The 57,671-nt window shown below is 62.2% G+C and carries 45 protein-coding genes and 3 pseudogenes; 31 read left to right on the forward strand and 17 right to left on the reverse strand.

Annotation, left to right across the window (positions count from 1 at the left end):
* On the forward strand, positions 1 to 199 hold a 199-nt coding region (locus R6U53_RS00975), incomplete at its 5' end, for a hypothetical protein (protein ID WP_410320585.1).
* On the opposite strand, the pseudogene R6U53_RS00980 reads toward R6U53_RS00975, so the two are convergent.
* Positions 151 to 344 (reverse strand): annotated as a pseudogene (locus R6U53_RS00980) (IS6 family transposase); the annotation flags it as partial. The gene R6U53_RS00975 and the pseudogene R6U53_RS00980 overlap by 49 nt on opposite strands.
* Positions 345 to 684: 340 nt before the next feature.
* On the opposite strand from R6U53_RS00980, the gene R6U53_RS00985 reads away from it, so the two are divergent.
* Together R6U53_RS00985 and R6U53_RS00990 are read left to right on the forward strand one after the other, a co-directional pair.
* Entirely contained in the window at positions 685 to 1,851 is a 1,167-nt protein-coding gene (locus tag R6U53_RS00985; protein ID WP_410320511.1) for a thiolase domain-containing protein, read from the forward strand.
* Entirely contained in the window at positions 1,848 to 2,234 is a 387-nt protein-coding gene (locus R6U53_RS00990) for a Zn-ribbon domain-containing OB-fold protein (protein WP_410320512.1), read from the forward strand. Before R6U53_RS00985 ends, R6U53_RS00990 begins: the two co-directional genes overlap by 4 nt.
* Before the next feature lie 142 nt (positions 2,235 to 2,376).
* Here the strand turns inward: R6U53_RS00990 and R6U53_RS00995 are convergent, their stop codons facing one another.
* The 3 genes from R6U53_RS00995 to R6U53_RS01005 form a co-directional block, all read right to left on the reverse strand.
* Positions 2,377 to 2,715, reverse strand: coding sequence for a cupin domain-containing protein (locus R6U53_RS00995; RefSeq protein WP_410320513.1), 339 nt, complete (start codon positions 2,713 to 2,715; stop codon positions 2,377 to 2,379).
* Between the two features lie 392 nt (positions 2,716 to 3,107).
* Positions 3,108 to 4,073, reverse strand: a complete 966-nt coding sequence (locus R6U53_RS01000) for a ribose 1,5-bisphosphate isomerase (protein ID WP_410320514.1) — start codon at positions 4,071 to 4,073, stop codon at positions 3,108 to 3,110.
* 54 nt (positions 4,074 to 4,127) lie between these two features.
* Entirely contained in the window at positions 4,128 to 5,936 is a 1,809-nt protein-coding gene (locus R6U53_RS01005; RefSeq protein WP_410320515.1) for a flippase-like domain-containing protein, read from the reverse strand.
* Between the two features lie 129 nt (positions 5,937 to 6,065).
* On the opposite strand from R6U53_RS01005, the gene R6U53_RS01010 reads away from it, so the two are divergent.
* The 3 genes from R6U53_RS01010 (at position 6,066) to R6U53_RS01020 (ending at position 7,879) form a co-directional block, all read left to right on the forward strand.
* Positions 6,066 to 6,467, forward strand: a complete 402-nt coding sequence (locus tag R6U53_RS01010) for a hypothetical protein (protein ID WP_410320516.1) — start codon at positions 6,066 to 6,068, stop codon at positions 6,465 to 6,467.
* A gap of 55 nt (positions 6,468 to 6,522) precedes the next feature.
* A complete protein-coding gene (locus R6U53_RS01015; RefSeq protein WP_410320517.1) occupies positions 6,523 to 7,218 on the forward strand; it encodes a type I 3-dehydroquinate dehydratase in 696 nt (231 codons plus the stop codon).
* A 214-nt stretch (positions 7,219 to 7,432) separates the two neighbouring features.
* Positions 7,433 to 7,879: a universal stress protein gene (locus R6U53_RS01020; protein WP_410320518.1), complete on the forward strand. Its 447-nt coding sequence runs from the start codon at positions 7,433 to 7,435 to the stop codon at positions 7,877 to 7,879.
* Positions 7,880 to 8,505: 626 nt separating this feature from the next.
* Here R6U53_RS01020 and R6U53_RS01025 read toward each other — a convergent pair.
* From R6U53_RS01025 to R6U53_RS01035, 3 genes are read right to left on the reverse strand one after another with little or no spacing between them, the layout of a single operon-like run.
* Entirely contained in the window at positions 8,506 to 10,143 is a 1,638-nt protein-coding gene (locus R6U53_RS01025) for a potassium channel family protein (RefSeq protein ID WP_410320519.1), read from the reverse strand.
* A 20-nt stretch (positions 10,144 to 10,163) separates the two neighbouring features.
* A complete protein-coding gene (locus R6U53_RS01030; RefSeq protein ID WP_410320520.1) occupies positions 10,164 to 12,374 on the reverse strand; it encodes an LUD domain-containing protein in 2,211 nt (736 codons plus the stop codon).
* On the reverse strand, positions 12,371 to 12,880 hold the full coding sequence (locus tag R6U53_RS01035; RefSeq protein ID WP_410320521.1) for an LUD domain-containing protein: 510 nt from the start codon (positions 12,878 to 12,880) through the stop codon (positions 12,371 to 12,373). The genes R6U53_RS01030 and R6U53_RS01035 overlap by 4 nt, the downstream gene beginning before the upstream one ends.
* 106 nt (positions 12,881 to 12,986) lie before the next feature.
* On the opposite strand from R6U53_RS01035, the gene R6U53_RS01040 reads away from it, so the two are divergent.
* The 3 genes from R6U53_RS01040 (at position 12,987) to R6U53_RS01050 (ending at position 15,857) form a co-directional block, all read left to right on the forward strand.
* Positions 12,987 to 14,234: a Zn-dependent hydrolase gene (locus R6U53_RS01040; protein WP_410320522.1), complete on the forward strand. Its 1,248-nt coding sequence runs from the start codon at positions 12,987 to 12,989 to the stop codon at positions 14,232 to 14,234.
* A 50-nt stretch (positions 14,235 to 14,284) separates the two neighbouring features.
* Positions 14,285 to 14,728, forward strand: coding sequence for a RidA family protein (locus R6U53_RS01045; RefSeq protein ID WP_410320523.1), 444 nt, complete (start codon positions 14,285 to 14,287; stop codon positions 14,726 to 14,728).
* A gap of 148 nt (positions 14,729 to 14,876) precedes the next feature.
* Positions 14,877 to 15,857 carry a C-terminal binding protein gene (locus R6U53_RS01050; protein WP_410320524.1) on the forward strand — a complete coding sequence of 327 codons (981 nt, stop codon included), beginning with the start codon at positions 14,877 to 14,879 and terminating at the stop codon, positions 15,855 to 15,857.
* 27 nt (positions 15,858 to 15,884) lie between these two features.
* Here R6U53_RS01050 and R6U53_RS01055 read toward each other — a convergent pair whose 3' ends face one another.
* The gene (locus R6U53_RS01055; protein ID WP_410320525.1) at positions 15,885 to 16,994 is read right to left on the reverse strand and encodes an ABC transporter ATP-binding protein; all 1,110 of its coding nucleotides are present in this window, start codon (positions 16,992 to 16,994) and stop codon (positions 15,885 to 15,887) included.
* A 169-nt stretch (positions 16,995 to 17,163) separates the two neighbouring features.
* On the reverse strand, positions 17,164 to 17,817 hold the full coding sequence (locus R6U53_RS01060; protein WP_410320526.1) for a helix-turn-helix domain-containing protein: 654 nt from the start codon (positions 17,815 to 17,817) through the stop codon (positions 17,164 to 17,166).
* A 460-nt stretch (positions 17,818 to 18,277) separates the two neighbouring features.
* On the opposite strand from R6U53_RS01060, the gene R6U53_RS01065 reads away from it, so the two are divergent.
* The 7 genes from R6U53_RS01065 (at position 18,278) to R6U53_RS01095 (ending at position 27,526) form a co-directional block, all read left to right on the forward strand.
* Entirely contained in the window at positions 18,278 to 19,441 is a 1,164-nt protein-coding gene (locus R6U53_RS01065) for a pyridoxal phosphate-dependent aminotransferase (protein WP_410320527.1), read from the forward strand.
* Between the two features lie 93 nt (positions 19,442 to 19,534).
* On the forward strand, positions 19,535 to 21,292 hold the full coding sequence (hutU, locus tag R6U53_RS01070; protein WP_410320528.1) for a urocanate hydratase: 1,758 nt from the start codon (positions 19,535 to 19,537) through the stop codon (positions 21,290 to 21,292).
* A gap of 49 nt (positions 21,293 to 21,341) precedes the next feature.
* A complete protein-coding gene (gene hutI, locus R6U53_RS01075; RefSeq protein WP_410320529.1) occupies positions 21,342 to 22,541 on the forward strand; it encodes an imidazolonepropionase in 1,200 nt (399 codons plus the stop codon).
* The gene (hutH, locus tag R6U53_RS01080; RefSeq protein WP_410320530.1) at positions 22,534 to 24,102 is read left to right on the forward strand and encodes a histidine ammonia-lyase; all 1,569 of its coding nucleotides are present in this window, start codon (positions 22,534 to 22,536) and stop codon (positions 24,100 to 24,102) included. Before hutI ends, hutH begins: the two co-directional genes overlap by 8 nt.
* A gap of 93 nt (positions 24,103 to 24,195) precedes the next feature.
* On the forward strand, positions 24,196 to 25,284 hold the full coding sequence (locus tag R6U53_RS01085) for a glycerol dehydrogenase (protein ID WP_410320531.1): 1,089 nt from the start codon (positions 24,196 to 24,198) through the stop codon (positions 25,282 to 25,284).
* Between the two features lie 305 nt (positions 25,285 to 25,589).
* Positions 25,590 to 26,507 (forward strand): DMT family transporter, encoded by a 918-nt coding sequence (locus R6U53_RS01090; RefSeq protein WP_410320532.1) that lies wholly within the window; start codon positions 25,590 to 25,592, stop codon positions 26,505 to 26,507.
* A gap of 122 nt (positions 26,508 to 26,629) precedes the next feature.
* Positions 26,630 to 27,526: a carbohydrate kinase family protein gene (locus R6U53_RS01095; RefSeq protein WP_410320533.1), complete on the forward strand. Its 897-nt coding sequence runs from the start codon at positions 26,630 to 26,632 to the stop codon at positions 27,524 to 27,526.
* A 171-nt stretch (positions 27,527 to 27,697) separates the two neighbouring features.
* Here the strand turns inward: R6U53_RS01095 and R6U53_RS01100 are convergent, their stop codons facing one another.
* The 3 genes from R6U53_RS01100 to hisD all read right to left on the reverse strand — a co-directional run bounded on the left by R6U53_RS01100 (position 27,698) and on the right by hisD (position 31,274).
* Positions 27,698 to 28,879, reverse strand: a complete 1,182-nt coding sequence (locus R6U53_RS01100) for an extracellular solute-binding protein (protein ID WP_410320534.1) — start codon at positions 28,877 to 28,879, stop codon at positions 27,698 to 27,700.
* A gap of 279 nt (positions 28,880 to 29,158) precedes the next feature.
* Positions 29,159 to 29,938: an SDR family NAD(P)-dependent oxidoreductase gene (locus tag R6U53_RS01105; protein WP_410320535.1), complete on the reverse strand. Its 780-nt coding sequence runs from the start codon at positions 29,936 to 29,938 to the stop codon at positions 29,159 to 29,161.
* A gap of 70 nt (positions 29,939 to 30,008) precedes the next feature.
* The gene (gene hisD, locus R6U53_RS01110) at positions 30,009 to 31,274 is read right to left on the reverse strand and encodes a histidinol dehydrogenase (RefSeq protein ID WP_410320536.1); all 1,266 of its coding nucleotides are present in this window, start codon (positions 31,272 to 31,274) and stop codon (positions 30,009 to 30,011) included.
* Between the two features lie 367 nt (positions 31,275 to 31,641).
* Here hisD and R6U53_RS01115 point away from each other — a divergent pair, with 367 nt between their 5' ends.
* Both R6U53_RS01115 and R6U53_RS01120 read left to right on the forward strand, forming a co-directional pair.
* On the forward strand, positions 31,642 to 32,601 hold the full coding sequence (locus R6U53_RS01115; RefSeq protein ID WP_410320537.1) for an ABC transporter permease: 960 nt from the start codon (positions 31,642 to 31,644) through the stop codon (positions 32,599 to 32,601).
* A complete protein-coding gene (locus tag R6U53_RS01120) occupies positions 32,598 to 33,416 on the forward strand; it encodes an ABC transporter permease (protein ID WP_410320538.1) in 819 nt (272 codons plus the stop codon). The genes R6U53_RS01115 and R6U53_RS01120 overlap by 4 nt, the downstream gene beginning before the upstream one ends.
* A gap of 381 nt (positions 33,417 to 33,797) precedes the next feature.
* Here the strand turns inward: R6U53_RS01120 and R6U53_RS01125 are convergent, their stop codons facing one another.
* Positions 33,798 to 34,100: a hypothetical protein gene (locus R6U53_RS01125; RefSeq protein WP_410320539.1), complete on the reverse strand. Its 303-nt coding sequence runs from the start codon at positions 34,098 to 34,100 to the stop codon at positions 33,798 to 33,800.
* A gap of 250 nt (positions 34,101 to 34,350) precedes the next feature.
* Between R6U53_RS01125 and R6U53_RS01130 the strand changes: the two are divergent.
* Positions 34,351 to 34,557, forward strand: a pseudogene (locus R6U53_RS01130) (type II toxin-antitoxin system PemK/MazF family toxin); the annotation flags it as partial.
* Between the two features lie 243 nt (positions 34,558 to 34,800).
* On the opposite strand, the gene R6U53_RS01135 reads toward R6U53_RS01130, so the two are convergent.
* Complete coding sequence (locus R6U53_RS01135; RefSeq protein WP_410320540.1) at positions 34,801 to 35,448, reverse strand: NTP transferase domain-containing protein; 648 nt, start codon at positions 35,446 to 35,448, stop codon at positions 34,801 to 34,803.
* Positions 35,445 to 36,686: a molybdopterin molybdotransferase MoeA gene (locus R6U53_RS01140; protein WP_410320541.1), complete on the reverse strand. Its 1,242-nt coding sequence runs from the start codon at positions 36,684 to 36,686 to the stop codon at positions 35,445 to 35,447. Before R6U53_RS01140 ends, R6U53_RS01135 begins: the two co-directional genes overlap by 4 nt.
* Before the next feature lie 127 nt (positions 36,687 to 36,813).
* Between R6U53_RS01140 and R6U53_RS01145 the strand changes: the two genes are divergently transcribed.
* The 7 genes from R6U53_RS01145 to R6U53_RS01175 all read left to right on the forward strand — a co-directional run bounded on the left by R6U53_RS01145 (position 36,814) and on the right by R6U53_RS01175 (position 45,069).
* On the forward strand, positions 36,814 to 37,755 hold the full coding sequence (locus R6U53_RS01145) for an AAA family ATPase (RefSeq protein ID WP_410320542.1): 942 nt from the start codon (positions 36,814 to 36,816) through the stop codon (positions 37,753 to 37,755).
* A gap of 3 nt (positions 37,756 to 37,758) precedes the next feature.
* Positions 37,759 to 39,102 carry a VWA domain-containing protein gene (locus tag R6U53_RS01150; RefSeq protein WP_410320543.1) on the forward strand — a complete coding sequence of 448 codons (1,344 nt, stop codon included), beginning with the start codon at positions 37,759 to 37,761 and terminating at the stop codon, positions 39,100 to 39,102.
* Complete coding sequence (locus R6U53_RS01155) at positions 39,095 to 39,943, forward strand: Rossmann-like domain-containing protein (protein WP_410320544.1); 849 nt, start codon at positions 39,095 to 39,097, stop codon at positions 39,941 to 39,943. The genes R6U53_RS01150 and R6U53_RS01155 overlap by 8 nt, the downstream gene beginning before the upstream one ends.
* Positions 39,940 to 41,091 (forward strand): XdhC family protein, encoded by a 1,152-nt coding sequence (locus tag R6U53_RS01160; protein WP_410320545.1) that lies wholly within the window; start codon positions 39,940 to 39,942, stop codon positions 41,089 to 41,091. Before R6U53_RS01155 ends, R6U53_RS01160 begins: the two co-directional genes overlap by 4 nt.
* A 263-nt stretch (positions 41,092 to 41,354) precedes the next feature.
* Entirely contained in the window at positions 41,355 to 41,840 is a 486-nt protein-coding gene (locus R6U53_RS01165) for a (2Fe-2S)-binding protein (protein WP_410320546.1), read from the forward strand.
* Entirely contained in the window at positions 41,837 to 44,206 is a 2,370-nt protein-coding gene (locus R6U53_RS01170; protein ID WP_410320547.1) for a xanthine dehydrogenase family protein molybdopterin-binding subunit, read from the forward strand. The genes R6U53_RS01165 and R6U53_RS01170 overlap by 4 nt, the downstream gene beginning before the upstream one ends.
* Entirely contained in the window at positions 44,206 to 45,069 is an 864-nt protein-coding gene (locus R6U53_RS01175) for an FAD binding domain-containing protein (RefSeq protein ID WP_410320548.1), read from the forward strand. Before R6U53_RS01170 ends, R6U53_RS01175 begins: the two co-directional genes overlap by 1 nt.
* 1,484 nt (positions 45,070 to 46,553) lie before the next feature.
* On the opposite strand, the gene R6U53_RS01180 is transcribed toward R6U53_RS01175, so the two are convergent.
* Positions 46,554 to 47,378, reverse strand: a complete 825-nt coding sequence (locus tag R6U53_RS01180; protein ID WP_410320549.1) for an IclR family transcriptional regulator — start codon at positions 47,376 to 47,378, stop codon at positions 46,554 to 46,556.
* Positions 47,379 to 47,704: 326 nt separating this feature from the next.
* Between R6U53_RS01180 and R6U53_RS01185 the strand changes: the two are divergent.
* The 5 genes and pseudogenes from R6U53_RS01185 to R6U53_RS01205 form a co-directional block, all read left to right on the forward strand.
* Positions 47,705 to 48,716: pseudogene (locus R6U53_RS01185) on the forward strand (pyridoxal-phosphate dependent enzyme); the annotation flags it as partial.
* A gap of 80 nt (positions 48,717 to 48,796) precedes the next feature.
* On the forward strand, positions 48,797 to 51,373 hold the full coding sequence (locus R6U53_RS01190) for an FAD-dependent oxidoreductase (RefSeq protein WP_410320550.1): 2,577 nt from the start codon (positions 48,797 to 48,799) through the stop codon (positions 51,371 to 51,373).
* Positions 51,374 to 51,727: 354 nt separating this feature from the next.
* Entirely contained in the window at positions 51,728 to 52,324 is a 597-nt protein-coding gene (locus tag R6U53_RS01195) for an isochorismatase family protein (protein ID WP_410320551.1), read from the forward strand.
* Between the two features lie 39 nt (positions 52,325 to 52,363).
* Positions 52,364 to 54,235, forward strand: a complete 1,872-nt coding sequence (locus tag R6U53_RS01200; protein ID WP_410320552.1) for a hydantoinase B/oxoprolinase family protein — start codon at positions 52,364 to 52,366, stop codon at positions 54,233 to 54,235.
* A 224-nt stretch (positions 54,236 to 54,459) separates the two neighbouring features.
* The gene (locus R6U53_RS01205) at positions 54,460 to 56,550 is read left to right on the forward strand and encodes a hydantoinase/oxoprolinase family protein (RefSeq protein ID WP_410320553.1); all 2,091 of its coding nucleotides are present in this window, start codon (positions 54,460 to 54,462) and stop codon (positions 56,548 to 56,550) included.
* A gap of 693 nt (positions 56,551 to 57,243) precedes the next feature.
* Here the strand turns inward: R6U53_RS01205 and nikR are convergent.
* Positions 57,244 to 57,654 carry a nickel-responsive transcriptional regulator NikR gene (gene nikR / locus R6U53_RS01210; protein WP_410320554.1) on the reverse strand — a complete coding sequence of 137 codons (411 nt, stop codon included), beginning with the start codon at positions 57,652 to 57,654 and terminating at the stop codon, positions 57,244 to 57,246.
* Positions 57,655 to 57,671: the final 17 nt, after the last annotated feature.

The following is a 57,671-nucleotide window of genomic DNA, read 5'->3' on the forward strand; positions in this document are numbered from 1 at the left end:
CTCAAAAAATGATCTCCATAATCTTTCAGACAATATAATAACAGCTATGGATGCCATTCTGGCCATAACAGACCCTGTTATCATGAAAAAAGTCACATTGTTTGCCGGAACATTCAGGGAGCTTGATCAGAAATCTGTTCCTGAATATTCAATGCAGTTGTGCACGGTAGATCGAGCCCGATCGACACCAAATATATAAATAATATAAAATATATTTGAAAGTGATAGGAAAGCCAATTGGGGCGAATACCGGGATTCATCAGAAACTGTGGTGTCGCTTCTCGCTCCACAAAACCTACTTCGATCTCGTCCAAACAGTCGTTGAGGCGGTCGTTTTTCGACATACACACGCAAAAAACGCACCGTCTCACTCTTCATCCGTATCTGAACACCGCCAATGAGAAATATAATTGATCTGATCTATATTTTGTCCCGAATACGCTCGTCCGCGTCGACGAACGCTACGGACGCGCTTCGACCAGACGCGAACTCCGGCGCATCAATTGTCGAACAGATATTTATATCACTACAACTGCTATCACGTTGTGTGCCAAGGATGCTACCCGAAGATCAACCCAAACCTCTCGAACCGGCGACCGGGCCGCGCCGATATGGAGATCACGTCGTGACGAACCGGCGACCGCTCGAGAATCACGACTGCGGCGTCTACAGGAGTCACGTAGAATGACCGACGTCTACGTCGCCGGCGTCGGGATGACGCCCTTTGGCTCGTCGCCGGAGCGCACCGCACGCGATCTGTTCGGGCAGGCGGCCGCGGAGGCGTTCGAAGACGCGAGCGTCGCGCCCGACGTCGTCGAGGAACTGTTCTACGGCAACTACATGGGCGAGTTCGCCGAGACCCAGGGGCATCAGGGACCGTTGATGGCCGAGGCCGCGGGCGTCTCCGCGCCGGCGACGCGCGTCGAAAGCGCCTGCGCGTCGAGCGGCGCCGCGGTCAGATTCGGCGTCAACCACGTCCGGAACGGGCAGGCTGATGTCGTCCTCGTGGGCGGCGCCGAGCGAATGACGAACATCTCGACGCCAGCGGGAACGCGGGCGCTCTCGGCGGCCGCCGACGCCCTGTGGGAGATCAGCGCGGGCGTGACGTTCCCCGGCGCGTACTCGCTCATGGCGAACAGCTACTTCGAGCAGTTCGGCGGTACGCGCGAGGACCTCGCGCACATCGCGGTCAAGAACCACGCGAACGCCGTCGAGAACGACCTCGCACAGTTCCAGATGGCGATCGACGTCGAGGATGTGCTCACCGCGCCCGACATCAGTTCGCCGTTCGGGCTGTACGATTGCTCGCCGATGAGTGACGGCGCGAGCGCGGCCGTGTTGGTCAGCGAGGCCTTCGCCGAGCGCGCCGGGCTCGATCCCTCGGTGGCGATCACGGGTGTCGGACAGGGAACCGATAGTCTCGCGTTGCAGGATCGCGACTCGATCTCCGAAACGCCGGCGGCAGTCGAGGCTGCCCGGATAGCCTACGAGGACGCCGGAATCGGGCCCGATAACGTCGACGTCGCCGAAGTGCACGACTGCTTTACCATCGCCGAAGTGATCGCGCTGGAGTCGCTCGGTTTCTACGAGCCGGGAGAAGCGATCTCCGCGGCTCGGAACGGCGAGACGACGATCGACGGGGAGTTGCCGGTAAACCTCTCGGGCGGCCTGAAGGCGAAAGGTCACCCCGTCGGGGCGACCGGCGGTGCGCAGATCTCGGAGCTGACGAAGCTCCTGCGCGGCGATCACGTCAATAGCGACGCCGTGGAGGACGCGACCGTCGGTTTGACCCACAACGCGGGTGGGACGGTCGCCAGTTGTGTCGTCCACGTGTTGGAGGTGGTCGAATGAGCGACACTCGAAACGCCGGCTTCGACGACTTCCTCGACGCCGTCGAGGCGGGCGAGCCTTACTACCTCGAAGGTCCCGAAGGCGACGGCTCGCTGCCGCCCCGCCGGATCGACCCCGCGACAGGCAGCGACGAGTTGACCGAGCAACCACTGCCCGAGACCGGCACCATCGTCACCTACACGCAGACGCACGTCGCCTCACCCGACTTCGCCGACGACGCGCCGTTCGTCGTCGCGGTCGTCGAGTTCGGCCCGGTTCGGATCACCGGCCAGGTTCGGGATGTGGACGCCGATGACGTCGAGGTCGGCCAGTCGGTCGGGATCGCGGTCGGTCGCTCGGAGACGACCGACGAGCGGCTCGTGGTCTTCGAGCCCGCCGAGTAGGCGAGTAGCCGTTTTTGACGTTGTTCGCGGAAAAGGTATCAGCCGCTCAGTCGACGTACACCGCTGTTTCCGGGTACCTTCGAACGGAGTAAACGAGCGCGCTACGTAATCGCCGACTGTTTTTGTACTGGCGTCGGGAACGTCACTCAGACCAGTAGTCCTCAGGCCGTGGTGGCGAAAAGATGTCCACGCCACGAGCCGTCGTTTCACCGGTGTTCTCGACTTTGTGTGATTCCCCTCCTGGAAGGAAAAAACCTTCTCCGGAGCCGACTGTTCTCTTGTCGTCTCCGACAAAGAGCGTGACCTCGCCCTCGTAGACGAATCCGATCTGTTCGTGCGGGTGATCGTGCTTCGGAATCACCGCACCGGGGTCCATTTCGAAATGCTGAGAGCTCATCTGATCGCCCTCGATGAGATACGCTGCGCGAACGTTTTCGACTGGCTCACTCGTCTCGACGTCTTCCGGCAACAGATGTTTCATAGTTGATTCAGGAGAGTAGAGGATTTAACTATTTACCAGGACTTGAACCGGTCGGTCCCGTCGAATTCTACTGTCGTGTGAGATACGCGCCCCCCATATTGGACGGCTTTCAGAAGACGTACCGCTTTCAGAAGACCTGCGAAACCCGCCAGGACTTTCGGCGGTCAGTACACAGGTCTTCTATCGTGGTCGGCTCAGATGTCGATCGTCGAGATCATCTCGCCGCTTCACCTGATGCGGTAGCGCGGAGTCCCCTTTTTGGAGAAACGAGCGAAGCGAGCGAGTAGCGCGTTCGTATCGGTTCCCCGAGCGACATCGAAATGAACTGATATCGCTGTGCTGTATACACGATTTCGATGCAATATATATATCTCTAAGAGAATATCTATTATCTATATCTTTTCCCACGGTTCAGGGACGCCGTTCCCGAACAGTTCGCGCATCAACACGACGACGCTCTCGGGCGGGAACTGCCCGTGTTCGGTGACGATCGCGTCGACGTGTCGCGGCGGCGTGACGTCGAAGGCGGGGTTGGCGACCTCGATCTCGCCGATCTCCCCGCGCGTTTCGGCGTCGATCACCTCCTCGAGATCACGCTCTTCGATGGTGACTGCCTCGCCGGTCAGGGTCTGCGGATCGAGTTTGATCGACTGGGCGGCGACGATGATCGGGGTGCCGCGGTCGCGCGCGGAGACGGCCAATCCGGCGGTCCCGATCTTGTTGATCACGCTGCCGTCGGCGGCGATGCTGTCGGCGCCGACGAGCAGGTGGTCCACGTCGTTCATGAACCGATGGGCCGCGTTGTCGACAATAAGCGTCACCGGCACCCCGAGTTCCCGTAGCTGTCGGGCAGTGACGTGGCCCTGATTTCGGGGACGCGTCTCCTTGACGACGGCTTCGAGGTCGACCCCCGACTCGACGGCGTGTTCGATGCAGGCGACCGCGTCCGTCGAGTGGCAGTGCGTCATCACCACGTCGCCGTCGGTAAACCGCCCCGCACCGATCCCACCGAGTCGGTCCCGCGCGGCGTCGAGATCCGCCCGGAACCGCGCGACTCGACGCTCGACCGTCCGGCGAAGCGTTTCGACGTCGCCGTCCCCGTCGTTGAGCCCGGACAGCACGTATCGGAGCGCGTTCGGCAGGCTGACCGCGGTCGGTCGGGTGTCGTGGAGTTCCCGCGCCGCCGCGTACAGCTCCGCTCGAAACGCTTGCGGCGACGCCGCGCCGCTCTCGGCCGCCTGTACGCCCAGCGCCGCGGCGGCCGCGTCGGCGATCGCGGCCGCCCCTCGAACGTCCATCTCGGCGATCCGACGGGCGGTCTCGCGCACCTCCCGATGGGGTTCGGGTGGATTGCTCATAGAGCCAGTTGGCGTGGCCGAAAGAAAAGCGACGCGCACGAGGTGACGGTTCGATCACTCTCTGAGCGCGGATTCGCGCTCGATGTCCGTGGACTCCTCGACGGCCGTGGTCAACGAGACGTTGAATCGGAGCATCGACCCGATCCCACCGACGACGGTGACGACGTTCTTGAGGGCGTGGTCGACGACGGCCGCCGCCAGCGCCGTCGGCCACGCGATCGGCGTCAACGCGACGACGATGAGGGTGAACGCGCCCTCGTAGAGGCCGATCCCCCCCGGCGAGAGCGGCAACACTTTCGCGAGGTTGCCGACGGCGACGGCGAAGAAGCCGACCGCCACGATGAGCCACACCGGCAGTTCGACGCCGAAGGCGGCGAAGACGACGATCGCGGTCAGAATGTCGATCCCCCAGATGACGAGACTCGACGTGCCGACGACGGCGAACGCCCGTCGATCCTCCGCGATCGCCTGTACGTCGCCGACGAATCGCTCGATCACGCTCGCGACATACTCGACGTACGAGTCGTCACTCAGCCACGCCAACCCCGTTCGGACGAGATTCCGTTCCGAACGGGCGGTGATCCCGATGAGCGCGATCGCGGCCACCGCCGCCGCCCCGACGCCGGCCGCGACGACGACCGCGGTTCGACCGCTCTCGCCGACATCGCCGCCCGCTTCGGCCGTCCGAAGCGCCGTCACGTCGACGCCGGCCGCGGCCAACGCCAAGAGCGTCCCGCCGGCGAGTACCGCGATCGTCAACAGATCGAACACCCGTTCGATGGCGAGTGAGGCGAATCCGGAGGGATACGGAATCCCCCGGCGCGCCTTCACGATGTACGCTCGGATCGCGTCACCGCCACGGGCCGGCACGACGAGGTTTCCCGTCTGGCTGATGAATATCGCGCCGGTGAGAAAGCCGACGTCCCCGCGGTAGCCGAGTTCGGCGAGGATGTCCCGGTATCGAAGCCCCCGAAGCGGCCACGAGAGGAGATACACCGCGGCGGCGATCGCGACGAGACGCGGATCGGCCTCGCGGATCGCCGCGATAACCTCGGTCGGATCGAGATACAGCGTCATCAACGCGAGCGCGACGATCGTCAACAGCGTGCCGGCCGCCATCGTGGTCCGGCGATCGATCCGCGGTCGGATCGAAAGCTGCCACCACAGCCGGGCGATCTGACTCCCCATTCCGAAGACGTCGCGGACCAGATCGACTTTCGTGTCGTCCTTCGGCTCCCACTCGACGGGGAACTCCTTGATCGCGTAGCCAGCCCGCTGGGCGCGAACGAGCACCTCGGTGTCCCAAAACCAGTGGTCGTCCTCGACGTCTTCGAGCAGTCCGAACAGCACCTCCCGGTCGAAGGCTTTGAATCCGCACTGGTGATCGTACAGCGACGACCGGAGGATCAGCCTGACGAGCGAGTTGTAGCCCGTCGAGGCGACCCCTCGTTCCGGATCGCGTCGCTGTTTTCGCCCCGGAACTCGCCGCGAGCCGGTGGCGACGTCGTAGCCCTCCGAGCGGATCGACTCGACGAGCGCTTCGAGATAGGAGAGATCCGTCGCCAGATCGGTGTCGAAGTAGACGAGCACGTCGCCGTCGCTGGCCTCGAAAGCGCTCTCTAGGGCCCCACCTCGGCCGAGGCGGCCGTCGCTGTGAACGTGTCTGATCCGGTCGTCACTCCCGGCCAACTCCGCTGCGATCTCGGGCGTTCGATCCGAACAGCCGTCCTCGGCGATCAGCACCTCGAACGCCCCGTCCGGGAGGAAGCCTTCGAGCGCGGCGACGGTCGCCGCGACGGTGTCCCTGATCGTCGCTGCCTCGTTGTAGGCGGGCAACACGACGCTCACCTCCCGGTCGGTCATCGGTCGTGTGTCGGGAACCCCTGGGTATCAACTTTCTGATGGCGTTCGGGGCGGGGTAGTTGTCAGGTCCAGTCGAGCCGGTCGCCCCCGGACATAACGGATATATCGGACGGCTGCAAAGCGCCGCCAATGCTCGAGTCGACGCTGCTCGACGTGACCGCCGTCGGCGCTCTCGCCGCCCTCGTCGCACTCTTCGTCCTCGTCCGATTCGTCCGCGGCCGCCGCGGTGGCCGGCCGAACACCGACGCTCAGCGGGAGCGCGACCGCGCCCACCGCGAGGCCCAAAAGCGGGCTCCCGAGGAAGCCGCACGAAAGGGCGAACAGTACGAACTCGTTGTCGTCGAAACCCAGTACGATCGAGTGCCGCCCGAGGTCCGCGGGACGATCAACGGACTCCAGACGTTCGTCCGCGAGATCCCCGACCCGGACGGATCCGACGCCCTCGCCGTCGGGGAGACGATCTCGGTGCAGGTCACGGATTACGGACCGAAGGGAACGACGGCGCAGGCGCGGTTTCTCGAACGGTGTTGATCGCTGGCGGCGACCGAACCGGGGACACTTTTGCCCCTCGCCTCTCCGTTCGAGTATGTCGATCCCGTTCGATTCGTTCACCCTCGCCGCCTCGACGGCGGCTCTCGACGAGGAGCCGGCCGCACGCGACGACGCCGACTGCGCGGAGTTCCGGATGGATCTCGCGGCGAAGCCGGACGCTCAACTGGCCGACTACGACGGCGACCTTCCGCTTCTCGTGACGAACCGCGCCGAGTGGGAGGGCGGCGAGGCAGTCGACGAGGGTCGTCTCGACGCGCTTCGCGATGCCCTGGCGTACGACGCGGTCGGCGCGATCGACGTCGAACTCGAAGCGCTCGAAGCCGGCGGTCGGGGTGACACCGACACGGCCCGAGCGCTGGTTACAGACGCAGACGACGCCGACGTCGCCGTCGTCGTCTCGACGCACGATTTCGATGGGACCCCACCGATGTCGGAACTCCGGGATCGTCTCCGACGGGCGAGCGAGTACGGCGACGTCGGCAAGATCGCCGTGACCGCGCGGGATCGAGGTGACGCGCTCTCGGTGTTGTCGGTCACGCACGAACTGACCGAGGCTGGCGTCCCCGTGGCGACGATGGCAATGGGGCCTGCCGGCAGTCACACGCGCGTTGTCGCCCCCGTGTACGGATCGAAGATCGGCTACGCGCCGGTCGATCCCGACAACGCGACCGCGCCGGGACAGTACGACCTCGGGACGCTCAGGGCGCTCGTCAATCGGCTCTCCGAGTGAAAACTCATCCACTGCGTATACCGTACCCACCGACCATCTGATCACATGCCCCGAGATCTCCACGGATGTAGCTTCGGACCAGAACGTACAGTCGAAATAGAAGCTGATCTTTTCCCCCGGCCGATGTGACGGGCAGGCCCCGATGAGTGGAGAAGTATTCCCAGATCGTCGGAGTGAACGACTATTTTAACGGTTCCGGCGCCAATGGTTCGGTATGAAATTGCTCGTCGCCGTTGACGGATCCGAGGAGAGCGATCGGGCGCTTGCGTACGCAGCGAATATCGCTAACGCGACCGACGGATCGATCACACTGATCCACGCAATCGAACCAGATATCTATGATACCGGCGGTGGAGAGCCGATATCCCAATCTGACCGTCGAGACAGGCTGATCATCGATAGCTTTGATTTTGCAGAGGAACGAGGTCGGGAGATCTTAGACGAGGCGATCGAGTTTGCAGCAGAGAAGGGACAAGACGTGTCGGGCGAACTACTCTACGGCCAACCCGCGAGAGCTATAACGGATTACGCCGACGAGAGAGCGTTCGAGACGCTATACGTCGGCCACCAGGGGCGGTCGGAACGAACCATCGAGTTCCTAGGCAGCGTGGCGCGAGACGTCGTCGAACATGCTACCGTTCCGGTTACCGTCGTCAGGTAATGGTACCGGGGAAGTGGGAGCTATCTATTTTTGACATCCTCCTACGGCTAAAGCCGGAGGAATCCTGAGCGTTGGAGATTTCAGGTTTACAGTTCCACCGAACCCCGACACGGTGAGAATTCGTGTGGGGTTCGTGGTCTGAGGCGGGTGGGACTGCTGGGAGTGCCAAGCCCCCGGTACTCCTATGCTCCGTCATATACGGACTCCCAGAGTTGTTTTGCCTCGGGGAGTCCGGCAGACTTCAAGCGGACTTGGAGTTACTTCCTGTGGGCGGACAGCAGTCGGGCACAGCATCGGTTCATTATACGAACCGACCGTTCACCCGGACTGGTTCCGATTATTGTCTCATTGCTTGGGGCGGACAGGCCGCCATCGCAGGACTGGTGGGAATCGCTCTGTCCCCAACCGATTCCTACCCCTGAGTATGGTTGCCTGTCACTTCAAAGAACTGATTGTGAAATCTCGGACTGGCTATCGCAGCGTGGATTGGTTCAGAGGTGTCGGATTCATCCCGCGCCTGAAGGCGCAGGTATTCTGCTTGCTCTCTATAAATACATTGTGCGTGGTCGGTATCCGGGTGTACCGAGGGGAGGTCGATGTCTTCACCCGACTACTCACGGACGATTTCAGGGATTGAACCGCTGTTCGAACCGTGTGATGGCCGCATCAGTCCCAGTAATAATGACCTCATCATCGGCTCGGAAGGTGAATCCAGCTGGGTCAAACTCGGTGACCGTTTCACCGTTTCTTATCACCGCCACGACCGTGCAGCCAGTTTTTGTCCGAACCTCTTCACCAGCGAGCGTACTCCCTTCCAAGCCGCCCACTGGGAGTTGAACGACGTTGACCTGCGTCTGGTATGCCAACACCTCTTCGTCCTCGAACACCGTCGAGGCCAGCATCCGTCCACTGACCGTCGCCAGCGATTGTACATAATCGGCCCCCGCTTGATACAGCTTCTCGACCTTATCTTCCTCGTTCGCCCGGACGACGATGTGCAAATCGGGATTCAACTCCCGGGCGATCAGCGTCGTAAATATCGCCGTCGTATCGTCAGCAACCGTGAGCAACAGCGCGTCAACCTCCTCGATCCCGGCCTCCTCCAAGACGGCTGGATCGCGTGCGTCCCCGACGATGTCAACCAGCTCCGCCGGCTCGATATCGAGTACGGTCAGCCGAGATCCAGATCCCGACAGCGCATTGTATGCTGCACGCCCGGAATCACCAAACCCAACGAGAATGATTCGCTGTGCGGTGAATCCACGGACGTCCGAGGTCGTAGCCTCCCGTAACGACTCCACGTGGTCGGGGGCACCGGCCACCAGCAGGCGTGTCTCGGGCTCCAATTCGTCTTCGGGATCGACGGGGGTCTTGAATTCGTTGTCGAACCACGCCCCGATCACGTTCACTCCGAACCGGTCTCGGAGCGTTGCCTCGGCGAACGTGGTGTGAGTGAGGTCGCTGTCCTCCCCGATCGTGAGTTCAACGAGTTCGAAATCCTCACCGATGGTAATGCCTTCGTCGACCTCTGTCGTGACCGCGGTTGGCACCTGCTCTGTTAAACTCGCGCCCAGTAATTGCCGCGGCGACAGGACTTCGTCTGCCCCGGCGGCTTCATGATACCGAGCGAGACCCGCGTCCTCCACGAGCGTGATCACACGCCCATCGGGGCGGGCATCACGGACGGCAAGCGCAATACTCGCACTCCTGTCATCGGCGGCGTCAACGACGATACACATCGCGGCTTCGAGGTGAGCGTTCGCTAGCGTCTCGGTCGATTCCGCGTCGCCTGTGATGACCCGATAGCCCGCTTCGTACAGGTTACGTGCCGTGTCCGGGTCAGACTCGATCAGGACGTACTCGCGGTCCCGAGCATCCAGTTCTTCGATGAACGCGTCGGTGCGGGGTGTGTGCTCACAGATGAGGACGTGGTCTTCTAACTCGGGCGCGACTGCCGGAGCGCTTGGCGTGAGCGTATCACGGAGCCAGGGGACAGCGAAGACGTCTACGGCGGTGAGGATGAGCCCGATACCAGCAAGCTGCATCAAAATCGCCAGCAGATTCATCTGTGGCGTCTGCCATGGGGCATCCTCTCCATATCCGGTCGTGGTGAAGCTTTGAATCACGACTTGGAGGGACCGATACAGGGGTTGGGGACGATCTTCCCAGATGGCCATACCAGCGTTGTAGGCTCCCGTAAAGACGAGGGTCGTCACGAGGACCAATGCAAGATAGTAGACGGTTCGACGGGACGGTCGCTGCATACGGGAGAATACAGGCCGTTTTATTTATGTTGACCTCCAGGGGCGATGAGTTCGATCGGGTGCGTGACGTCCTGTCTGAAGAGCGCCGATAGTTGCTCCGTACAGGAGGTCCCGCTGGCGACGATGGTTCTATCAGTACCCTCGAACTGGTCGGTGAGGTTCGAGCCGACATCCATCGAGAGCTCGTAATACTGTGATTTGTAGCCGAAACTCCCTGCCATCCCGCAACACTCGACGTCCGAGGTAACGAAGTCGACACCAAATTCTTCGAGGACGGCCTCGGTGTACGCGTCAACGCCAAGCGTTCGCTGTTGACAGTGACTGTGATACACGACCGAATCGCGTATCTCGGCGCGTTCGTCAGCGTTTGCTCCGTTCGCGATGAGTCCGTAGACGTACTCCATGACGTCGTAACTGTTCTCCGAGAGACGCTCGGCGATACCTGACTCGAGGAGTTTAGCATACTCACGGCGAATCATCGCCAGGTCGGAGGGTTCGATGACGACGATATCTCGTCCCTCCTCGAGATGTGGGCGGAGGTCCGCAGCGACGTCCTCAGCGAGGCTCGTTGCCGTCTGGATCATCCCCTGCGAGAGCGGTGCGCGTCCGCTCTCGATCGGCCTCGCGAGCTCCACGTGTGCGCCGAGGGACTCCAGTGTGAGTACAGTGGCCTTCCCACGGCCAGTGAGGACGTAATTCGTATAAGCATCCGGGTAAAGCACAACGGTCCGCTCGGCGGTTGCCTCGGGGATTGTCGAGTCTCTGTTCGCGAACCAACCGGTGAGCGTTTCTCGCTTGAACTCGGGGAGGTCACGTTCGGGTGCGATACCGAACACGCGATCCATCAGGGTCCGAACGGGGCCGAGGTCGGCCAGCCAGTTCGATAGCGGGGCCGTCGCGCTCCCGAGTGTCGCCACCGTGTCGAAGTTCCCGAAGAACCGCTTTTGTAGGTCAACGGTCCCCTCCGAATCCGGGGTGAGTCCCTCGACGAGGAACTCGAACTCGCCCGGCGTCTGCTCGCGGTTGAGCCGGTCTCGAACGACCGTGTTTATCCACGGGATGTCGATTTTCACCGGGCAGGCGTTGACACACCGCGAACAGCCCGTACAGAGGTCGTTGAACTCTCCGGCCGTCTGGAGATCTTCGATGCCCGCCTCCCACCCGGTCGCGATGCCACCGGTGTACGTCTCGCCGCCGAAGGCGTGGCCGCCGACGGACTGAAAGTTGCCACAGGAGTTGGCGCACGCGCCGCAACGGATACAGTATAGCGTCTCCTTCAGGTGTTCGTCATCGCGCATCGCCATCCGGCCGTTGTCGATCAACACGAGATGGAACTCCCGGTCGGCGTCGCCGCTTCCGAGCGGGGCATCGGGCGCCTCGAAATCGATCGTCGGCGAGTCGACCGGTGGCGTGAGCATCGAGACGTACTGTGAGATGTCCTGCCCGGTCGCAGTCTTCGAGATGAGTTCGACGAACGGCTGGAGCGCGTCGGCGTCCGGGATGACTTTCTCGACGCCGGTAACCGCGACGTGCGTGTTCGGCGTTACGGCCGACTTCCGCGCGTTCCCCTCGTTCGTTACGAGTGTGATGGTCCCCGACTCCGCGAGGACGAAGTTCGCCCCTGTCATCCCGATATCGGCCTCCCGGATTCGGTCGCCGAGGTAATCCCGGGCGAACTCGGTGAGCTCTTCGGCCGTCTCGAAGGGCTCTTCGGGCTCGAACACGCGGTTGAATAGCGTCGCGACCTCGTCCCGCGATTTGTGCAGCGAGGGACCGACGAGATGTGATGGTGCCTCCTCAGCGACCTGGAGAACGAACTCGCCGAGGTCCGTCTCCCACACGTCGACGCCGATCTCCCCGAGGGCGTCGTTCACCTCTATCTCTTCGCTCGTCATCGATTTCGATTTCACGAGCGTCTCGGCGTCCTCCGCGGCCGCAACGTCGGTGATGTAGCGGTTCGCCTCCTCGGCATCCTCGGCGAGGTACACGTGTCCGCCGTTCGCCTCGACCCGATCTTGGAGCGTCTCCAGCAACGATGGAAGCTCCTCGATCGCGTTTTCTTTGATATCGCGGGCTTCGCTCCGAAGCTCCTCGAATCGATCGAACCGCTCTATCGCCTCGTAGCGCCCTTGGTTGAGGTGCTCGACGTTTCCCTGAACGGTCTCACCCTGCGTTTCGAGCAGAGTTCGGAGCCGTTCCGCCTTGTGGCGGCGCGCCTCTCGTGAGCTCATCGGTCCGTGATGAGAACGACGTCGACCTCTTTCGGTCCGTGGACGCCTTCGACGAGCGATCCCATATCGCCCGTCGAACTCACGCCCGTGGCGAAGATCGAGGACGTGCCGGCGGCGAACCGGTCTCGGAGGTGCTCGCCCGCGGCGTCGACCGTCGGGAGGACGTCGCTTTCACGGACGATTCCGACGTGATGTGGCGGATAGAGGCTCACGGGCTCGGTGCCGACCGAGTCGCTGTCCAACAAGAGCGTTCCGTACTCGGCGATCGCCTTTCCGACCGGCGTGACGCCCGTCCGAGAGTCTTTGAGACGGCGCGGTGTCGGCGGCGTCTCGATGTCTGTGCCCGACAGCGAAACCCCCTCGTATCCCGCCAGCGGGACGCCAACCGCCGGGTCGCCGACGAGCGACGCGATCGCCGCCTCGAAGTCCGCTGCTCCCGTCCGTGTCATCGAAACACCTAGCTCACCGAGCGACGACTCGAATCGTTCCACGACAGATGTGCCCATTTACCCGCTAGTTCTCGGTGAGTCACAAAGGGTTACTCACTCCATATGGCGGCCACGCGCCACATGGCGGTCGGGGATTTATCGGATCGCCCCGACAGACGTGCGTATGGAACTCGATGCGGAGCGACTCCGGGACGATATCGAGACGAACGCGACGTTCGGGGCGGTGGCGGCCGAGGTGGGCCAGGGGCGCACCGTACTCACGGGGAGCGAGGCGGACAAACGCGCCCGGGAGTACTTTCTCACTCGGCTCGAAGACGCCGACCTCGAGGTCCGCTGTGACGCGGTCGGGAATATCGTCGGACGGTGGGAACCCCCCGGTTGTGACCCCAATGGGTCCCCCGTCGCCTTCGGGAGTCACCTCGATTCCGTCCCGCGCGGCGGCATCTTCGACGGCCCGCTCGGCACATACGGTGCCCTCGAGGGCGTTCGAACGATGCAGGAGGCCGATGTCACGCTCGACAGACCGATCGAGGTCGTCAGCTTCACCGAGGAGGAGGGGGCTCGATTCGGCGTCGGGACGCTCGGATCGTCCGTGGCAACCGGCGAACTCGACACGCGAGAGGCGCTCGAACTCGAAGACGACGACGGGATCACGCTACGGGAACGACTCGACGGGATTGGGTTTCACGGCGAGGAGATGACAGACGCCAGCGAGTGGGACGCGTGGATGGAACTACATATCGAACAGGGAACGCAATTGACCGACGCCGACGCTGCTGTCGGCCTCGTCGAATCGATCACGGGGATCACGAACTGTGAGGTGACGGTGACTGGAGCGGCCGATCACGCTGGCGCAACTCCGATGTTCGAGCGCTCGGACGCGCTCGCGGCCGGCTCGATGTTTGTCCTCGCGCTCGAACGGGTCGCCGAGGAAGTCGCGACGACCCACGAGGCCGCCGTCGGCACCGTCGGACAGGGTAGCATCGAACCGAACGCGCGGAATATCATTCCCGAACGAGTGCAGTACCACATCGATATTCGGGACGTCGATCACGGGACGATGGACACGATCGTCGAGCGCTGTCGATTGAGCCTCGCACGCATCGAGCGCTGTCGCGACGTCACCACGTCGCTCTCGCGGTATCGGGACACCCCGCCCACCGCCATGAGCGAGCGCTGTCTGTCGGCGGCGGCCGCGACGACGCCGGACACCGATCTAATTCGGCTCTACTCGGCGGCGATGCACGACACGGCGAACGTCGGCGGCGTGACGGACGCTGGACTCCTCTTCGCGCCGTCCGAGGGCGGGTTTTCACACTCCCCGCGGGAGTGGACCGATTGGGAGGACTGCGTGGTCGCCAGCGGCGTCCTCGCCGAGGCGGTCCGGTCGCTGGCGTCGGACGCCGAATGACCACCGTCCGGAGGTGGTACCCTTTTGTGAGCGTCGCCGGATCGTTCGGTATGACTCGCTATGCGATCAACCCCCGGGAGCTGAAAAACGCCCGCGAGATCGGCTACAACCACGCAATAATCCACGACGAGACGTTCTACATGGCGGGGCAGGTGGCGATGGATTCGGACGCGAACGTCGTCGGCGATGACATCGAAACGCAGGCCCGGAAGGCCTACCAGAATGTTGGTATCCTCCTCGAAACAGTCGGCAAGCGGTACGCCGACGTGGCGAAAGTAACGACACACATCGTCGATCCGAAAGCGCACTACTACGACGGTTACAAGGACGTCTACTGGGAGACGTTTTCCGAACCGTACCCATGTCACACCGTCTTGGGACACGAACAACTGGCCAACGAGGACTACCTGGTCGAGATCGAGGTAGCGGTGCCCTTCACCGAGGCGGACGTGGCGGAGATCGATCCCGATGGCGACGTGATTCGAGAGCTCTGACACATCTCCGGACGAGGGTCCCGGTCGACACCGGTCCGAACGGGGCCTCCGGTCGGCTGTCACCCGAACGCGCCATTCGACCGAACACTCGATCGGGGACACATATGGAGGCAGTGGGTATATCCGATACGCGGCGATTCCGACCTTTATGAACGAGACGACACGCGTTGTCATGCTCGACCCCGACTGGTTCGGCGACGTAGCGGCGGAGCGAACCCACTTCGAGCGTCTTTTGGACGATGTCGTGGTCGAGGGAATAGACTGTGCCGACGAGGAGATCCCCGATGCGGTCGGGGCCGCGGATCTCCTGCTCTCACATTACACGGGCGTCTCGGCTGAGAGCATGGACGCGACGGGATGTTCGGTCGTCTCGCGCTACGCCACGGGGATCGACGGCATCGACATCGACGCGGCAACCGATCGCGGGGTTCGAGTGACTCGCGTTCCACGGTACTGTAACGACGAGGTCGGCATGCACGCGCTCTCGCTCGCGATGGCGTTCGTTCGCGGTATTCCGACCTACGACGCCGCCGCCGTCGACGCTACGTGGTCGTTTTCCGATGCTGCACCGTTGCGTCCGACCTCTGATCTCACCGTTGGACTCCTCGCGTTCGGAAACAAGGGTCGAGCGACCGCCGAGAAGGCGCTCGCTCTCGATTTTGACGTCTGTGCGTACGACCCCTACGTCGACGACGTGGCGATCGAGGCAGAGGGTGTCCGATCGGTCGGCTTCGAGACGCTGCTCTCGACGGCCGACATCCTCTCCATCCACGCACCGCTGACCGACGAGACCGAGGGATTGATCGATGCCGACGCGATCGCACGGCTGCACGACGACGCGATCATCATCAACACGGCGCGCGGCGACATCCTCGATGAGGGCGCGCTCCTCGACGCCCTCGATGACGACCGACTCCGGGGTGCCGGCCTCGACGTTCTCCAGCGGGAACCGCCGAGCGCCGAGAACCCGCTTCTCGATCGGGACGACGTGCTCGTGACGCCGCATGCGGCTTGGTACTCGACGCGGACGGCGCGCGTCCTCCGGCGTCGAGGGACGGAAATCGCCGTCAAGGCCTACCGGGGGGACAAAACGGAGGGGTTGGTGAATCCTGACGTACTCGGTCAGTGATCGACGGTCGAGAGGCGGCTCACCCGTTTATTCGTCCGGATAGACGAACGCGTCCTCGGGGTCCCAGCCGATCGTGACCGTGTCGCCCCGTTCGTGGACGATGCGCTCGCCATGGTTTGGGGTAACGAGCCGGATCGTCTCTCCGAAGGCGGGGACGGAGACGTGATACTGCGTTCGGTCGCCCTCGAAAGACACCTGTTCGAGCGTGCCCTCGACGGTGTTCACGCTGTCGGGACCGAGCGTGACCTGTTCGGCCCGGAGCGCGATGACGACGTCCGAGCGGTCCACCCCGATCCCGCTCGGGATCCGAACCGTCCCGTCATCGATGGCGACGGTCGATGTCTCCTCGCCGCGGTCGATGATCGTTCCGTAGAGCAGCGTCGTGTTGCCGATGAAGTCGGCGACGAACGGCGTCTCCGGGGCGGCGTATAACTCTTGGACGGGAGCCAACTGTTCGAGGCCGCCGTCGCGAATCACCGCGATGCGGTCCGCCATCGAGAGTGCCTCGGTCTGGTTATGGGTGACGTGGACGATGGTCAGTTCGGTCTCCTCGTGGATCCGGGTCAACTCCGCCCGCATCTCCTCTCGGAGCTTCTTATCGAGCGAACTCAGCGGTTCGTCGAGCAACAACAGCGTCGGCTCATACACGATCGCGCGGGCGAACGCGACGCGCTGTTGTTGGCCGCCGGAGAGGTCATCGACCGGTTTGTCCACGTAATCGGTCGGGAGGCGGACGAGTTCGAGGATGTCGGTGACCTTCTCGGTGATGTTCTCGAGGTTCTCGCGCCGCATCTTGAGTGGGAACGCGATGTTCTCTTCGACGGTCATATGCGGAAACAGCGCGTGGCTCTGGAAGACGAGTCCGATATCGCGCTTGTTCGGCGGCTTATCCGAAACCGGCTCGTTGTCGATGTATATCTCCCCGTCACTGGGCGTTTCGAAGCCAGCGATCATGTGCAACAGGGTTGTCTTGCCCGCCCCGCTCGGCCCGAGTATCGTGAGAAATTCGCCGTCCTCGATCGGGATCGTCACGTCGTCGACCGCACGGAGTGAGCCGAAATCCTTGGTCACGCCATCGATGCGGACGACGGAGTCTGTGCTGTCGGTCACGGTTTCGTCGAGTCCTTGGCTTGCCATCGTCTGTTGGCTGTCCCTGCTCGGTCACCGGAGACATAACACGGCCCTCCGCATGGTGGGTCAGTTAAATCCACGTGAGATACAGCGGCGTGACCGTTGATACCCTTTTCCCTGCACGTCGGCCAGGGAGTGCCCACGAGCCTCCCGACCGAGTCGGTCGGATCGAGCGTTAAATCTGGCCGACGAACCCGTCCATGACCTTCTTTTCGCCTCGTCGAAGGTGTTCCTCGACGGTTCGGCGGGTGATGCCGAGCTTCTTGGCGATCTCCGCCGTCGTGGTCTTGCGAGGCAGTTCGTAGTACCCGTCGTCGTGGGCCGTCTCGAGGACTTCGCGCTGGCGGCATGTGAAATCCGATATCATATCGCTGGGCGCGATCAGCGGCTCGTCCCGATGCAGATCGACGCTCTCGAGCTCTCGTTTGGAGTCGACGGTCACGCGTTTCCCGTCATCGACTAGGTCGTGATAGAACTGCGAGATCTGAGAGGACTTCAGGGCAACCACCTGAAAGCGTTTCTCGCCGCGCTCGTATCGCAACGGCGCGACCAACAGACAGCCGGATCCCTGGGCGTACTCCTCGAGATAACCGCTCGATCGCTCCCTGAGACACCCCTCCGTGACGATGATCCCCTCGTCCTGTCGGCTCATCTGCCCTTGGATACCGACGGTCGACCGAAGGTGCTCTAACACCTCCTCGTCGATGGGGCCGGCTACGTGGAGCAGATCCCGATCCTCGTTACACCAGAGTCTGATCGTCCGGTTGGTCTGGGAGGTGACCTCGCCGAACGCGCTCGAATCGTTGATACTGAACGATGCGGTATGCATGCTAGTCGTTGACGAGTGTACACCCATTAATATTTCCTCCGATCCGCTCTCTTTTCACCGTTGGTTACCGTCGACCGCACGGGCCGATATCGCCGCGCCCCGGTACTCGTCGTTCGGTCCATGTCGAACGCCGGTCCAACGGTACGGCAGTCCATGTGGATGGTGAGACCATCCTCGTTCGCCGTGATAACTATACCGATTAGCGCGGTATTCCTCCCAAATGCCATCCAGTATCAAAGATTTGACCCGCGCTTCCGAACATACATTTGTTAATTTAGAATAAAATCCCACGCTACCGTATCGCATCGTTTTCGTAGATGCGGCCGCGTTGATCTTCCCGTTGATCCCTGTCCGGCCGCTGTGCGCTCGGGTCTCGATCGGGCATCAATTCGCGCTGCTTCGGACGCGGACCACCGTATGGAGGGGGTATCGTTTCCCCGCGTTCGCGGCCCGTTATCGTATGTTCGAGGAGTCCGATCTCGCGAGGCGAGCCACACGGATGCCCGAATCCGGCATTCGGGAGATATTCGACGCGGCACAGGCCTACGACGAACTGTACGATATGAGTATCGGCGAGCCGGACTTCGCGACGCCCGCTCCGATCGCCGAGGCCGTCGGCGACGCGATCGGAGCGGGCGTCGGAAACTACACCCAAACGCTCGGCCGCGAGGGGCTTCGGGAAGCGCTGTCGAGCAAACTTCGAACCCAAAACGGAATCGACGCCAAACCGGGCTCGGAACTCATCGTCACACCGGGCGCGATGGGAGCGATCTTCGCCGCGACGCAGGTCCTCTGTGAGGACGGCGACGAGGTACTCGTGCCCGCTCCGTACTGGCCGAACTACGCGGGTCATCTCGCGAGCGCGGGCGCGACGCTCGTCGCGGTGCCGACCACACAGGAGGAAAACTTCGTGCCGACGATCGACGCCATCCGGGCCGCGGCGACCGAGGACACGGTCGGTATTCTCCTGAACACGCCAACCAATCCGACGGGCGCTGTCATTCCGCCTCACCGGCTCCGCGAGGTCGGGGCGTTCCTTGACGAGTCGGACCTGTGGGGAATCTTGGACGAAACCTACGAGGACCTCGTCTACGACGACGCGACACACCACTCTCTCGCCAGCGACTCTCCCCTTTTCGAGCGGACGATCACGATCCACAGCTTCTCAAAATCCTACGCGATGACCGGGTGGCGGCTGGGCTATGCGTCGGGTCCGGCGAGGGTCATCTCGGCGATGCGGGTTCTCCAAGAGCACACGATATCGTGTGCCGCCGAACCGTCTCAGATCGCCGCCAGCGCCGCGCTCGATCACCCCGAGGTCGTCGAAGAGATCCACGCGGCGTTCGCCGATCGACGCGCGCTCATCCTCAATCGACTGCGCGATATCGACGGTATCGAGCCCGGCAATCCGAAGGGAGCGTTTTACGTCTTCGCCGACGTCTCCGCGGTGACGGACTCCAGTCGCGAGCTCACGATGAGACTCCTGGAGGACGCCAACGTCGGCTCCGTCCCCGGCTCCGTCTTCGGACCCGGGGGCGAAGGATTCTTGCGGTTTTCGTACGCCACGGACACCGACACGATCCGTGAGGCGATGAACCGGTTCCAACGCGTGGTCGAGTCCTGACGGAACGCCTCAATCCGACTGCCGATTTAAATGAGCCGCCATATGACGGCTCTACGCCTTTGCCCGTCGTTGCCTGAGGTCACGGTGAGAACGATGTCCGACAATCAGCGTCAACCCAGTACCAGATGGCAGGAACTCAAGGGTGCCCCGACGGGTACGGAGTTGCGGACCAACGGTTGGCGACAGGAGGCGGCGCTACGGCTGTTGAACAACAACCTCGATCCAGATGTGGGCGAGGACCCCGAACGCCTCGTCGTGTATGGCGGAACCGGCCGCGCAGCCCGTAGCTGGGACGCCTACGACGCAATCATGGACCAGCTCACGTCGCTCGACGACGATGAGACACTGCTCGTCCAGAGCGGCAAGCCGGTCGGCCGGTTCCGGACCCACGAGATGGCCCCCCGCGTGCTCATCGCGAATTCGAACCTCGTCGGTCACTGGGACGACTGGGAGCACTTCCACGAACTGGAGGCCGAGGGACTCATGATGTATGGGCAGATGACGGCAGGCTCGTGGGCCTACATCGGAACCCAGGGTATCATCCAGGGGACCTACGAGACGCTGGCTAAGTGTGCCGACCAACACTTTGGCGGCGATCTGTCCGGCAAACTCGTCGTCACCGCGGGCCTCGGCGGGATGGGTGGTGCCCAACCGCTCGCCGTCACGATGAACGGGGGCGTCTGCCTGGTCGCGGACATCGATGCGGATCGGATCCAGCGCCGGATCGAGACCGGCTACTGTCAGGAGATCGCCAATGATCTCGATACGGCGATCGAACGTGCGCTGGCCGCGGTCGAAGCCGGCAAGCCCTACAGCGTCGGCGTGCACATAAACGCGGCGGACATGTACGAGGAACTTCTCGAACGGGACGTGATCCCGGACGTCGTCACGGATCAGACGTCGGCTCACGACGCACTGGAGGGATACTATCCGAGCGGCTACACCCTCGACGAGGCGGATGCCCTGCGCGAGCGGGATCCGGAGCGCTACCGCACGGAGAGTCTCGACACGATGGAGCGCCACGTCGACGCGATCTTGGCGATGCAACGCGCTGGCGCGGTCGCCTTCGAGTACGGAAACAACATCCGCGGACAGGTTAAAGAGCACCGAGGACGCGACGACGCGTTCGATTTCCCCGGGTTCGTCCCGGCGTACATCCGGCCCATGTTCTGTCGGGGGCAGGGCCCGTTCCGGTGGCTCGCGCTCTCCGGCGAGGAGTCCGACATCTACCGGACGGACGACGCGGTACTGGAGCTGTTTCCGACTAAGGAGCGACTGCGTCGGTGGATCGATCTCGCACAGGAACACGTCGAGTTTCAGGGACTACCCTCACGGGTGTGTTGGCTCGGGTACGAAACGACTCGGGCAACCGAGGTGGGCCTCGACGACGTCGACGCCGTCGATCCCGACGACGAGCTGACCGAACGTGCACAGTTCGCCCTGCGCATCAACCAGCTTGTCGCCGACGGCGCGATCACCGCCCCGATCGTCGTGACGCGAGATCACCTCGACGCGGGAAGTGTCGCCTCACCGAACCGGGAGACGGAGGCGATGAAGGACGGTAGCGATGCGGTCGCCGATTGGCCGATACTGAACGCCCTGTTGAACTGCGCTGCGGGCGCCGACATCGTCAGCGTCCACGACGGCGGCGGCGTCGGCATCGGCAACGCCGTCCACACCAACAACCACGTCGTCCTCGATGGGACGGAGCGGGCGGCCAAAACGGCCATGCGAGTGTTCACCACCGATCCGGGGATGGGCGTCGTCCGGCACGCCGACGCCGGCTACGAGACCGCACTCGAAGAGGCCGAACGCTCGAACGTCGAGATCCCCATGGGCGGTGAGGAGTGATGTCTCCCCGCTCGCTCGCGCCCGCCGAGCAGCCGTCGATCACTCGACCATGACCGATTACACCGTCATTCACGACGCCGCAGAGCTCCTCGATCCCACCGGGTCGACCGTCACCCGAATAGCGGACGCCGCCGTCGCGATCAGCGAGGGGACCATCGTCGCGAGCGGATCGACCGACGCCGTGACGCACGAGTTCCCGCCCGAAAACGCGGCCGGTGCGATCGACGCGTCGGGGAAGGTCGTCCTCCCCGGTTTCGTCGACTCACACACACACGCCGTCTTTGCGGGCGACCGATCGGAAGAGTTCACCGCAAAACTCGAGGGAAAGAGCTATCAAGAGATCAGAAACGAAGGCGGCGGGATATTGCGCACCGTCGAGGCGGTCCGCGCGGCCTCGATGGCTGAACTCGTCGAAGGGCTGTTGGCACGGCTCGACCAGATGGTCGCTCACGGAACGACGACCGTAGAGGTGAAATCCGGGTACGGCCTCTCGGTCGAGGCCGAACGCAAACTCCTAGAGGCGATCGACGTGGCCGCCGACCGGCACCCGCTCGACGTCGTGTCCACGTTCATGGGTGCCCACGACGTGCCGGCGGGGTCGGACACCGACGAGTACGTTGAGACGGTCATCGACGACCAACTCCCCGCGGTCGCCGATCTGGCCGAGTTTTGCGACGTGTTCTGTGAGGCAGGTGTGTTCACGACCGAGCAGTCCCGTCGGGTACTCGAAGCGGGGGCGGACGCCGGTCTAACGCCGAAGGTTCACGCCGAAGAGTTCGAACGCATCGGCGGTGCTCGGGTGGCCGCTGACGTCGAGGCGGCCAGCGCCGACCACCTGCTGCAGGCGACCGCCGAAGACGCCGAGGCCCTCGCTGCGGCCGACGTCACGCCCGTATTGCTCCCCGGCACGGCATTCACCCTCGATACCGAGTATGCGGATCCCACGCTGTTCGAGGAGGTCGCCATCGCGACTGATTTCAACCCCAACTGCCACTCGATGAGCATGGAGTTCGCCGTCGACTTGGCGTGTCACGGCATGCGAATGGCACCCGATACGGCCCTCAGATCGGCGACAGCGGTCGCCGCGAAGGCGCTCGATCGGACCAACGGAACCGGGACGCTCCAAGTGGGCGCACCCGGTGACGTGATCATTTCCTCTGTATCGAGCGTGGACCAAATCCCGTATAATTTCGGGATCAGTACGATCGAGACGGTTCTCAAGGACGGCGAGGTGGTGTATCATGACTGAGATCGTCGTCGATGGCGAGAGCCTGACGCCCGCGGACGTCGAGGCGGTGGCCCGACACGACGCAACGGTCGCGGTCGCGGAGCAGGCCCGCGAGGACGTCCGTACGTCCCGCGAACGCATCGAGGACATCCTCGACACTGACGAGGCCGTCTACGGCGTCAACACCGGCTTCGGTGAGCTCGTTCAAAAACGCATCCCGGAAGCCGATATCCAGTCGCTCCAACGAAACCTGATCCGGAGTCACGCCGCGGGGGCCGGGGAGAATCTCGCCGTTCCCGAAGTCCGTGGGATGATGGTCACGCGGCTGAACGCGCTCGTCAAGGGGTTTTCGGGTATCCGCGAGCGCGTCATCGATCTCCTCGTCGATATGCTCAACGAGGGCGTCCACCCGGTCGTGAAATCGAAGGGAAGCCTCGGGGCGAGCGGCGATCTCGCCCCGCTGGCACACCTCGCGCTCATCTTCATCGGTGAAGGGGCAGCCTTCGTCGATGGCGACCGACTGCCGGGCGAGGCCGCACTGGCCCGCCGAGGGCTGGAGCCGATTAGCCTCCGCGCAAAGGAGGGGCTCGCGCTCATCAACGGCACCCAGTTGACGGTCGCGCTCGCCTCGCTCGTGGTGTGTGACGCCGAGCGGATCCTGAGGGCGGCCGATATCGCCGGCGCGTTGACGACGGAGGTGACGATGAGCACGACCGCCTCGGCTCACCCCCGTATCCACGACGTTCGCCCGCATCCGGGACATTCGGAGACGGCGAAGAATCTTCGCCGCCTCACCGATGGCTCGGAGATCATCGACTCACACCGAAACTGCGATCGGGTACAAGATCCCTACTCGATCCGGTGTATGCCACAGGTGCACGGCGCAGTGCGGGACTCGCTCGCGCATCTCCGTGAGATCGTGACGACCGAACTCAACAGCGCGACCGACAATCCGCTGGTGTTCGACGCCGAGCGTGTCGACGACCGCGCGAGCGGAACCGAGCACGCGGCGGTGCTCTCCGGGGGGAACTTCCACGGCGAACCACTCGCACTCCCGCTGGATTACGTGAGCGGCGCGCTCACCGAGATCGCCGCGATCGCCGAACGACGGATCGATCGGCTGCTCAATCCGAACATCCAAGAGGAGCACCTCCCGGCGTTTCTCACCGACGACAACGGGCTCCAGTCGGGCTACATGATCGTCCAGTACACGGCCGCCGATCTCGTCAGTACGAACCGCTCGATCGGTCGCCCGTCGACGGACAATATCCCGGTTAGCGGAAACCAAGAGGACCACGTGAGCATGAGTGCAACGAGCGCCCACCACGCGCGCGAAATCACCGAGAACACGCGCCACGTCGTCGCTGCGGAGCTGGTCTGTGCCGCACAGGCGATGGACTTTCTAGAGGGGCTGGATCCCGGTACCGGGACGGGAGCGGCGTACGAGGCCATCCGCGAACGCGTCCCGTTTCTCGACGAGGATCGGACGGTCGGTACCGACGTCGAGGCTGCTCGGGATATAATCGCAGACTCCACCCTGCTGAACCGCGTCGAGGCGGCGATCGACGGTGAGCTGGCGTGAACCGCCTCCGAATGCCAGGAGCGGGTTGATGATCGGTGGATGCATACGGCGTCGCATGCGATTCGATCGGGACGACCCCGCGGAGGCCGAACGGTGACCAGAATATTCGGGTCGCCCGGACGATACGTTCAGGGCGAGGGCGTCATCGACTCGATCGAGGAGTATCTCCCGATGGACGGCTCACAGGCCGCGTTGCTCCTCGACGAGCAGATCGTCGATCTCGTCGCCGAACCCCTGCGTGCCGGCCTCGATGCGGCGGGCTTTAGGATCGAATCCATCGCAGTCGATGAGGTCCCGACGAACGGCGTGATCGAGGCTCTCGTCGATGAAATCGACGCCGCCGACGTCGTCGTCGGGGCGGGCGGCGGGCGAACGCTGGACATCACGAAGGCGGTCGCCGCGCGGCTCGAGGCCCCTCTCGTGACAGTGCCGACGATCGCCTCGACGGACGCACCGACCAGCAGCCTGTCGGTCATCTACACCGAGTCGGGTGACTTCGAGGCGTTGCAGTTCCACGGTGTCAATCCGGACCTCGTTTTAGTCGACACCGGACTCATCGCGAGGGCACCGACGCGGCTGTTCCGCTCCGGTATTGCCGACGCGCTGGCCACGTGGTTCGAGGCCGACGCGGCGTATCGAGCACACGGGAAAAACGTCTTCGAGGGCCGCTCGACGCGGACCGCACACGCGATCGCCCGAGAGGCCTACGAGACGATCGACGAACACGGCGTCGACGCGGTGCGGGCCGTCGAACAGGACGCGGTGACGCCGAGCGTCGAAGCGGTCGTCGAGGCCAATACGCTCATGAGCGGACTCGGCTTCGAAAGTGGCGGTCTGGCCGCAGCCCACGCGATCCACGACGGCCTGACACACCTCGAAGTCCACGGCGCGACCCACGGTGAGAAGGTCAACGTCGGCACGATCACCCAACTCGTCTTGGAGGGGCGCTCGAGGGACGAACTCCACGGGTTCATCGAGCTCTCGATCGAACTCGGCTTGCCGGTCACGCTCGCGGGAATCGGGCTCGCGGACGCGGACGCGGCGACCCTCCAGCGGGCCGCCGAGGCGGCCTGTGAGCCGACCGAGACGATTCACAACGAACCGTTCGAGGTGACGCCCACAGCCGTCGCCGACGCACTCCTGACGGCGGACCACATTGGTCGCACGCTGAAAGATGGCTGATCGGACTCGCCTCGGCCATCGCCAGGACGGACCTTTCGCTTACACATCATGCGGCAGCCGGTGTCGAAGCCGTGAGGGTCTGGATCAACGAGTGTGTTCAGGTCTTTTCGGGACTGGTCTTCGGTGGCTACAACGGTTCGGGAACCGGTTGGGAGTGTCGTTCAGAGACGCTCGACGGGTCCCGCCGACAGAAACCCGTCGCGATAACCACCGAGACTGTGCTGGCCGGTCAGTTGTGGCGTCCGAGGAACCTCCGTTACACAGCTTTTCAGAGATATTATTATGGTCACGTAGAATTGAAAGACATGGTTCTTGAAGTGTCTACCTCGGTATTAGGGGTTTTATTGGCAGGGGTCGCGTCTATCGGATTCGCCGGACAGTTTCTCTGTATTCGGCTCGGAACGGACACTGGTAGTGTCTCCGATGCAGTTTTGATAGTATTACTGAGTAACGTACTGCTGATTGTACCGGCTATTTTTCTCTTTCACGGGCGACCTCAGTTGGAGTTCTTCACCCCACGTTCAGTCGTATCCTTCGCAGTCGCCGGCTTCGCTGGCATGGTCGTCGCTCGAGTACTGATGTTCACGAGTATCAAACGCCTCGGTGCAAACATCACTTCCCCCGTTATCGCATCAAACGCGCTGTTTGCGACGGTCTTTGCGGTTATATTCCTCGGGGAGCGACCGACAGTCGGTCATTATATCGGAATCGTACTCATCGTCGTCGGAATTGCGGTTGTCTCTTGGGAGACCGCGACTGTGACGAACACCGTTCAGTCGACTCGAAAAACCGGAGCGACACTGCTACTGCCGGTCGCTGCTGCGGTGGCTATTGGAATCGAGCCGATATTCGTGTCGACTGGGCTCGCAGCGGGGACGCCGGTCCTGCCGGGTCTGTTCGTGATGGCGTGCTCTGCAACGGTCTGTTACACTCTGTATCTCGCTTGGACCAATTCGCTAAATCGGATCCCGATACGCAGTTCCAATACGGCGTGGTATATCGCTGGTGGGGTGTCGACTACGATCGGGTTCATAGCGTACTTTGCGGCGCTCGAGATCGGTTCGGTCGCGCTCGTCATGCCGCTGCTCCAACTAACCCCACTGATCGTGATAGGGGTATCCGCATTGTTTCTTCCACAGCGCCTGGAACGTGTTACGTGGCGTGTTATCGTATCTGCCGTTCTTGTCGTGATCGGGGCTACGATCGTCTCGATTCTGGGATGATGTCGAATGATCGCCCGATCGTCACATTTTCCACGGTAGTGAACGGATAGTAAACGCAGAGACATGGGAAACAACGATCTCCGCTTCGGTAGTGATCGAAACTCACGATGGGTCACTCGCCAATGAGCGAGGTGCTTGTCGTCGGCGATGCCATCGTTGATTTCGTCTTCGGAGACGTCGACCACGTCCCCAATCCCGGCGAGGAGATGGTCGCATCGCGATTCGAGGTTCGCCCCGGTGGGTCCGCAGGTTATGCGTCACTGGGTTTGGCCGCTCAGGACGTCGACGTTCGGGTCTCGACCCCCATCGGGACGGATCCGCTCTCCGAGCAGTGGCTCACGTTTATGAGTGATCACGGCGTCAACACCGAGTTGGTCGATCGGATCCCGGATACGGGTATAAGTACCGCGGCAGCGATCCTCACGGACACCGATCGATCGTTCGTGACGTATCGCGGCGCGGCTGCAACCACCTCGGTAGAACCCCCCGATGTTGGATCCGCGGATATCGTCCTCATCTCCGGGTTCGCACAGGCACCATATCTCTGGAGCGTCGACGGCGTTGCCGCTATCCAGACGTTGAGCGAATCCGACGCGCCGATCTTGCTCGATACGAACTGGTCGCCATCCGGCTGGCAGGAGGCGTTCGACGAGATCCTCCCGTCAATCGACTACCTGCTTGCCAACGACACCGAAGTTCGTCGACTGGGAGGCTCGGATTCTATCTCCGACGCCGCTGGCACACTCGTTGATCGCGGCGTCGGGTCGTGCATCATCAAGGCCGGCGAGGAAGGCTGTCTCGTTGTCGACACCGACGGCATCAAGACCGTCCCGACCGACTTCGCTACGGCCGTCGATACCTGTGGTGCCGGTGACTTCTTCAACGCGGGTTTCATTTCGGCCCTCTCGGCGGGCGCGTCGGTTACTGCGGCTGCGAGACGCGGTAATCGGGTCGCCGGTGCGGCGATCGGGGTGTTCTCGATCCACGAAAAGCTGGAACTGATCAATTCGCTGTCTTGAGACAGTCCGACTGATTCAGCTGGTTACAAATCACCTCCGCAGGTACCAAAGCCCGCGTGATACGTACTCTCAGGGGATATACGGGCGTTGAGCGATACGTGTGTACGACGACCGGTCGGCATGGCAACGGCCGATCCTGTCGATATTTGTTCAGAAACGCCGTCAGTTGATCTAGGAGCCCATAATCTCGTTGACGCGGCTCTCCCAGTTGGGTTCGTATTCTGTCATGATGTCCAGCGGCGGCACGATCATCTGGTTGAACTGCTCTTCGTCCGTTGGGTAGGCGAGATCTTCTTCCATCCAGGTTGGGATCTCCGCGTCCGCATAGAGGGGTGCCACGCCGAGGTTCACACACCACGGACCGATGACCTCGTCGCTCGCGGCCGTATTGATGTACTTTTGACTCCAGTACGTCTCGGACTCACTTTGCCCCCGTGGGACCCACATCGTGTCACGACCCGCACGCGCGCCCTCCTCCGGGATGGTGTAGTCGACGGGCGCGCCGTCATCTTGGGCGTTGACGATGTTCGCCGGTAGCAACACCGCCATAGCGACCTCGCCCTGCCGGAGGCTCTGGGTGAGCTCTGAGTCCTCGCCGATCGTCCCAACGTTCGGACGGAGGCTCTCGTACTCGTCCCAGATCGGCCCCATCTCTTCGACCGGCCCGAGTTCGGTGTCCGTCATCTCGGCTAAGAGGGGTGTTATACCATGCCCACTCGGATACAGACCGATCTGGTTTTGCCACTCGTCGTCCCACCACATGCTCCAGGAAGTCGGCTCCGACTCGATCTCGTCGGTGTTGTAGGTGAGTGCGTACGTGTACGAGTAGAGGTTCACGAACGGCCATTCGACGTCGCCAGCGTCGGGTTTCGCGGCGTCAAGCAAGTTCGTGATGTTCGGGGCGACATCGGTGTCGAGCGGCTCGATGAGCTCCAACTCGAAGGACTGAAAACTCGTCTTCGTGAGCGACCACTGAACGTTGACCGGCGGTTCCCGGTCCTGCTGGAGCGCGGTCCGGATTTGCGCTTGCATCTGGTCCTCGTCCGAATTGTCGTATTCGACCTCGATGCCGGTCTCCTCGGTGAACGGCGTCGAGACGTACTCGTCGAGGTTGTCCTGCCAAGCCCCTCCCCAGGCGCGAACCGTGATCGAGTCCGGCTTTTCGGGTTCGCCGCCACCGTTCCCGTTGCCGTTGCCGTTCCCGTTGCCGCCGCCACCGTTCCCGTTGCCGCCGTTTCCGCTGCCACCGCTACAGCCAGCCAATCCGGTGACCGATGCCGCACCGGTCGCCGCGATGAGCTTTCGGCGGCTGATCCGTTCCGCGCCGTCCGATCTCTGCGTTTGCTCTTCCATAGTTCGATCAGTATGAGTGCTGTTACCGGGCATACAACTATACCCACCATAAGGTTGTGTATTTATAAAAGATGCGTCTTTCTCCCAAGATATGTACAAGAATGTCCGACAGCAACGGGGGATTTCGTCGGTGTCAGCGGCCGAGCACGGCGAGGATCGTATATCGGGTACACGGTCTCAGTAGCCCGGTTATCCCGTTTGCGACGATATCACCCCAGTACCTGGGGTCTCTTTCACCCACACCGACCGGCCGGTGGTGGATCCCGACGCGCGAGGACGTCACCTGACGGTGTATCCACCGTCGATGACGATCGTCTCGCCAGTCATATACGAGGAGGCCTCCGAGGCGAGATAGACGACCGTCCCGGCCAACTCGTCCGGCGTTGCCATCTCATCGAAGAGCATCTCTGAAAGCCATGCCGCCTCCATGTCGGGATTCTCTGAGAGCATCTCGTCAATCATCTCCGTGCGGATGTATCCCGGCGCGATGGCATTGGCTCGAATCCCGTGTTCGGCCCACTCGGAAGCGAGCTGTCGGGTAAAAGAGACGACGCCGCCCTTCGAAGCGTGATAGACGACCTCCTCCTGTGGATAGTTCGCCACGAACGCCGACATCGACGCCATGTTAATGACCGTCCCACCGTCGCCGTCGACCATCGCCCCACCAGCGTGTTTCGTACAGAGGAACACGCCAGTGAGGTTCGTCTCGATCACCTCGTTCCACGTTTCAAGCGACATCTCGTGGGCGGGGGCCATCCGCGCGATCCCCGCATTGTTCACCAGGATATCGATCGATCCGAACTCGGTGAGCGTCCGCTCGACCATCCGCTCGACGTCGGTCTCGTCAGTGACGTCAACCGCGACCGCAGTCGTCTCGACGTTCGTCGATTCTTGGATCGCCTCGGCGGCCCGCTGGCCGTCGTGTTCGTTTCTGTTGGCGATACAGACGTCCGCGCCAGCCTCGGCGAGTCCCTCGGCGAGCGCGCGCCCGATACCCTTGCTCGCCCCTGTCACAATCGCCGTCTTTCCGTCGAGCCTGAACGAATCCAGTACGGACATATCTTCACGTCTGTGCGCGACTCGATAATAAAACACACCCACCACAAGGCGACGGATTCGTCGATGCGCCCTACTCAAGCCGCGCCCGAACGCTTTCGGCGTGAGCGTCGAGCCCCTCCAGTTCGGCCAGCGTGACGATCGGCTCCGAGATCGACTCTAGCCCCTCGCGATCGAGTTCCTGAATCGTCCGCGAACGGACGAACGTATCGACCGAGAGACCGCCCGTCGTCTTCGCCGCCTTCGCCGTCGGGAGGGCGTGATTCGTCCCACTTGCGTAATCGCCCGCGGCCACGGGACTGTACTCGCCCACGAAGACGCTCCCGGCGCTGTCGACGGCCTCGACGACCGCCGTTCGATCCGCCGTCTGCACGACGAGGTGTTCGACGGCGTAGGATTCGGCAAAGGCCGTCGCCTCGGCCATCGAGTCCGCCAAAAAGACGCCGCTGCTGTCGTTCGCGAGCGCCTCACGGATGATGTCGCTTCGGGACAGCTCGGGGAGTTGGCGCTTCACCTCGTCGACGACGGCCTCGGCGATCGCTTCGTCCGTGACGACGGCCACCGCGGAGGCGTGGGGGTCGTGTTCGGCCTGCGCGAGGAGTTCCGCGGCGACGTATTTCGGGGTCGCCGTTCCGTCGGCGAGGACCAACACCTCGCTGGGACCCGCGATCATGTCGATCGCGACATCACCCCGGACCGCCGCCTTCGCGGCCGCGACCCATCGGTTTCCCGGCCCGACGATCTTCTCGACCGCCGGGATCGAGTCCGTGCCGTACGCGAGCGCCGCGATCGCCTGTGCGCCACCGACCGTGTACACCTCGTCGACACCAGTCAGATCGAGGGCGGCCAGCGTGACCGGATTACGTTCGGCGGCCGGCGGTGTGACAACAGCGATCTCCTCGACGCCGGCAACCCTCGCAGGAACGACCGTCATAATCGCCGTCGAAGGATAGGCCGCGCTCCCGCCGGGGACATAAGCGCCAACCCGATCTATGGGCCGAAACTGTCGACCGAGCGTCACGCCCCCGAAATCGTCAGTCCAGTCGTCGCGGCGTTGCCGCTCGTGGAAGGTGCGAACGCGATCGATCGTGACCTCCAGCGCGTGCTTGACGTCCTCGTCGATCGCATCGGCGGCACCAGAAATCGCGTTGGTCGCCAGGGTGTCGCTGTCGACGTCGTCGAAGCGCCGGTTGAATTCATGGAGCGCTTCGTCGCCGTCCGTCCGGACTCGATCGATGATGTCTTCAACGTCGGTTCGGATCGAATCGAGTCCGGTATCGCGATCGGAGACTGCGTCCAACGCAGCAGGGCCAAGCGTCGACAGTGGTTGTACATCCATGGACTACGGTGGGATGATCAAGCGCATTAATACAGTCCCACCGTGTGGTGACTCCCCACCGATACGGGCGCGAACTGATGACGCCCGCTCCACGTTGCCGGGTCCACGCCCATCCGTCTCATCCGTCGCATCCACCATACGGTGGTCTTACACGTATACCCCATAGGGGGAATGTCTCACGTAATCCGATGAGATACAGTAAGACACCGGACCTGCGGGGCGTGGCCGGCCTCGCATCCGCGACCTGTCCCCCCGGTATCCAACAGGCCCGTGGAGTAACAGTTATGAAAGCGGCGTCACGAATCGTTTATCACTGCAACGGCTCCGATGGCCGAAGCCGCCCGTCCCTTGGAGACGTGATTGACTCATGAGTCGAATAGACACCTACCGGCACACCTGGACCCGATTCAAGTGGTCCGTGATCGACGCCATCATCGCGATCAAAGGGCGCGTTCCGATCGAAACAAAGGGGGACTCAAATCGATTTGGGTACGTCCTGATCATCCCCGGCGTGCTCGTGATCAGCTTTCTCGCGGTGGGAATGGCGCTTCTCGCTTGGTATAGCTTTCTGACATACGACACAGTCCAAATATTCACCTACGAGTACACCATCGCCAATTGGGAGCGCCTGCTGGAGACATCCGCGTTCCATCGGGTGTTTTTCCGGACGATCCTTTATTCGACACTCGTCACTATCTGTTGTGTCGCCCTCGCAATCCCGTATTCGTACTTAGTTGTCCGAACGAATCAACCGCTATTCAGATATGTACTGCTCTTTGGGTTGTTCGTTCCCTTCTTTTCGGGAGTGATTATCCGAGCGTATGGCTGGCTCATTCTGCTCGGCCGCAACGGTGCGTTCAACTGGCTACTCGAAAACGCTGGATTCGAACCGGTAAATATCATCGGCACCTCGACCGCAGTCATCCTCGGTCTCGTCCAGTATATGCTGCCGTTTGCGGTTTTGATGATTACGCCCGCAATCGCGGGTATCGACCGAAATCTCGAACGAGCAGCGAAAAATGCCGGGGCGAATCAGTTCCAGACGTTTCGCCACGTCATCCTCCCGCTGGCGCGCCCCGGCATCACCGCTGCGGCGATCGTCGTGTTCACGATCACGATGGCGAATTACTCGATCCCCGACCTGCTCGGCGGCGGCACGAACGACTTCGTCGCAAACTTCATCTATCGGACCGTGTTCGGAACGCTGAACTATCCGTTCGCGTCTGTGTTGAGCATCGTCCTCGTGATTGTCGCCTCAATCGTCGTGCTCGGCGTTTTCCGGCGCTACGGCACCGGCACGCTCGGTGTGGAGGTGAGTGAGGAATGAGCTCCGTTCGTGGCGTCGGCCGACATCTCAAAACCGACCACCCGTATCTCACGCTCTTTGCGCTGGTCGAACTGATCTTCTTGGTGTTGCCCTCATTCATCATTCTCGTCGCCTCCCTCGGTGCGGGCGAGATCATCTCGTTCCCGCCGGACGAACTGAGTCTCAGATGGTACGTCTCGCTGCTCGATGAGGGCGAGTATATCCAGCCGTTTCTCAACAGCGTGATGGTCGCAACGATTTGTACGATCATCTCGATCCCGATCGGGCTATCGACCGCACTCGGGTTGAACCGCTACGATATCCGCTTCGAACACGGGATCCAATTATATCTGTTGTTGCCCTTCACCATCCCCCTCGTCGTCTCGGGATTCATCCTGCTGATACTGTTCGGCCGACTCGGCTGGATCGGCAACATCTGGGCGGTTGGGCTGGCGCTGACGATCATCAACATCCCGTTCATGATCTGGAGCGTCGCCTCCAGCGTCAATGCCTTCGATCCCACCCTAGAAAACGCCGCGCGAAGCCTCGGTGCCGAGGAGGTCCAAACCTTCAGACACGTTACGCTGCCGGCCCTGATGCCGGGCGTGATCTCCGGCTCGCTGATGATGTTCATGCTCGCGCTCAACGAGTTTATCGTCAGCCTCATCATCACAATATCGGACACGGAGACGCTCCCCGTCGCGATCTACAGCGCAATCCGGGGGAACATCAGTCCGCAGATCGCAGCGATCTCGAGCGTTTACGTTATCGTCGCCATTATCGCGATCATCGTCGCCGACCGGCTCGTTGGGCTAGATAAGTTCCTGCATTCGTAAGCCCCTACAACGACCAAACCACCGTTCTCGAGCTCCCCACGAATAAAACGGATTGGATTCAGCATGGACTCCCGTTATGGCCGAAACATCGGCAGGCGATCCGTACTCACCGTTCACGTTCAGCGTCCCGCTGTTCAAGGGCACGCTCAAGGGTACGACTCGGTCGTCCTCAGTTTGGTTACGACGGGGTACCACAAACCGATGTATTTCGCCGCGTTGTAGTCCGCTTGGTTCTCCTCCCAACACTGCAGTCACTCGAAGTCTTCACCGTCACGGTTGTCTGGGCGGGTGAATTCACAGTGCGGCGCCATCACTGTTCACGTCGCGTTTGACTGGAATAGTTCGTCGCATCTCAATACGTTGTATTCGAAGCCTCGCCGTTTACCGCGAGGAGGATGTCACAACATCGAAGGTTGCCCAGCCGGCGTCGACGGCTTCGTGAGCCGGTACATGGGACTCTCTGGCGACCGGGGAGAGGAGATCGTCGGTGTCGTCGACGGTGTCGCCGTCGTTGACATACCAGTCGAACCCAGCGTGTTCGAGGTCGAGATCCTCGCTCCAAAACTCCGAAAACGTCGTATCGTGGTGTTCCTGCAGTGTGTAGAGGAGCGTCCGGAAGCCACGCTCGTTGAGCCAGTCGTAGGTGGGCTGATCGGTTTCGGGATCGAGACCGTCAGCTTCCATGGCCGGTGCGATGACGTTCCAGTACGCGTCAACGAGCTCGTCGCGGTCCAGCAGTGTCCAACGTGCTTGATCGCAAAACTGAAACACCCGCCACTCTGGAGTCGTTGATTCCCCCGCCTGCAGGCGGAGGCGGATATCCGGTCGTTGACCGGATGATGCTGGTCTTTCGACCGATAGCTCACTAGTCGTGCTTGTAGGCAATGGTGGGCAAATAGTAACAGCCCGTATTCGAGTGCGACCATCGTCGCCCCCCGCGACTGGCATGCACCGGGGGTACCCCTTCGAGCTACTCGTCGAAGTGGACGACTCGCCGTTCGAGGAGGACTCGTCGGTTCGCCTCGACCAGATTCGTGTCGTCTCCATCGCAAAGCGAATTCCCTCGGTCGTCGGGAATCTGGACGCGGGAACGATGCGTCAGGTAGACGATGCGCTGAAACTGAGCCTCGGACTCAACTGAGTGCCTTGGCGCAGACGACAAAGGAGGGCGAGAGGCGGTGTCGCGGTAGGAGCTTGCAGTGGCGCTGTCTCGGGAGGGGATCCTCTCGGTTGGAAACGCCCGAGAACTCGCAGACCCGACCGAGAGCATCTAGCTGTCCACTCGACCCCAACAGCACCCCACGGCCCCACCCAGCGCGACCGCACTCTGGTTCAACCCGTTCGTCCCGATCAGCGCGGTCGAGGGCGGAACGACTCACGACAGTCACGATCGGTGCTCGCCGCGGAGGTCCCGGAGGTCCGCCAGCGTGTCGACATCACGGTGGACCCCGGGGTCGCCGCTCTCCACGAGCGCGCTTTCGGATCCCTCGAGGAGTATCTCCCTGCCACCGACGTCACCCCGGACGTCCCGCAGGGAGTCGAAATGGCGCCGGTCGAACAGTACCGGGTTCCCCCGCCGTCCGTCGTTGGCGGCCGCGAGCGCATCGCCCAGCCCGCGCTCGTAGGCCGCTACCAGCCGTCCGACGGTCTCGGGTGCCACGGCGGGCATGTCGCTCAGCGCGAACACCACCGCATCGGCGTCGTCGCCGACCGCCTCGATCCCGGTCCGGACCGACGTCGCCTGTCCCTCGTCGTAGTTGGGGTTCTCGACGACGGTCACCGGGAGGTCCGAAAGCGCCTCGCGAACCGTGTCGGCGTCATGGCCGACGACGATGACCACCTCCGAGAGCGGTGCGGCGAGCAGCGTCCCCACGGCGCGGCGGACGAGCGGTTCGCCGGCCAGCGGCGCGAGCAGCTTGTTCCGGTCGCCGAACCGTTCGCTCCGCCCCGCGGCCAGCAGGACCCCGGCGACGGTGGCCGCCCCCTCGGGTGGCCCCTCCGGCGTCACGACGGGCAACCCCCCCTCGCTCATCGCTCGACTACCGGGTACGGGACCACGCGCACCGTCTCGCCCGCCTCGAATCCGGTCTCGGTCAACACGAACCCGTCGGCCCGGGTCGCGCGGGTACTCGACGAGAGGACGCTCGGGTCGAAGCTGTCCTCGTAGACCGCAAGCGGGGAGTCGACGTGCCCCAGCGGCATCGCCTCGCCGCCCTCCAACGTGACGGGAACCGCGTATTCGAACCCCTCGACGCCGATGGCGACCCCTCGAGCGATCGTCGACGCCAGCGCCGGCAGGTCGGACTCGCCGGTGAAGAACGGTCGGGCGACGAGCGTCGTGACCGCGTGGGCACCGACGGGTTTCCCCGGTATCGCGATGGCGACCGCGTCGTGGTCGGCGAGCCGGGCGACGGCGATCGGCTTGCCGGGCCGTATCCGGACCCGGTGGAAGAGCACCTCGCCGAGCGATTCCAGCGCCTGGAGGACGTGGTCCTTCGGGCCGACGCTGGTGCCACCGGTCGTGACGACGACGTCGTGGGCGGCCGCCAGTCGTTCGATGTGAGCCTCGACGCGGTCGGCGTCGTCGGGGACGGTCCCCTCGTAGGTAGCCTCGTGCCCCCACGCCCGGACGAGGCCAGCCAGCATCGGCGAATCGAGGTCGCGGTGTCGGCCCTCGTGGATCTCAGTGCCGGTCGCCAACAGCCCGACAGACAGCGGCTCGAGGACGGACACCGTCTCCAGACCGAGGTCGCCGAGCAGGAGGGCGTCCTTCGGAGCGAGTCGCTCCCCGCGTTCGACGAGGCGTTCGCCGGCCGCGACGTTGTTCCCGCGCTCGTAGACGTAAGTGCCGGCCTCGACCGCGGGTCCGCGGAGTCGGCCGCCTTCGACGGTCGCCTCCTCCTGTTTGAGGACGACGTCGGCGGATTCGGGGAGCGGTGCGCCGGTCGCGATGCGGACCGCCTCGCCGCGCCCGATGGTCGGCGGACCGTCTTCGGGGTAAACCTCCCCCGCGACTTCTAGGGGGTAGTCGTCGTCCGCGGCGAAGGCGTAGCCGTCCATCGTCGCGTGGTCGTGTGCCGGTAGCGCTCCCGGGGCGTCGACCGGTTCCGCCGCGATCCGACCGGCGATTCGATCGAGCGGGACCGACTCCGCGGGCCGGTCGGGGAGCAGTTCCTCGCGAAGCGACCGCAACCGACGGACGGCACCCTCGCGGGGCAGCATCGTCTCGTGGTCGGCGTCGCCGTGGTCGTGGTCGTGATCGTGGGCCATCGCTCGTCCACACACGGGGGCGCCGTATAACTCAAGATGTCGGTCGACGCCGTTGCCCGCGTCGTAACCTATTAATCGCTCTGTGTCGTTGTGCGAGTAGTTACTCCGTACGTCGGAGAGATATCCGATGACCGCACCGCCAGACACCGACGTGATCCCCTTCGGCGAGGTGACGGAGGCGCAGCTCCGCGAGGCCTTCGAACGGACCGACTACGTCGCCGACGACGCCCTGACGACGACCGTCCTGCTGTCGTTGCGTCTGGGAAAGCCGCTGCTCGTCGAGGGGCCGCCCGGCAGCGGCAAGACGGAGCTGGGCAAGGTGCTCGCGGAGGGGTTCGACACCGAACTGGTCCGCCTGCAGTGTTACGAGGGCCTCGCCGCCGAGAGCGCCCTCTACGAGTGGAACTATACGAAACAACTGCTCGCCGTCCAGTCCGACGAGGGGTCGGTCGCCGACGAAGGGTCGGTGTTCCGCGAGGAGTTCCTCCAGGAGCGACCGCTATTGCGGGCGCTGACCGCGGCGGGCGACCGACCGCCGGTGCTGCTCGTCGACGAGATCGACCGCGCCGACGAGGAGTTCGAGGCGTTTCTCCTGGAGGTGCTGTCGGACTTTCAGGTCACCATCCCCGAGTACGGCACTGTCGCCGCCGAGACGCCGCCGGCGGTCGTCCTGACCTCGAACCGAACCCGTGGACTGAGCGACGCGCTGAAACGCCGGTGTCTCTACCTCCATGTCGACCCACCGTCGTTCGACACCGAGTACGAGATCGTCCGCCGGAAGGTGCCCGAGCTGGACGCCGCGGTCGCCGCGGAGGTGTGTGCGGTCGTCGAGCGCCTCCGAGAGGAGCCCTTCCTGAAACGGCCCGGGGTCGCGGAGACGCTGGACTGGGCGCGGGCGGTCGCCGCGCTTCGGACCGGCGACACCGGGACGGACATCACGCCCGCGGAGATCGAGCGGACCATCGGCTGTCTGCTCAAGGAGGCCGAGGACGTCCGCCGCGTCGACGACGAACTGCTGGAGCGGCTTCGGGCGGCCGCAGCGACGGCCGAAGAGCGCATGGAGGGGTGACCGATGGCCCGAGAGAGCGCGCCGAACGGTGAGCCGGCGTCGGAAGGGATTCCGGACTTCGAAGCCGCGAGCGCCCACGTTCGGCGGGAACTCGTCCGGTTCGTCCGTCGGTTGCGCGCCGAGACCTCGGTGCCGGCGAACGCGAGCGTCGACGCCGCACGGGCGCTGGCGGCGGTCGGCCTCGACGACAGGGCGCAGGTCCGGGCGGCGCTGGCGGCGTCGCTCGTCAGCAGTCCCGACGGCCACCAGCGGTTCGAGGCGCTGTTCCCGGCGTTCTGGGCGCGCCTACGGCGCGGCCTCGAGGGTGCTGCCGTCGCTGGCGAACGGACAGCGTCCGCCCCCGACACCGACCGGGACCCGGAGCGGTCCCACGAGGCGGCGTCTGCACCGACGGACCCCCCCGACCGCTCGGGGATCGATTCGTCGGACTCCGCCGACGACGCCCCGGTTCGGGCCACGACCGGCCGACGCGAAGTGACCGACCGCCCCCCGTCGGCCTCGGGCGACCGCGAGCGCCGGATCTACAGCGCCGCCGGCGGGAGGGAGGGGATCGACGATGCCGCGACCGGCCTGACCGGAACCGAACGGCGTGCAGTCGACCGCTTTAGCGCCGCGCTGTCTTCGGTTCCCGGCCGACGAACCCGCCCCGATGCCGGTGGGGCGGCGCTCGACGCCCGTCGGACCCTGCGGGCGAGTCTGGGGACCGGCGGTGCGCCCGTCGAGTTGCCGCGGCGCGAGGCGGCACCGACGGAACTCCGGTGCCGGCTGCTCGTCGACGTCAGCCGATCCGTGCTGGATACGCTCGACCGGGGAGTTCTGCTGTCGACCGTCTACCGGCTGCACGACACGGCACTGGACGCCCGCACGTTCCTGTTCGACACCGACCTCCGCGAGGTGTCCGGGGCGTTCGATCGCCCTGAAGGCGACCCGGTGGCGACGTTACGCGCCGCCGAGACGCGGTGGGGCGGCGGAACGCGGATCGGCGCGGCCCTCGGGACCCTTCGGGGGGAGCATCCGACCGCGGTCGACCGCCGGGCGGTCGTGGTCGTCGTCAGCGACGGGGTGGACGTCGGCGAGCCCGATCGGCTCGAGACGGGGATGGCGTGGCTGTCCCGGATTGCCAGCGCAGTCGTGTGGCTGAACCCGCTCGCGAAGTCCGAAGACTACGAGCCGACCTGTCGGGGGATGGCGACGGCGCTGCCCTACGTCGACGGACTGTTCGCCTTCGCGTCGCCGGCTGATCTCGCGGAGGCCGCCCGGCAACTCGAGCGGCGGGGTCCGCACGGTCCCGTCGGTTACGAACACGACGGCCGCCACAGCGCCGGTGGGGGGCGGGCCGGTGACTGACCGCGAGTCGGCACCCCGCGGTCGGGATCTCCTCTCGTCGGTCGTCGACCGACTCGACGCCCCGGAGGCGGCGCATCTCGACGACATCACCGTCGGGGACGCGGCGATACTGGTCGAGCTCCGCCGGGACGGACGCCGACTCGCCGGGGTCGCACACCGCCCCCCCGACGACACCGTCCTCGGCGACCCGTCCGTCGAGACGCTGCTCGGGTGGGCGATGGCGCCCGCCGGATCGATCGCTGGGGTCAGGAAGGCCGCCGGAGTGGCCGCGGTGAACGCGCTCTCGGCGCCGCGGATGGAGTGGCGCTACGGCGATCCGATGGCGAACCTGCCGGCGCCCGTCGACGACGTCGCCACCGTCGGGTTCTTCGCGCCGGCAGTCGACCGGTTCGACGACGTCACGGTCCACGTCGTCGAGCGAGAACGGATCGAGACACCGCCTTCCACCGAGGGCGTCGACGTCGTGACGTACACCCCCGCGGACGCCGACCGGGCGTTCGCCGACGCGGACGTCGTCTTCGTGACCGGCTCGACTCTCCTGTACGGCGGGTTCGGCCGGTATCTGACGGCAGCGCCGGCCGGTGTTCCCGTCACCCTCATCGGCGCGACGGCGTCCTTCCTGCCGGAGGTGGTCTTCGACGCTGGGGTGACGGTGCTCGCCGGCGCGGAGGTGGCGGACGCCGATGCGGTCCGGGCGGCCGTCGCCGCGGGCGGCTGCGGGTCGGCGCTTCACGACGCCGGCCTCCGAAAGGGCTACGTACGGGCCGATACCCGGCCGGCCGTCGCACCGGGCGGACCCGTCGACACCGACGCCGACACCGACACCGACACTAACCAATGACACAGAGCAACTGGAGCGTCCCCGAGACGGAGGTACTGCGAACGATCAGCGCGCGACTCGAGGCCGACCGATCGACCGTACTCGCGACCGTAGTCGACGTCGAGGGCAACGCCTACCGGCGGCCGGGCGCGAAGATGCTGCTCACGCCGGACGGCGAGGGTATCGGTAGCATCACCGCGGGCTGTCTGGAGGACGACCTCCTCCGCGTGGCTCGGACGGTCCGGGCGGAGGGGCGGCCCCGCCTCGAGACCTACGACCTCATGGAGGACGAGGAGGACGTGTGGGGCCTCGGCGTCGGGTGCAACGGCGTCATCGAGGTCCTGCTCGAACCGCTGGGGGCGAGCTACCGGCCCGCTATCGAGGCGTTCGCCGACGGACGGGACGTCGCGTCCGTCACCGTCCTCGATAGCGACGCCGCCGGCCTAGAGTGCGGCGATCGGGCGCACTTTCATCCGGAAACGGACGGCTTCGAAGGGGTCTCCGGCACGTACCCCGCGTGGCTTTTCGAGAAGCTGACGAGACCGGCCGAGGAGCTCGCCCGGCGGGGCCGGGCGGACACCCTGGAATTGGAGGGCACCGGAGGACGGGTGCGGGTCTTCGTCGACGGTATCGCCGCGCCGACGGAACTGTACGTCTTCGGCTCCGGCCACGACGTCGGCCCGGTGACGGAACTCGCGTCGCTGAACGACTTCCGGGTCACTGTCGTCGGGTTCCGCGGCGCGGTCGACCTCGAGGAGCGGTTCCCCTCGGCCGCACGGACGGTCACCACGTCGCCGGGGTCGCTGCGCGAGCCACTTGGGCTGGACGACCGGAGCCACGCGGTCGTCATGACGCACAACTTCGTCGACGACCGGCTGGCGGTTGACGAACTCCTCCGGAGCCCCGTCCCGTACGTCGGGGTCATGGGCCCGCGCGACCGCTTCGAGGAGATGCTCGCGGAGTTCGACGCGGAGGGGCGGACCTTCACCGAGAATGAACTCGCCCGACTCTACACGCCCGTCGGGCTCGACCTGGGCGGCGGGTCGCCCTACCAGATCGCACACAGCATCGTCGGGGAGGTGCTCGCCGTCTCGAACGGCCGGGAGCCACGACACCTGAAGACCCGCGAGGGCTCCATCCACGACCGCCTCGACATCGACGCCGAGTAGATACGGGCGCTATCTTGGCGCCGCAGTCGCGTCGCCCCTGGCCTCTCTCGGGATTCACGGCGCAGAGTACGGACGAAGCGCCAGCGCCTGGCCGGCTGTAAATTGTGGGTGGCTCACCGGGGTCTCAAAAAATATAAAGCCGTTCAACGTCCGAAAACGGCACGCAATCTTTTTGTGACGGTGATTCGTGGGTTTCGTATCGGTAAGGACTGTCGTGGGTGTCAGTTTCAGCCCGCGCGGTTCGCTATCGGGCGTAGGAGACAATGTCAGAACACGATATCACGTTGAATGTAAACGGCGAGGCCCACGAGCTACGGGTCGAGGCGCGGACCCTGCTCGTGACGGCGCTTCGCGAGGAACTGGGATACACGGGCGCGAACGTCGGCTGTGAGACCGGACGATGCGGGGCGTGTACGGTTCGGGTCGACGGCGAGGCGATCAAGTCCTGTACGCGGTTCGCCGTCCAAGCGGACGGTGCCGAGGTCGAGACGGTCGAGGGGCTCTCGGAGAACGGCGACCTCTCGTCGCTGCAGGCGTCTTTCAAAGAGAACCACGGCTTGCAGTGTGGATTCTGCACGCCGGGCATGTTGATGACCGCCGAGACGTTCCTCGAGTCGGCCGAAGACCCGTCGAGGGAGGAGATCCGGGAGGCCATCGAGGGGAACCTCTGTCGGTGTACGGGCTATCACAACATCGTCGACGCCGTCGAGCAGGCAGCGACGGACGGTGGCGGAGGTGACGGGACGTGAGCGACGCCTCCGAAGGTGAGGGGGGTGTCTTCGGCTCGGGTGTCGAGCGCCGCGAGGACATCCCGCTTTTGACCGGCGACGCGAACTACACCGCCGACGTTTCGCGGCCGGGGATGGCACACTTGGCGATCCGGCGCAGCGACCACGCCCACGCCCGCATCGTCGACATCGACACCACCGAGGCCGAGGCGATGGACGGTGTCATCGCCGTCTACACCGGTGAGGACGTCGAGGAGAGCGGCGTCCCGAACAGCATCCCGACGGCGTGGATGCTGCCGGGGCTCGTCACGCCGCAGTATCGCATCCTCGCGACGGACAAGGTGCGCCACGAGGGCAGCGGCGTCGCGGCGGTCGTCGCCGAGAGTTCCCAGCGGGCCCGCGACGCGATCGACCGAATCGACGTCGAGTACGAACCGCTAGCGCACGCGACCGACCCGGTCGCGGCCGTCGAGGAGGACCTCCCGCCGGTCCACGAGGAAGCCGAGGACAACGTCGCCTTCGATTTCGAACTGGGCGACGACGGGGCGACCGACGAGGCGTTCGCCGACGCCGACCACGTCGCCAGCGTCGATCTCAGACAGCCGCGGATCATTCCCAACGCGATGGAGCCGCGCGCGGCGGTCGCGGAGTTCGAGGCGAGCACGGAGAAACTTCGGCTCTGGATGACCAGCCAGAACCCGCATCTCCACCGGATGCTCCTGTCGGCGAGCACGCTGGGAATCCCCGAGAACCGAATCGAGGTCATCGCCCCCGAGGTCGGCGGCGGCTTCGGGAGCAAGATATACCACTACCCCGACGAGGCGGTGACGGCGTGGTGTTCGATGCAACTCGAGCGGCCGGTCAAGTGGCGTGCGAGCCGTCAGGAGGGCTACGTGACCGACTGCCACGGCCGCGACCACGTGACGACGGCCGAGATCGCGGTCGACGACGACGGAACCGTCCGTGGTGTCCGCGCGGAGACACACGCCGGCCTCGGAGCACAGCTCTCGCAGTTCGGCACCGCGACGCCGTCGTACCTCTACACGACGGTGTTGTCCGGGCAGTACACGATCCCGGCCATCTACTGCCGTGTCATCGGCGCGTTCACCAACACGACGCCGGTCGACGCCTACCGCGGGGCCGGCCGCGCGGAGGGTATCTACGTGATCGAGCGGCTGATGGACGTCGCCGCGCGGGAACTAGACATGGACCCGGTGGAGTTGCGCCGGCGAAACCTCGTCCCACCCGAGGAGTTCCCCTACGAGAGCGCGGCGGCGCTCGTCTACGACAGCGGCGAGTACGAACGGGCCATGGAGAAGGCCCTCGACCACGTCGGCTACGACGAGCTCCGCAAGAAGCAAGAACGGCTCCGCGGGGAGGGCCGCTATCTCGGCATCGGCGTCGCCAACTTCGTCGAGTCGGCGGGGCTGTCGCCGTCGGGGCTGGCTGGCGACCTCGGCTCCCAGGCCGGCGGCTGGGAGAGTTCAATCGTCCGGTTCGACTCGACGGGGACGCTGACGGTGCTCGCCGGCACGGCCGACCAGGGACAGGGCCACCGGACCACCTACGCGCAGATCGCCGCCGAGGAACTCGGCGTCGGCCTCGAGGACATCGAGGTCATCGAGGGAGACACCGACCGCATCCCGCAGGGGATGGGCACCTACGGCAGCCGGAGCGCCTCGGTTGGCGGCGGCGCCATCGCTCGCGCCGCCCGGGAGGTCCGCGAGAAGGCCCGCAAGATCGCCGAACACCAACTGGAGGCCGCCCCCGAGGACGTCGTCTTCGACGATGGGTCCTTCCACCTCGAGGGCGCGCCCGACCGGGCGCTCCACATCCAGGAGATCGCCCACGAGGCGTATCTCGGTCACGACCTCCCGGAGGGGATGGACCCCGGGCTCGAGGAGACGAACTTCTACGACCCGGAGAACTTCACCTACCCGTTCGGGACCCACGTCGCCGTCGTCGAGGTCGACGCCGAGACGGGCGATATCGACATCGAAAAGTACGTCGCGGTCGACGACTGCGGCGAGATAATCAATCCGATGATCGTCGAGGGACAAGTTCACGGCGGCATCGCACAGGGCATCGGTGCGGCGCTCTACGAGGGGGCCGCCTACGACGAGGCCGGCCACCTCCGAACCCGCCGGATGGACGAGTACGCCGTTCCGCATTCGACGTACCTCCCGGACTTCGAGACGGACACTACCGTCACGCCGAGTCCGCACAACCCACTCGGCGTGAAGGGGGTCGGCGAGTCGGCGACCATCGCCGCCGCGCCGACCGTCGTCTCGGCGGTCGTCGACGCGTTAGAGCCGTTCGGCGTCGACCACCTCGACATGCCGATAACGCCCGAGACGGTCTGGCGGGCCGTCGGGGGTGAGGACTGATGCACGCCAACGACTTCGACTACCACCGCGCCGGCAGCGTCGAGGAGGCGATCGACCTCCTCGGGGAGCACGCGGACGCGGAACTGCTCGCGGGCGCCCACGGGCTGTTGCCGCGGATGAAGACTGACGAGGAGGCACCCGGGACGCTGGTCGACATCAGTCGCATCGACCGGCTGTCGGCCATCGAGCACGACGACGGGACGCTTTCGGTCGGCGCGCTGGCGACCCACACCGACGTCGCGGATTCGGAGGTTGTCGGCCGGCACGCGCCGGCGCTGGCCGACGCCACGTCGGCGGTCGGCGACCTCCAGGTCCGGGCGGGTGGCACCATCGGCGGCAACCTCGCCCACGGTGACCCGCGGGTCGACCCGGCGGCCGCGGTGCTCGCTCTCGACGCGACCGTCGTCGTCCACGGTCCGGACGGCCGCCGGAGCATCCCGGTGACGGACCTCTTCGAGGGCGAGTTCGAGACCTCGGTCGGGGACCGGGAGGTCGTGACGCGGCTCGAGGTGCCGACGGACGACGGTCTCACGAGCGCCTACCACAAGCGGCGGAACCCGCTGTCGGGCTACGCGGCCGTCGGGGTCGCCGCAGCGGTGCGGACCGACGACGGGACCGTCACGGACGCCCGGGTCGCCGCGACCGCCGTGGCGTCCTATCCCCGCCGGCTCGAGGCCGTCGAGGCGGAACTCGAGGGTGCTGTGGCCGACGAGTCGGCGGCGGCCGCAGCCGCGAAGCGGGCCAGCGAGTCGATACCGGACGACGAGGTCCGGTCGGACCCCTACGCGTCGGCGGAGTTCCGCTCGCACCTGCTGTCGACCGACACCGAGACGCTCCTCTCGGCGGTCCTGGCCGACGAATAGCCCTCGTCTAGTGGGGGTGACGGTCTCGAGCGGACTCGAACCGACGCGATCCCTTTCGGCCGGTCGCGATCTCCCGGGTGCGAGGGGTTTGCTGGTTGCTGAGACATGTGGGGTATACGCTACGATCGATATCGACAAGAAATTCCTGTCGGACGGCGAGATATTCGGCTGCCGCGGTCAGATCTTGCGGCCGTTCTGCGGCGACTCACAAGCATGACGTTTTTAGAGGCTGATTTCTTCGTCGATTGGCTCGGCGATCTGCCTATCCCGGAGCGATCGGGATTAATCGATCAACTTGAATACCGGACTCGGAACCATATCGGGAAATGGGTTTAAACAGTTCAAGTAAAATAACCGAGTCCATACCACCTGGGTTGGCAGTCGGCAGGCTATCAGACACTGGCTTATGATTTTTCGCCGATATTATACTCGCCGCGGACTGCATCAATCGCTCGACAATCATATTCCTAGCGACGTTATTTCGACGGGGCCAATTTTGCCTTACTGTCATTTTTATATATAAGTCTTGTAACTGATAAAAGTGCGAAGAGAGTCCGGGAAGCTGTTCATAACTGCGTTCACAAGGTTGAGTCACAGCCAAGATCGGGATGGGCGCTCCGATCGAGTCACGGTCGACAGAACTATGATTCGACTCAACGATGAGCAGTATTCGCTGTATGCTCCCGTCGCTCCACACACCGAGCAAATAACGAATACAGAAAAGGATAAAACGACCATGTCACGGATAATAACACACGCACTCTTTACAGAACTCCGCGAGAAACGTGGCGTCAGTATGCCGTGTTCTCATCGATGGTGAGCACTCGCTGAAAGACGCCCGCCGCCGCCACGGCCTTGATTTCAGCTATGAAAATGCTAAGTTCGGAACGGTTTTCGACATATATGCAAAAATATAGAAAAGCCATTTAGTAATTTTTCAGACTATTAACTAACGCCGAAGCGGAAACGGTCGATGACTGGCTCAGTTCGCACAGAATCGGCTTCTTTGAACACTCCCACCCAATAAAACCGAGAGCGTGAGACTGAAAATTATAAGCGGAATTATAAATAACAAAGTTAACAAAGTTATCTTCGAACCGCGGAAATTATTAAATAAGTGTAGGCAGAATGTCGGTGCTGTTCTGACCAGCGTGTTTGCTCGAGCGAGTTCCACTAAGCGAGAACCGTTTATACGTACGCTTCTGCCGCTGTCAGCCGCAAATGAGTAAAAATCGGATTGTGAATACCCCATAACGACATTAGGTTGTGAAACCGATAACGACGGTCCTTTTATAAAATCGAGACTGAAAGCCGAGTCCGGTCGACTCACATCGTTCAATGATGGGTATAAATATATTCACACATCGCGAACATATAAATAGATCAGCACGGCCGTACAGCATACTCCCACCGCTCGGACGTCGACGGATATTTATAAACATTGGAGATGAACTGACCCCTAGTATTAAAATTGAACGGGCATTTTACGACCTCCATCCGGTAACCGCTTCAGCACCGTTCGGTTGCATCTGCTCTATCTCCTGTTCGAGCTCAGTGGTCGATTCGAGAAGTTGAGTAACTATTTCGTCGAAACGGGGGCCGTCGAGGTCAAGTCGGTACGTTGGTGCGCCTACACAGAGTGCACCGAACACGGTTCCATTCGGGTAAGTCACCGGGACGCCGACGGAGCGGTAGCCTTCTTCTAGTTCCTCATCGTTGATTGAGTAGTTCCGCTTACGAGTCGCCTCTAGATCTTCGAATAAGGCGGACTCGTCAGTAATTGTGTTTGGAGTTGTCGCGGGCAGTCCCCACCGATGGATAATCTCTTCGACATGATCACGTGGCAACTGTGCTAATATCGCCTTCCCAGAAGCACAGTTGTGCAGGTGGAAACTGCTCCCTGTCTGGAGGAACGGGCTCCCGGTCTGGAGCTGTGAAGGTGCTTGGTTTCCGAGCGCGTATTCTAGTGTGAAAATTCGTCCGTTCTCCTCGACGGTAAAATCGACTTCTTCGTTGGTCTCTTTTGCAAGGGCGTAGACCCATTCTCGGGCTAATTCGTAGACGGATTTCCGGTTCCGTGCATATTCACCGAACTCCAAAAACTTCAGTCCCACGTGGAAGGTCATCCCCTCTTTGACCAGAAATCCCTCGTTAGTCAGTGTATTTAGGTGATTGTGAATGGTACTTTTGGCGAGATCCAACGAGTCAGTGAGTTCGATTAACGATGCGCCATCGCGAGCCTTTACCTCCTCGATGAGTCGGAGCGACGTTCGCGTTGTCTTTACCGGTCGGGCATTCGTTGGCGTCATGATTTATTGATCTCTTCTGGCTATATAAACATTCAGCATGTGTGAACAGTGACGTACGAGGGGGTGGATGCGACTGGCTCCAATCGAGATCCAGCCCGTTGCCACCACGAAAGCCGAATCTAACCGATCGGACTCCTATTTTGGGCCGGACGAAATTCCGGAGCTGAGTCGTAGCACGTAATCCAGTGTTTCCTGCTCGGGAAACCGCTATACGGACACAGCACCAGATCCGTCATTCGGTGTCCAAGGAACTCCGACAGAGATATCTAAACAAAAGTACGACAGGCGAGGGATTTATTCGATTGTGAACTATGCCCACATATCAAAATCACGCCCAAGGAGTCGCACTCCCGGCAACGAAACTCGGAGTCGACTCAACGACCGTGATGTCAAAGACAACCCCGCAGATCAAAACAGACGCGACGCGGGAATACGGCGCGTCAGTCGAACTCTACGGGCAGAGGTTTCAGACGGCGAGTCGCGCGCACGCGCCATCGCTGCCGGAGGGAGTGGGACGTTCATCCACGCCTACGACGACCCCGATATAATCGCGGGACAGAGAACACTCGGGCTCGAAATGTACGAGGATTTCCCGTCGATCGACACGCTCGTCGTCCCCATCGGTGGGGATGGACTCCTTGCAGGTATCGCGACTGCGTTCCAAGAAGTAAATCCCGACACGCGTAGCGTGGACGTGCAAGCGAAGGATGCCGCGACGGTCCCCAACAATATCAAGGAGCTCAACCCCCTCAGACGCTCGGCATGGCTGACACCAGGGCTGACACAATCGCCGACGGATTCGCCACGGGCAGCATCTCGGAGCGGACACTACGTACGATTGCGGAAGACGTCAACCGGATCGCGACGGTGAGTGACGACCAGGTCACGACCGGCATGATGCTGTTGTTGGAACGGGCTAAGTAACTGGTCGAAGGCGCCAGCGCGGCACCGGTAGCAGCTACCCTGAGCGACTATTTGGATGTGTCTGGAGAGACCGTAATGCCGCTACTGAGCGGGAGAAATATGGACATGACCATGCTCCAAGCGGTGGTAATTCACGCCCGACGGAACGAAAGCAGATACTACGGCTGCGAGTGCGTATCGACGACGAACCGGGCAAGATGGAGGAACTCTCCGGGACTATCGCTGCTCACGAGGCGAACATTCAGACGGTCAGGCACGAACGCGTCATGGGAAAAACTCCACATCGGCGAAGCGTACCTCGCGTTTCAAATCGAAACGAGCGGTAATGAGCATCCAGACGCCATCCTCCAGTCGATCCGCGAGCAGGGATACGACGTTGAGCGGATTAATCCAGAACTGGAGTCAACCTACTGATGAAGTATCGATAGCGACTGTGAGAGGTGAATCGAGGCAGTACTTATATATCGCAGGGAGCCACACTACAGTCTGTTCGTATGAGCCAAGAAAATGTACCGGCGCAAGCTGAAACAGTCATTATCGGCGCGGGTATCGTCGGCTGTAGTGCCGCTTACCATCTAGCTGATCGCGGCGCGGCAGACATAGTCGTAGTCGACCAGGGACCGCTCCCGACGACTGGCGGATCCTCGAGTCACGCGCCAGGCATCATGTTTCAAACCGACGAACCCGACGTCCTCTCGAAGTTTGCCATGTACAGCCGGGAGCTATACTCAGATCTCGAAGACGAAGCCGGACAACTCTACGCAGAGGTCGGGGGTATCGAGGTCGCTCGGTCAGACGAACGGATGGACTACCTCCAGCGCCGAGTCGAGTGGGCGAAGTCTTGGGGCATTCCGAATCCAGAGATCCTAACTCCCGAGGAAGTCCAAAAAAAACTTCCGCTGGTGGACCCGGGCGCGATCCAGGGGGGCTTTTATTCTCCGACCGACGGGCAGGTCTCGGGCGTGAGGGCCTGCGCAGCCCTGGCCCGAGAGGCCGAAAAGTGCGGAGCTCAGTTCTTCGGAAACACGCGCGTCACCGACATCAAGACGAGCGACGGCAGCGTCGATGCCGTCACGACCGACCATGGGAGAATCAAGGCCGACCGGATACTCGCAGCAACGAACATCTGGAGCCGTCCACTTGGGGAGATGGTCGACATCGATCTCCCGATCGCTCCGGTCCAACACCAGTACACTATCACGGAATCCCTCGGAGAGCTCGCTGATGGTGTCCAAGAGGTCAATCACAGCGTACTTGAGAACTACGAAGCTGTTTCAGGTTCGCGTGCCGAACGATTGCTGATGGGTCCGGACCGGCCAATTCTCCGTGACCAAGACAACGCACTGTACTTCCGGACCCACGGTGACGCCTACGGACTCGGTTCGTATAACCACGACCCGATGGTTGTCGATCCCGACACGCTAGGAACGAACGAGGATGGACCCGACCAGGGTTCGATAAAACCGTTCACTGAAGAACACTTTGAGACGCCGACTCATCCCAATCGTCCTCACAAATCTCCCCATCAAGCCATCGACGAACTCCTGCCGGCAACCCGGAATGCAAGTCTCGAACACAAATATAACGGGATGTTCTCGTACGCACCGAACCATCTGCCAGTGCTGGGAGAAACACCTGAAATAGATGGCCTCTGGGTAGCGCTGGCAGTCTGGGTCACTCACGCAGGCGGAGCCGGGAATGCGATCGCCGAGTGGATGGAACACGGCGTTCCGAAACTGGACGGTGAGCCAATCGATCTACATGATTGCGACGTCGCGCGGTTCCAACCCCACGAGGAGAGCAAACCGTACTACACGGAGATGGGTGACCTCCAGTACGAACAAGTGTACGATATTGTCCATCCCAAGTGGCAGCGCCATCGCCAGCGTGGGCTTCGTCGATCACCGTTCTATTCGGCACAGGATGACCTCGAGGCCGAATTCTTCGAGAGTGGTGGCTGGGAGGTCCCCCAGTGGTACGAATCCAACGCTGAGCTACTCGATCGATACTCCGTCGCCCCGCGGTCAGGGTGGGAGGCCGAGCACTGGTCGCGAATCGAGGGTGCTGAGCATCTCGCAGTCCGAGACGGAGTCGGACTGTTCGACCAGACGTCGTTCGTCAAAATCGGTATCGAAGGCGCTGGAGCCCGATCGTTCGTCCAGCGGCTGTTCGCCAACGATATGGACCTCGATGTTGGCCAGCTCAGATACACCACGATGCTCGACACCGACGGTGGCGTCCGGGCTGACTTGACCGTCACGCGTCTTGACGAGGAGCAGTTCCTCGTGATTACCGGCAGCGGTGCGGGCGGTCGCCAAGACCTCGCCTGGATCCGAGAGCAGGCGCCTGACGACGTGTCAGTGACTAATCGGACCTCCGAGCTGTGTGCTGTCGGCATCTGGGGACCAGACGCGCGGAATCTCCTCAAATCGACGACCGACGCCGACGTATCGAATGAAGCGTTTCCGTACTTTCGCACGCGGAATATGTACGTCGGGAGCGTTCCGGTTACCGCGCTTCGAGTCTCGTACATTGGCGAGCTCGGCTGGGAAGTCTACGCCCCGATGGAATACGGCGCCGAGTTGTGGGAGACGCTTTGGGAGGCGGGTCAATCATACGACGTCGTGCCGGCCGGCGGCGGCGCGATGAACTCGATGCGCCTGGAGAAAGGGTATCGGCTGTGGGGCGATGATCTCCACACCGAGCATACCCCATACGAGGCGGGGCTTGGGTTCACAGTCGACCTCGATACGTCCTTTATTGGAAAGGATGCGCTACTTGAGGCGAAGGCAGCGGGGCCTCGATACAAAATCGCGTGTCTAACTCTCGACGACCCCTCGGCGGTCATCCTTGAAGACCGGCCAGTGCTCAACGGCGATGAGGTGCTGGGTTACGTTCACAGCGCGGGGTACGGCTACTCTGTCGGCGCCTGTATCGCTTATACGTATCTCCCCCTGGAGTACGCTGAACCCGGGACGTCGGTCGACATCGAGTATGAGGGGGACCGCTACGACGCGACGGTGCGCGAGGAACCGCTGTTCGACCCCGGTCGAGAACGGATGGTCAAGTAGGGGTCGGCTGAAACGTCGACTTTCGACCACGATGTCGGCGATTTAAGTATCGCTGGTACCGCTCTATCACCGTAGAGTACGCACGTATAGTCAGGCAACGACCGACGAAACCAACATATTCACCGTTCGGTAGATCCCGCTGACGAAGCAAGTAGCCGAACAGACATGCCGGGCGTTAGAAAGACGCAGTCGGTTATCCAACGAACCTTTGTACTGCTTGTTCGTCGCAGCCACGGCTAGCAGCGATACTATCGCCGAAATATTTTTATAATGAGACGCGGTATCAGCGTACATAATATGTCGACAGAACCGACCGAAGAGATGTCACGAGAAGAAATTTATCAAAAAGGACTGATGGCAAACGATAATCGGGTCGGATTCGGGGAGTCACCGGCAATTGTCGCCATCGATCTGCAGTACGCAGAGACTGATCCAGAGTATCCGATGGGGTCGGATCTTTCGGACGTGATCGAAAATACGAACGAACTCGTCGACGTAGCGCATAAAAAAGACGTACCGGTCATCTGGACGCGCGTCGTCTACAAGCATCCCGACGCGATCGATGCGGGTATGTGGACGAAGAAGATGCCAGCGATGGCTGACTGGATCGAAGGACGCCGCGAAGTCGAGATGGACGACCGGTGTCACATCGCCGAGCAAGATCACATTCTGGATAAACGGCACGCGAGCTGTTTCCACGAGACTGAACTCAATTCACTGTTGAATGCGCAGGATATAGACACGGTGATCGTGACTGGTTGTTCGACTAGTGCGTGCGTCCGTGAGACAGCCGCTGACGCAAGCGCCTACGGCTACCACTCGATTGTTCCCGAAACCTGTGTTGGCGACCGCTCGGACAAACAACACGAGGCCCACATATTCGATATCAATGCAAAGTTCGCGGACGTCGAGCCGAAAGAAACAGTAAAAGAATATCTTCAGGATCTGTAGGGTCACGACAGACACCGAGACAGAACCCGTGGTGTTTTTTTGGTCCAACCAGCCGCAGCTAAAATAGCCATCCCACCTCACGGCAACACAAATTTTATGCTAACTTATGCCAAACGAAACAGCATGTCCAGCGCAGACGAGTCGAGCAGAATTATTGAGGATAGAGACATTGATCCCGTGACGCTGCAGGTGGTGGGGGGGGAATTCGACACTATTGCACAGGAAATGGGGTACAAATTGATTCGGTCCTCGTACTCATCTATTATCAGAGAGAGCGAAGACATCGGTGCAGGGATTCTCACGGCCGACGGCCAACAGATCGCCGAGGGCGACTTCACCCCAATGCACGTGGGAACCAACATCGCGTCCGTCGAGGGAATGTACGAGTCCTTCGAGGAGCGCGGACTCGACCCTGACGAACACATCAACGAGGGCGACGTGTTCATTCACAACCACCCACACTACGGCGCGACTCACTCACCGGACATCGCCGTGATGACGCCGATATTTTACGACGGAGAACATATCGCGTGGACGGCGACAAACGCTCACCACATCGATATCGGCGCCGCAACGCCCGGGCTGGCAGTGGACCTCGAAGACATGTTCGCTGAAGGGAGTCTGTTCAAGGGGACGAAAATAATCGATGAGGGGGAACGTGTCGAAGAAATCTGGAACTTCCTGGAAACAAACGTACGGACGCCCCGCATCGTCCTCGGAGATCTTCAAGCGCAGATCTCCTCGTGCGATACAGGTAAACAGCGATTTCTGGAGCTCATCGAGGAGTATGGGCTGGATACTGTTCAAACCGCTGCGGACGACCTGATGGCGTACGCCGAGGCACTGATGCGCAACGAAATCAAGACGATTCCCGACGGCGAGTATCATGAGACAGGGTATCTCGATGATGATGGGCGCAATCGCGACACGCGTCTCAAGGTCGATGTGCGAGTCACGGTTGAAGGTAGTGACATGTATGTCGATCTGAGCGACTCGAATGATCAGGTGCCGACCGGCTACAACATCCCATTCCGAGGGTCGACAGAGGTGGCAATATTCTTCATTGTCCGATCAATGTTGATAGATACCTATATTCACGACGAATACATCCCACAGAACTCGGGGACGTTCGAGCCAATTCACGTCGAAGCTCGAGAGGGCTGTATTTTCAATCCCAAGCCGCCCGCGTCGGCTTTCGCCCGAATCAATCAGGTCGACTTCATGGCGGATCTCCTGATGAAGGCACTCAGTGAGTCGATTCCCGAGAGGGTTACTGCTGGCTCCGGTCCACACTGTTATTTCATTAGCTATGCCGGTACCGACGAGAACGAGGAGTACTGGGTGTATATAGAAGTGAACGAAAGCGCCTACGGCGGCCGCGCGGAGGAAGACGGCCTCGACGCCGTCGATGCGCTCGTGCACAATACCAAGAACCGGCCGGTTGAAGACATAGAACTCTCCCATCCAATGCGCATCGAGCACTACCGGTTGCGCGAGGATGGCCACGGCGCCGGCCGACATCGCGGCGGCCACGGCATCGAGCGAGAGATGACGTTTCTTTCCCCGACGACTATCACCTGCGAGGGCGACGGTAATAAGTACGGTTCGTGGGGATTCCAGGGCGGTAAGGGCGGTACACCGGGATCGCTGCAACACATCAAGGCCGACGGAGAGGTCATTGATCTCCCTTCGAAGGTCTCCGGATACAAGTTCGAGACGGGCGATAGATTCTCCATCCAGACGATCAACGGTGGGGGCTACGGTGACCCCAGCGAGCGGCCGGTTGAAAAGGTGCACGAAGACTACCTCGACGGGCTCATCACCGAGGAGATAGCCCGAGATGACTACCGCGTCGTTATCGAGAATGGCGAAGTAGACGAGCGGGCAACGGCCGATCTGCGAAGCGACTGAGACGCGTATCCGTTTCAGTCGGTATCGTCATCGGACCGAAGCGGCAATCGCTAATCACCGCTTCGACGACCCGGATACACTGTTCGTACCGATGCGACGGCCGGGGATTGATCCGGTGTTATGCAACCAAGAGACAGTTCGCACGGCAGCTCGAATACTGGTTGCGCCGATGGAAAATTTTAATATGGCGTATGCTCCCTTTTTAGTAGGTACTCTGTGGTACAATGAACCATGACAATGTTCTCATCGGGGCGGACGTCGGCGGGACCAACACGGATATCATCCTCACGGCAGACAGCGAAGAGTATACATACAAGCTTCCAACGACCGAAGATCCCGCTGAATCGACTGCCAATGGAGTCAGTCAAATATGTCAAATAAACGGTTATGATCCAGCCGCAGTCGATACCGTCTTACACGGCACGACAGTGGGGACGAACGCGGTCATCGAACACCAAGGGGCGAAAACGGGGATGCTCTGTACGGAGGGGTTCGAAGATATTATCCACATCGGTCGCCACCGGAAGCTCCACACATTCTCTCTGCAACACTACATCCCTCATCAAAAGTACCCACTTGTCAAGCGTCGCCACCGCAAGCAAATCTCCGAACGGGTATACCCCCCAGGAAAAGTCGTCGAGCCACTCGACGAGGATCAGGTACTGGAGGCGACCGACGAACTCGTCAAGGACGGAGTGAAATCGATCGCAGTCTGCTATCTGCACTCCTATCTGAACACATCTCACGAGGAGCGAACCAAGGAACTCATCAAGGAGAAGTATCCAGACATATCGGTCTCCACCTCACACGAAGTTGTGGCCCAGTTTCGTGAGTACGAACGCTTCTCCACGACGGCGATCAACGCCCGGCTGGCGCCGGTCATGTCGAGCTACCTCGAGCGATTAGAGAAAAAATTAAACAAACAAGGGTTCACTGACGCGAATGTACTCATCATGCAGTCCAACGGTGGAGTAGCTAGCATCCGGCAAGTGAGCAAGCGCCCGGTGACGACGCTTCTTTCGGGCCCGGCCGCAGGCGTGCTGTCCGGCAAGTTCGTCGGTTCAAATGTTGGTGAGGAGAAGCTCATTACCTTCGATATGGGCGGAACGAGCGCTGATATCTCGGTCCATCCGGGACGGCTGCTCGAACGTGACCCACGTGACAGCGAAATCGGGAACTATCCGACGATAACGCCGATGCTCGACATCGAGGCAATCGGGAGCGGCGGCGGTTCGATCGCCTGGGTAGACCAAGCCCAAGGGTTCAACGTCGGCCCAAAATCAGCGGGCGCAGATCCGGGCCCGGCCTGTTACGGTGCCGGGAACGACCAGCCGACGATCACCGACGCGCAGATCGTGCTCGGGCGAATCGACCCCGACGACTTCCTCGGTGGAGAGGTCGATATCGACTCTAGCCTCTCTCGTCGAGTAATCAAACGAAATCTATCGGATACGATAGATCAAGAGCGATTCGAGACGGTGGAACGTGCCGCACTCGCGGTGCTGGAGGTCGCAAACAGTAACATGTATCAGGCAATTCGCGAACAGACGATGCAGCGCGGCTACGATCCGCGCCAGTACACGCTAGTCGCGTTCGGAGGGGCTGGACCGATGCACGCAGCTGATCTCGCCGCCGATCTTGAGACGTCAAATGTGTTGATCCCACCGTCACCGGGAATCGCCTCGGCTCGAGGGCTTCTGACCGGTGATATCCAGTATGACAATCAAGTCACCGTCAGCCAGCGTCTGAGCGACGTGGACGCCTCGGCGATAGAAGAGCGGTTCGCCGACCTCACAGAACGAGGCGCCCACCAGCTCCGTGACGACGGTGTTGATATTGAAAATGAGGCGACGTTCCGGACCACCATCGACTGTCTTTACGAAGACCAAGGATACGAGCTCAACATTGAGTACGACGGAGTCGAGGGCGACTGGCGGAGTCGGGTTCGCAACCGCTTCGAAAAGAAACACGAAGCCGAGTACGGCCACTACTTCGAAGACGATCCCATTGAAGTTCTCAACCTCCGCGTCGCCGCGACCGCGAGGAGCGCAGAATATGAAGCCGCCCCCATCGAAACTGGTGGTCAAGACCCATCACATGCACGGACTCAGACGGCAAACGTATTTTTTGGCACGTCTCTTCGACCCGAACAACGGACCGTTCCCCGATACGACCGAGGGCAACTCCGTGCTGGAAACATCATCGAGGGTCCAGCTATCGTCGACGAGTTCGACAGCACAGTCGTTATCACGCCCGAGTGGACGGCGACGGTACTTGATAGTGGAGCGATCGAGATGCGCTCTACGGAGCATTAACTCACACGACGTACACGACCTTGCTCGTTGGTTTGATTTTCTATATTGCTTATTAAGCGAACCCCAGCAAGCTGCGAAGGCTTACAGCCATGTTTCTGCGGTCATCGGCTGCACATGGCTAAGTATATCCGAATCAAAATATAACTAGGATCTTATCATTCTAAATATTTATCAATCGTAATTTATTTTAATGATTCACCCGAGATCGGGAACGAGCCGTAGGAGGACTGTTCAGAAGTGTGATATCATTGACCAAGACTACTGTGTCGCCGAGCTATTGTTTTGCCCAGAGTTCGCGTAGCTCCGATATCCGAAACTGCGTGCTTCTGGTCTGAAACGATCTCTTGTGCGAAAATTCGTTCGTTTGGTGATAACAGCGACGTAGGCCAGCGATGTTTGTCATTGATTTGAATCACCGGCTTATCACGGCCGAAGTGATCCGACTCGATATCGTAGGGCGGCCGTAACTCGTTGTTCTGCACCCAGTCGTCAACGACTTTTCGGAGCGAATAGCACCGAACTTATAATATTACAAAATACTATTTAAAATTGATAATTCGGTTGATATTCTAACAGTAGGGGAGTCGTCTTTGCCGTCGGACGTGCTGTCGAGTGGAGTGTTGGCTTCCTCCCCGGCTTCGAGGGTCAGAGGGATTCGTCTCCCGATCCTACGAACCGTTGTCCCAGTCAGTGTTACTCGTCAACGATCATGACTTTGACCTGCTGGACGCCGCTGAGCGCTCGCAACCGGTTGGCCAGTTCCGTGATCTCCCGTTTCGCCCCGTTGACGATCAGTGTCTCCATACAGGCGTCATGTGAGAGGTGGATGTGCTGGACCGAAGTGATGATGTCGGTCATCTCGTGTTGAATCGTCTGGAGGTCGTCGGCCAGTCCATTGACGTGGTGATCGTGGGCAACGACGATCGTACCGTGATGTGGGATGCTCTCGCCCGCGTCCCATTCATAGGCCGTAAAAAAATCTCGCAGCGAGTCGCGGATCGCCTCCGAGCGGCTGGCGTACTCCCAATCGTCGACGATGCCATCGAGCCGACCGATCATCGACGACGGCAGTGTGAGGCTTATCCGATCGATTTCGTCGGGCATACGTCGAATTATTCTTC

The sequence above is a fragment of the Natronomonas sp. genome, assembly GCF_046483325.1.
Classification (GTDB): domain Archaea; phylum Halobacteriota; class Halobacteria; order Halobacteriales; family Haloarculaceae; genus Natronomonas.

Bases quoted from the DNA above. Each gene is read 5' to 3' on its own strand.
- R6U53_RS01135 (WP_410320540.1), bottom strand. From the start codon at position 35,448: ATGAGCGAGGGGGGGTTGCCCGTCGTGACGCCGGAGGGGCCACCCGAG.
- hisD (WP_410320536.1), bottom strand. From the start codon at position 31,274: ATGGATGTACAACCACTGTCGACGCTTGGCCCTGCTGCGTTGGACGCA.
- hutU (WP_410320528.1), top strand. From the start codon at position 19,535: ATGTCCGACAATCAGCGTCAACCCAGTACCAGATGGCAGGAACTCAAG.
- R6U53_RS01195 (WP_410320551.1), top strand. From the start codon at position 51,728: ATGGCAAACGATAATCGGGTCGGATTCGGGGAGTCACCGGCAATTGTC.
- R6U53_RS01160 (WP_410320545.1), top strand. From the start codon at position 39,940: ATGACACAGAGCAACTGGAGCGTCCCCGAGACGGAGGTACTGCGAACG.
- R6U53_RS01150 (WP_410320543.1), top strand. From the start codon at position 37,759: ATGGCCCGAGAGAGCGCGCCGAACGGTGAGCCGGCGTCGGAAGGGATT.
- R6U53_RS01205 (WP_410320553.1), top strand. From the start codon at position 54,460: ATGAACCATGACAATGTTCTCATCGGGGCGGACGTCGGCGGGACCAAC.
- R6U53_RS01140 (WP_410320541.1), bottom strand. From the start codon at position 36,686: ATGGCCCACGATCACGACCACGACCACGGCGACGCCGACCACGAGACG.
- R6U53_RS01055 (WP_410320525.1), bottom strand. From the start codon at position 16,994: ATGGCAAGCCAAGGACTCGACGAAACCGTGACCGACAGCACAGACTCC.
- R6U53_RS00995 (WP_410320513.1), bottom strand. From the start codon at position 2,715: ATGAAACATCTGTTGCCGGAAGACGTCGAGACGAGTGAGCCAGTCGAA.
- R6U53_RS00990 (WP_410320512.1), top strand. From the start codon at position 1,848: ATGAGCGACACTCGAAACGCCGGCTTCGACGACTTCCTCGACGCCGTC.
- R6U53_RS01025 (WP_410320519.1), bottom strand. From the start codon at position 10,143: ATGCAGCGACCGTCCCGTCGAACCGTCTACTATCTTGCATTGGTCCTC.
- nikR (WP_410320554.1), bottom strand. From the start codon at position 57,654: ATGCCCGACGAAATCGATCGGATAAGCCTCACACTGCCGTCGTCGATG.
- R6U53_RS01060 (WP_410320526.1), bottom strand. From the start codon at position 17,817: ATGCATACCGCATCGTTCAGTATCAACGATTCGAGCGCGTTCGGCGAG.
- hutI (WP_410320529.1), top strand. From the start codon at position 21,342: ATGACCGATTACACCGTCATTCACGACGCCGCAGAGCTCCTCGATCCC.
- R6U53_RS01190 (WP_410320550.1), top strand. From the start codon at position 48,797: ATGAGCCAAGAAAATGTACCGGCGCAAGCTGAAACAGTCATTATCGGC.
- R6U53_RS01020 (WP_410320518.1), top strand. From the start codon at position 7,433: ATGAAATTGCTCGTCGCCGTTGACGGATCCGAGGAGAGCGATCGGGCG.
- R6U53_RS01090 (WP_410320532.1), top strand. From the start codon at position 25,590: ATGGTTCTTGAAGTGTCTACCTCGGTATTAGGGGTTTTATTGGCAGGG.
- R6U53_RS01175 (WP_410320548.1), top strand. From the start codon at position 44,206: ATGCACGCCAACGACTTCGACTACCACCGCGCCGGCAGCGTCGAGGAG.
- R6U53_RS01180 (WP_410320549.1), bottom strand. From the start codon at position 47,378: ATGACGCCAACGAATGCCCGACCGGTAAAGACAACGCGAACGTCGCTC.
- R6U53_RS01000 (WP_410320514.1), bottom strand. From the start codon at position 4,073: ATGAGCAATCCACCCGAACCCCATCGGGAGGTGCGCGAGACCGCCCGT.
- R6U53_RS01040 (WP_410320522.1), top strand. From the start codon at position 12,987: ATGGAACTCGATGCGGAGCGACTCCGGGACGATATCGAGACGAACGCG.
- R6U53_RS00985 (WP_410320511.1), top strand. From the start codon at position 685: ATGACCGACGTCTACGTCGCCGGCGTCGGGATGACGCCCTTTGGCTCG.
- R6U53_RS01165 (WP_410320546.1), top strand. From the start codon at position 41,355: ATGTCAGAACACGATATCACGTTGAATGTAAACGGCGAGGCCCACGAG.
- R6U53_RS01120 (WP_410320538.1), top strand. From the start codon at position 32,598: ATGAGCTCCGTTCGTGGCGTCGGCCGACATCTCAAAACCGACCACCCG.
- R6U53_RS01115 (WP_410320537.1), top strand. From the start codon at position 31,642: ATGAGTCGAATAGACACCTACCGGCACACCTGGACCCGATTCAAGTGG.
- R6U53_RS01010 (WP_410320516.1), top strand. From the start codon at position 6,066: ATGCTCGAGTCGACGCTGCTCGACGTGACCGCCGTCGGCGCTCTCGCC.
- R6U53_RS01065 (WP_410320527.1), top strand. From the start codon at position 18,278: ATGTTCGAGGAGTCCGATCTCGCGAGGCGAGCCACACGGATGCCCGAA.
- R6U53_RS01030 (WP_410320520.1), bottom strand. From the start codon at position 12,374: ATGAGCTCACGAGAGGCGCGCCGCCACAAGGCGGAACGGCTCCGAACT.
- R6U53_RS01100 (WP_410320534.1), bottom strand. From the start codon at position 28,879: ATGGAAGAGCAAACGCAGAGATCGGACGGCGCGGAACGGATCAGCCGC.
- R6U53_RS01015 (WP_410320517.1), top strand. From the start codon at position 6,523: ATGTCGATCCCGTTCGATTCGTTCACCCTCGCCGCCTCGACGGCGGCT.
- R6U53_RS01045 (WP_410320523.1), top strand. From the start codon at position 14,285: ATGACTCGCTATGCGATCAACCCCCGGGAGCTGAAAAACGCCCGCGAG.
- R6U53_RS01050 (WP_410320524.1), top strand. From the start codon at position 14,877: ATGAACGAGACGACACGCGTTGTCATGCTCGACCCCGACTGGTTCGGC.
- R6U53_RS01145 (WP_410320542.1), top strand. From the start codon at position 36,814: ATGACCGCACCGCCAGACACCGACGTGATCCCCTTCGGCGAGGTGACG.
- R6U53_RS01095 (WP_410320533.1), top strand. From the start codon at position 26,630: ATGAGCGAGGTGCTTGTCGTCGGCGATGCCATCGTTGATTTCGTCTTC.
- hutH (WP_410320530.1), top strand. From the start codon at position 22,534: ATGACTGAGATCGTCGTCGATGGCGAGAGCCTGACGCCCGCGGACGTC.
- R6U53_RS01005 (WP_410320515.1), bottom strand. From the start codon at position 5,936: ATGACCGACCGGGAGGTGAGCGTCGTGTTGCCCGCCTACAACGAGGCA.
- R6U53_RS01105 (WP_410320535.1), bottom strand. From the start codon at position 29,938: ATGTCCGTACTGGATTCGTTCAGGCTCGACGGAAAGACGGCGATTGTG.
- R6U53_RS01125 (WP_410320539.1), bottom strand. From the start codon at position 34,100: ATGGAAGCTGACGGTCTCGATCCCGAAACCGATCAGCCCACCTACGAC.
- R6U53_RS01035 (WP_410320521.1), bottom strand. From the start codon at position 12,880: ATGGGCACATCTGTCGTGGAACGATTCGAGTCGTCGCTCGGTGAGCTA.